The organism is Streptomyces sp. NPDC000134 (assembly GCF_042899225.1).
Classification (GTDB): domain Bacteria; phylum Actinomycetota; class Actinomycetes; order Streptomycetales; family Streptomycetaceae; genus Streptomyces.
Genome location: NZ_JBIAZN010000012.1, coordinates 55,815 through 111,100, shown reverse-complemented (window position 1 = coordinate 111,100; position 55,286 = coordinate 55,815). Strand labels below are relative to the sequence as shown.

Genomic DNA, 55,286 nt, shown 5'->3' with positions numbered 1-55,286 from the left:
TTCCGCGACAAGCGGCGCGTCCTGCTGCTGATGAGCGTGCAGGCCAACCACCGCACCGACGCGGGCGACCCGGGCACGCCGACCCCGTTCACCGCCGAACTCGCCCGGCTGCTGGAGGGCGACGGCAAGGACGGCGAGGGGGGACTGTGGTTCCGGGGGCTCGCGGACGGGCTGCGCGAGGCGATGGCGGCGGGCGGCCACCGCACGCTGCGGGGCGAGCCGTGGGAGCCGCTGAGCCGGGCGGAGCCCGGGGAGGACGTACTGCTGCGGGCCCCGGGCCCGGCCCCGGCCGACGGTCCGGGGCCCGCGCCCCCGGAGCGCCCCGCGTTCCCGGAGCGCCCCGCGCCCCCTGACCCGCCGAAGCCCCCGCTGCCGGTCCGGTTGCGCACCGCCGCCGGTGCCGCCGTGGCGGCGGTACGGCGACGCCGCCGGGCCCGCGTCCCGGCCGGCCAGGACCGCGCCGGCCCGCCGGACCGCCCCCGCCCCGGCTCCCGGCGGCGCCCGGCCGTCCTCGCCGGGCTGCTCGCCCTCGCCCTGATCGGCATCGGCTCCTACCGCATCGTCGTCCTGACCGGCGACCCGGTGCGGTGCGCGCCGCCGCTGGAGCTGCGGGTGCTGACCGACCCCGACCTGGAGCCGACCGTCCGGGCCGCCGCCGACGCCTACCTCACCTCGGAGCAGAACACCGCCGGCGACGGCTGCCGGCGCAGCGGGATCACCGTCTACAGTGCCGGTACCGCCGACGCGGTCACCGCGCTCGGCCGGCGGTCCGGGGCCTGGAAGGAGCCCGGCGCCGGTGCCAACCCGCAGCGGGACGTCGGTCCCCAGCCGGACATCTGGATTCCGGGCAGCCCCGCCGACGTCGCCCGGGTGACGGCGGCCCAGGACACCGACGCGGTGGCCCGCCTGGACGCCGACGGCACGCCGCTGGCGTACTCACCGGTGGTGCTGGCCGTGCCCCAGGCCGTCGCCGCCGAACTGCTGGAGGAGCGGGTCGGCGTGCCGCTGAACCGGATGATCGACGCGCTGCGCGGGCGGCTCCCCGAGGCCGAGGTACGGCGGCCCGACCCGGAGTTCACCGACACCGGCCTGCTCGCCACGGTCGGCCTGTACGGCACCGGCACCGGCTCCGGCGCCCGCGACGCGGCCGGGGCGGAACGCCGGGTCGCCCAGCCCGGACCGCCCTCGCCCACCGCCGCCGACCTGCTGTGCGTGCTGCCCGACGTCGACGCCGTGGACGAGCGCACCGCCGCCCTCGTCCCCGAGTTCCTGATGAAGAGCGGCGTGGGCTGCGACAGCAGGCGGCGCACCGCGCGGATCGCCCAGTACCCCGGCGACGTACCGGGCCTGGAGCCGGTCTTCACGCGGGTGCGCTGGCAGGGCGCCGACCGGGACGCCGGGGCGCGGGACGACGCCGCCGAGGCGTTCCGCCGGTGGCTCGCGGGGGCGCCGGGGCGCGCGGTGTTCGCCCGGGACGGCTTCCGCTCGGCGACCGACGACCGGGCGCTGCTCGACGCGGACCGGGCCGCCGGGGTGCTGCACGCGCCCTCGCGGCTGACCAGGACGGCCGGGCGGGACGCGACCGAGGCCGCCCTGGACGGCTACCGGAACGTGGGCGGGCCGGGCCGGGCGCTGTTCCTGCTGGACAGTTCCGGCTCGATGGCCGGGCGGTGGGAGGGCTCCGGCGGCGGCCCCGGGCTGCTCAAGCAGTCGCTCGGGGGCCTCGGCGGCCGGGACGAGTACGCCCTGTGGACGGTCTCCGGCACCGGCGACGACCCGTACGACACGCTGCTGCCCTTCGGCCGGCACGCCCGCCGGGACGCCGAGCGGACCGTCGACCGGGCCGCCGTGGTCCGGGACGCCGAGGCCGACCCGCACGGCGCGCTGCTCGCCGCGCTGGACGCGATGAGGCTGCGCGGCGCCGACGACGAGCGGCCCGACCTGGTCGTGTACATAACCGACGACGAGGACGCGGGCCGCCTGACCGGCGACCGGCTCGCCGACGTCATCGGCGCGGCCCGCGCGGCCGGCGTGCCGGTGACGATGGTGTCCCTGACCGGCGGGAGCTGCGACGCGGGCGAGCCGGACGCCCGGATCTCCGAGGCGACCGGCGGGCGCTGCCTGGACACCGGCGACGACCTCGGCGGAGCCCTGCACGACGAGGTCGCGCGCACCGGAACGGGGGAGGACTGATGACCCGGCGCCCCGCCGCCCTGCTGGCCCTGCTGGTCCTGCTCTGCCTCGCCGCCTGCACCGGCGGCGGGGGCGGCGCCGGGCCCGCGCCCTCCGCCGACGTGCCCGGGGACATCGTGGTCGCCAGCGGCCGGGACGTCACCGGGCGCAACGGCGTGCGGCAGCGGCTCATCGACGCCTGGAACGAGCGCCAGGAACGGGCGGGCAGCGACTACCGCGCCCGGCTGGTGGAACTGCCCGGCAGCGCCGACGAACAGCGCGGCCAGCTCCTGGGCGCCCTGCAGTCCGGCAGCGCCGCCTACGACGTGGTCAACCTCGATGTCACCTGGGTGCCGGAGTTCGCCGCCGCCGGGCTGGTCCGCCCGCTGCCCGGCACGCTCGTCGACGCGGACGTCATCGACTCCGTGGCGCGCACCGCCCGCTGGGACGGGCGGACCTACGCGGTGCCCTTCAACAGCGACGTCGGCCTCCTCTACTACCGGCGCGACGACCTGGAACGGGCCGGCCTGGAATCCACCGACCTGCGGGACGTGAAGGACTGGGCGGACCTGGAGGACCTGTTCAACACCGTCGCCGAGGCCGACCTGCCGGGCCGGGAGCGGGGCTGGACCACCCAGCTCGCCGCCTACGAGGGCCGGACGGTCAACGCGGTGGAGGCGTTCGCGTCCACCGGGCAGGACGCCGCGCTCACCGACGACGCGGGCCACTACACGGCCACCGTCGGAGCGCTGACCCGGGGCGTCGCGGAGCTGCGCCGCCGGGCCGCCGCGCCGTACACCCTGCCCGAGGCGGTCCGGTCCGACGAGGCGGCCTCCCTCGGGGCCTTCGCGGACGGCCGGACCACCTTCCTGCGGCACTGGCCCTACGCGTACCGCACCCTGCACGAGACCTTCGGCGCGGAGCAGTTGGGGGTGACCGCGCTGCCGGGGCGGGCCGTGCTCGGCGGGCAGAACCTGGCGGTGACCCGGGACTCCCGGCGGGCCGGGAAGGCGGCCGAGCTGGTCGGGTTCCTCACCGGCCGGGCCAGCGAGCGCTGTCTGCTGGACGCCGGTTTCGCGGCGACGCGGGTCTCGGCGTACGACGACCCGGGGCTGCGCTGCCCGGTGGCCGGGGACAAGCCGTCGCCGTCGCCGACCGGGGAGCGGCCGGACCGGATGCCCCGGGACGCCACCGACCGGCCCGCCTACGCCCGCACCGTGCTGCTGCCCGCCCTGCGCGCGGCGGTGCACCGGCCGCGCACCCCGCTGTACGGGGCCTTCACCCAGACGTTCACCGCGCACCTGGGCCCGCTGTTCGGCGCCGACCCGCCGGACGACGCGACGCTGGCCCGGACGCTGGACGCGGCACTGCGCCGGGCGCTGCCGGACTGAGCCCGGCGGCGGGTCACTCGCCGGTGACCGGGACGCTCGGCGGGACGACGGGGGCGGGCGGCTCGGCGGACTGCGCCGGACCGGCGTTGGCGGCCAGCAGCAGACAGGCCGTGGCGACGACGGCGGCGGCGATGCCTCGGGCGTAGCGCTCGGCGGTGCGTGGGCGTTCGAGCACGGCGACCTCGTAACAGCGGTCCACAGCGGTACGGCGGGGACGGTCGGGGGGTGGGCTGGGGGCCGGCGGTGGTCCGCCGGTGGTCAAGCGGTGGGTTAAACCTGCTTAATACTCGGTTTAACCTAGAGCCGTCGGGGGCGAACGGCAAGAGCCGCAGGGGGAGTTGAACGTGGGAGACCGAGACGATCCGGTGACCATCGGGCGCCGGGTGCAGCGACTGCGGGCCGACCGCGGACTGACCCAGCGCCAGCTCGCCGAACCCGCCTACACCCCGGCCTACGTCTCCACCCTGGAGGCCGGCCGCGTCCGCCCCTCCGACGAGGCGCTGCGGCACATCGCGGACCGGCTCGGCGTCGGCTTCGACGAACTGGTCACCGGGCGCCCCGCCCGCCTCGCCACCGACCTGCGCCTGAGGCTCACCGAGGCGCAGCGCACCCTGGCCACCGGCGGGGCCGAACAGGCCGCCGGGAGCTACCGCGCGCTGCTCGCCGAGGCCGAGGCGCACGGCCTGGGCGACCTCGGGGCCGCCGCGCTGCTCGGGCTCGGCGAGTGCGCCCTGGAGAGCGGCGAGCTGGAGGCCGGCCGCGGGTACTTCGAGCGGGCCGAGGCGTGTCTGGCCGACGCGGGCGCCCCGCTCACCGCCCGGGTCCCGGCGCTGCGCGGCCGGGCGGTCGCCCACTACCTCGCCGGGGAGCTGCGGTACGCCGTCTACCTCCTGGAATCCACCCTGGACGAGCTGAACCGGGGCGGGCTGCACGACCCGGACGCGCTGCTGCTGCTCTACGCCAGCGCGATCGGCCCGTACATGGACATGGGCGCGCACGCGCGGGCCGCGCAGGCCGCCGAACTGGCGCTCGCGCTCGCGCCCCGGGCCGGCGACCCGGCGCTGGTCGCCCGGATGCACCGCTCCGTCGCCCGGACGCTGCTGGCCGAGGGCCGGCTCGCCGAGGCCGACGCCTCGCTGGCCAGGGCGGCCGAGCTGTACCGCACCCTCCAGCTCCGTACCGAACTGGCCAACTGCCACTGGATGCGCGGATACGTCTTCGCGCAGGACGGCCGGCTGGAGCGCGCCGAGGCCGAGCTGCGGGAGGCCCTGGCGATGCTCTCGGAGAGCCGCGCCGCCCTCTACAGCAGCCAGGCCGCCGTCGAACTGGCCGACGTGCTGCACCGCCGCGGCAAGTCCGAGGAGGCCGCCGGGCTGCTGCGCGGGGTCCTGGACGACCTGTCCTCCGAGCGCGGCGCCGTGCACGCCGCCGCCGCGCACCGGCTGCTCGGCATCATCGCCGAGGACGCCCGGGACACCGAGGCCGCCGAGGAGCACTACGTCCGCGCGCTCAGCCTGCTGGAACGGGCGGGCGCGGCCGGTGACCTCGCCGACCTGTGCCGTCTGCTGGGCGATCTGCTGCGCCGCACCGGCCGGGTGGAGGCGGCCCTGGACGCGTACCGCACCGGCCTGGGCCACCGCACCGCGCCCGGCACGACGACCCTGGGACCGGCCCCGGCGCAGTTGTCCCTGTGACGTCCGGGAGCCCGGGGTTTCGGCCGGCCGCTCGGGGGTAGTCGACGCTCGGCTTCCGGGCCGGTGACGTGCGCCGCAGCACCGTCGACGTGGCCGACCGCGTAGTGAAGGAGGCGGTGGGCGTGCGGCCCAGCGACGACCCCCCGGCATTCCCCGGCGGACCCGGCCGTACCGGGGACACCGACCAGTACCGTGCCGTCGACCTGATCGCCGACGGCGTCCGCGGCGTGCCCCCCGAGCAGGTGCCCGCCCGGCTGTGCGAGGTGGCGGTGCGGCTGCTGCCGGTGACCGGCGCGAGCGCCTCGCTGCGCAGCGGCGGCGTGCCGGTGCGGCTCTGCGCCAGCGACGAGCGGACCGGCAGGCTGGCGGAGATCCAGGCCACCCTCGGCGAGGGACCCTGCGTGCAGGCCGCCCGGACCGGCGCGCCGGTGCTGGCCCGCGATCTGACCCGGGGCGCGGACGCGAGCCGCTGGCCCGTCTACGCCCAGCAGGTCACCGCCGCCGGCGTCCGCGCGGTGTACGCGCTGCCGCTGGGCACGGACGCGCTGTGCGTCGGCACCCTCGACCTCTACCGCGACACCCCGGGCGTGCTCACCCCCGCCGAACTGGGCACCGCCCGGCTCGTCGCGGGCATCCTGACCGTCGCCCTCATGGCGCTGCCCCGGGAGGACGAGCACGACCGGGCCGACGGCGCGTCCTGGCTGAACGGCCTGGCCACCGGCCACGACGAGGTCTACCAGGCGGTCGGCATGATCATGGCCCAGTTGGGCGTCGGCACCGACGAGGCGCTGGCCCGGCTGCGCGCCCACGCCTTCGCCGGCGACCGCACGGTCCGCGAGGCGGCCCAGGAGGTCCTGGCGTACCGCCACCGCTTCGACACCGAGGACGGATAGCCGGCACACGGGGCACCTTTCTCAGCCCCCGGCCCTCAGCCGATGAGCGCCTGGTTGATCTGGCGGGTGGTCTGCGCGGCGACCCGGGGGTCCTCGGCGGCGTACGCGGTGTAGGCGTTCAGGCCGGTGGCCAGGGCCCAGCCGCGGCCCCGCAGCCAGGTGGCGTCGTCCACGCCGAGCGTCTCGCGGAAGACGGCCCGGCTGCCGGGCGACATCAGGGTGAAGGCGATCATCAGGTCGCGGGCCGGGTCGCCGACGCCGAGTTCGCCGAAGTCGATGACGGCGCCCAGGCGGCCTCCGGCGGTCAGCAGGTTGCCGGTGTGGAAGTCGCCGTGGAACCAGACCGGGGGACGGTCCCAGCCGGGCGCCGCCAGCGCCGCGTCCCACAGCGCGGTCGCCGCCGCCGCGTCGAACACGCCGGCGGTCCCGGCGATGGCGGCCCGGGTCGCGCGGTCCCGGTCGGACAGCGGGCGGCCGGTGAGGTCCGGGTGCGGGGCCGCGGGCGGGCACCCCTGGAGGGCGGTCAGGAACCGCGCCAGTTCCCCGGCGGCCGCGGCGGAGCCGGCGAGTGCCTCGACGGTGGCCACCTCGCCGTCCAGCCAGCGGGACACCGCCCAGGGCCACGGATAGCCGAGGCCGGGCTCGCCCACCGCCACCGGCTCCGGGACGGCCAGCGGCAGGTGCGGGGCGAGCCGGGGCAGCCACCGCAGTTCCTTCGCGGCCTGGCCGACGGCCCCCGGGTGGCGGGGCAGCCGCACGGACAGTTCCTCGCCCAGCCTGTGGATCACATGGTCGGAGCCGGCCGGGTCGACCGGCGTCAGCGGCAGCCCCGCCCACCGCGGGAACTGGGTGTCGACCAGGTGCCTGACCAGCGCGGTGTCGATGCGGGGGCGGAGGTCGGCGGTGCTCGCGGTGCCCAAGACGGCTCCTGTCCTCGGTCCGCTCGGCACGGCGGACGGCCGGAACCATCCCAGACCGCCGCCCCACCGCGGCGCAAGGGCCCGGCCGTGCCGGGCGGCGGGCCGGAGCGCGGGCCGGGCCCCCGCGGCGGCGTAGGGTCGGATGCGCAGAGTGAGCAAAGTGCCCGCAGTCCCCGGAGTGTCCGGAGTGAAGGAGGCCCCGACGTGGTGAGCGACGAGCGGTCCGTGCCGGTGATCATCGACTGTGACACCGGGGTCGACGACGCCCTCGCCCTGCTGCTCGCGGTCCGGCACCCGGCCCTCGACCTGCGCGCGGTCACCTGCGTCGCCGGGAACACCGACGTGGACGGCGTGGTCCGCAACACCCTGACCGTGCTGGAGCTGGCCGGCGCCCCCGGCGTGCCCGTCGCTCGGGGTGCCGAGCGGCCGCTGATCGAGGCGGTGCGCACCGCGCGGCACGTGCACGGGCGGGACGGCATGGGGGACCTGGGGCTGCCCGCCCCGGCCCGTACCCCCGTCGACGTGGACGCCGTCACCCTGCTGCGGCGCGAGATCCTCGCCGCGCCGCGCCCGGTGACCCTGATCCCCACCGCGCCCGCGACCAACATCGCGCTGCTGCTGCGCACCCACCCCGAGGTGACCCGCAACATCGAGCGGATCGTGTTCATGGGCGGCGCGGTGGCCACCGGGAACGCCACGCCGGTCGCCGAGTTCAACGTCTGGCACGACCCCGAGGCGACGGCGATCATGCTCACCGCGGGGGTGCCGATCACCATGTACGGCCTGGACGTGTTCCAGCGGGTGATCGTCCCCGGCGGGGAGGTACGGAAGCTGCGCGCGAGCGGCGATCCGGCCACCCGGCTCGCCGGTGAGCTGCTCGCCCACCGCGGCCCGGCCACCGGCGAGGCGGACCCGGGCGGCGGGCTCGGGGACGCGGGCGCGGTCTGCGCGGTGATCGACCCGGCGGGGCTCACGACCCGGCGACTGCCGGTGGAGGTGTCCCTGGCGCCGGGACCGGCCCGGGGCCAGACCCTCGTCGACCGCCGCGCCCGGCCCGGCGAGTCCGAGATCCACGAGGGCGCCCGCGAACAGCCCCTCGTCGACGTCGCGTTGGACGTCGACGTGGAGCGGTACGTGGAGCTGTACCTGTCGGCGGTCGGGCACTGAGCCCGCCGCCGGGGCCCGGACGGACGACCGCCGGGCCCCGGCCGGCGGAGCGTCAGGCGCGGGTCGCCCGGCGGCGGCGCGTGGCCACCACGATGCCGGCGCCGCCCAGCAGCAGCACCGCCGCGCCGATGGCGATCGGGCCGGTGCTGCTGTCGGCGCCGGTCTCGGCCAGGTTGCCGCCGTCACCGTCGGCGGAGGGCGCGGCGGCCGGCGCGGAGGTGGAGGCGGAGGCGGACGGCGACGGCTCCTGGGTCGCCGGGGAGCTGTCCGACGGGGTCGCCGACGGGGACTCGTCCTCGGTCGGGGCCTGGCTGGTCGGCGCGGTGGAGGTGCCCTCGGACGGGGTGGCCGCCGGCGGCGTCGACCCGCCCGGCTCCTCGGCCGGCGGCGTGGTGGTGGACGTGCAGTCCTTCGTGCCGCCGTTCCAGGCCGCGATCAGCTTGTCGTTGATGACCGCCCCGTCCGGGCCCTCGGGCAGCGGACCGTGCTCGACACCGTCACCGGTGTTCGGCTGGCCGTCGTAGCGCACGGCACCGCGGTACAGGTCGATCTGCGCGAAGCAGCCCTCGTCCGGCACGGCTATGTCGAGGCTGTCGATCTGGTCGCCCTTGACGGTCACGGTGTCGAAGTCGACGAAGACCTGCTTGCCGGAGGTGGCGAAGGTGGAGCCGTGCGCGAGGTAGGAGGCGAGCGAGGCGGTGCAGGACGCGGCGTCGGCGGCGGCGCGGACCTTGATGTGCACCTTGCCGTCCTCGGACGGCTTGAGGTTCTGGTCGTCCACCTTGACCGAGTCGGTGAAGGTGGTGCCGTCCAGGGAGAACTGGCACCGGTCGGTCTCGGTGGCGGTGCCCGCGCCGGTGCCCGGCCGGTAGGAGTCGCCGCCGCCCCAGCCCTCGCCGCCCGGCGAGCCGTGGGCGAAGGCACCGGTGGCGGAGGCGACGGAGGCGGCGCAGAGAACGAGGCTCGCGGCGCCCGTCCCCAGCAGGCGGCGCATCGTGACACGTCGTGCAGTCGACATGCGGGTCCCATCTTGGCGTGTGAGACACCCGGGCGGCGGCACGGCAGCCGACGGCGAGAAGCCACGTCGGGCGTGCGCGGGCCGACCCGGGGGATGAGTGGTCGAAGAATCACTGGGCCCTTCGGTCACTCGGGCCACAGTCGCCCCCCATGGTCGCCATACCGCAAGTCCCTGTCAACCTGCGGAAACACCAGGGAAGTTCTCCGCCCTTCACGCCGCCTCCACAGAACGGCGGGGTGTGTCGCGTCCGCCGGCGGTTTCACTTTCCCGGCGTTGTGGACAGACCTACTCGTGTCGCCCGCACGTACCGCGAAGGAGCCCGCGTGACCGCACGCACCGCCGCAGGCACCCCCGACCTGTCCTCCCAGGACCCCGACTGGTGGCGGCAGGCCGTCATCTACCAGGTCTATCCGCGCAGTTTCGCCGACGCCGACGGCGACGGGCTCGGTGACCTCAAGGGGGTCACCCAGCGCCTCGCCCACCTGGCCGCGCTCGGGGTGGACGCCCTGTGGCTCAGCCCGTTCTACCCCTCCGAACTCGCCGACGGCGGCTACGACGTCGACGACCACCGGGACATCGACCCCAGGCTCGGCACCCTGGACGACTTCGACGCGATGGCCGCCGAGGCCCACCGGCTCGGCCTCAAGGTCGTCGTCGACCTGGTGCCCAACCACACCTCGCACCGGCACGCCTGGTTCCGCGAGGCCCTGGCCGCCGGGCCCGGCTCGGCCGCCCGGGACCGGTACGTGTTCCGGGACGGCCGGGGCCCCGCGGGCGAACTGCCGCCCACCGACTGGCAGTCCGTCTTCGGCGGCAGCGCCTGGCGGCGGGTCCCCGACGGGCAGTGGTACCTGCACCTGTTCACCCCCGAGCAGCCCGACCTCAACTGGGAGAACGAGCAGGTCCGCGCCTACTTCCGCGGCACGCTGAGATTCTGGTCCGACCGGGGCGTCGACGGCTTCCGCGTCGACGTGGCGCACGCGCTCGCCAAGGACCTCGGCGAGCCGCTGCGCGACCTCGGCGCCCCCGAGCTGAGCAGCGAGGCGGCGCTCGCCGGGTTCGAGCCCGGCACCCACCCCTTCTACGACCGCGACGAGGTCCACGAGATCTACCGCGACTGGCGCAAGATCCTGGACGCCTACACCCCGCCGCGCACGGCGGTCGCCGAGGCATGGGTGCCGGGCGCCCGGCGGGCGCTGTACGCGCGGCCGGACGAGCTGGGGCAGGCGTTCAACTTCGAGTACCTGCAAGCGGGGTGGGACGCCGGGGAACTGCGCGAGGTGATCGCGGGTTCGCTGGCCGACGCGGCGGCGGCCGGCGCCTCGGCGACCTGGGTGCTCTCCAACCACGACGTGGTGCGGCACGCCTCCCGGCTGATGCTGGGGCCGGGCACCGACCCAGACGCCTGGCTGCTGTCCGGCGGCGCCGCCCCGGCCGTCGACGAGGCGGCCGGGCTGCGCCGGGCGCGGGCCGCGACGCTGCTGATGCTGGCGCTGCCCGGATCGGCGTACGTCTACCAGGGCGAGGAATTGGGCCTGCCGGAGGTCGCCGACCTGCCCACCGAGGTGCTCCAGGACCCGATCTGGGAGCAGACCGGGCATGTCCGCAAGGGCCGCGACGGCTGCCGGGTGCCGCTGCCCTGGACGGCGGACGGACCGTCGTACGGCTTCGGGCCGGGCGGGGCCTGGCTGCCGCAGCCGCCGTCCTTCGCGGCGTACGCCGTCCAGGCCCAGGACGGGGTCGCGGGCTCCACGCTGGAGCTGTACCGCACGGCCCTGCGGCTGCGCCGCAGGCTGCTCGACGGCGAGACGCTCACCTGGGCGGACGACGTGCCGCCCGGGGTGCTGCGGTTCGACCGCTCGGAGAACTGGCGGTGCGTCACCAACCTGTCGGACACCGCCGTGCGCCTCCCGGCCGGGGAGGTGCTGCTGACCAGCGCTCCCCTGGAGGACGGCAAGCTCGGCCCGGACACCACGGCCTGGCTGGCGCGGTAGGGCCGCGCCGGGGCACGGCCCGCGCCACCGCGTGGCGCGGGCGGTGTCTCACAGTCCGCGCGGCAGCCCGCCGCCCCCGAAGGAGCCGCTGGACCCCGGCAGCCAGCGCCGCCGGTGCTGGTCCTCGCCGCGCCGGGTACTCGCGGGATGGAGCTGGTACGGCATCAGCCGCGCGCCCCCGTCCCCGGCCAGGGGCACCTCGTCGGGCTCCCGCATCTCGCGTTCCTCTCGCACCGGCCAGTCGGCGGGCAGCTTCGGCTGCTCGTCGGCGCGGGGCCGGGGCGATTCCTGGTCCATGACCCGCATACCGACGCGTACGGCCCAGATCAGCGCGCCGGCGATCACCAGCCCGCCGATGAAGGCCACGGTCACGTCCAGCGCGTGCTGGGATGCGGCCAGCAGGATGAATGCTTCGGTACTCATGTCTCCGAGTATCACCCCAGAACGGGAGAAAAGCGGCAAAAAGTTCGCCATGCTCCGGGGATCGGACGGGCCCGGTCCTCGTGATTGAGCCGCCCGCGCCGCTGGTACCCGGTGGGCAGTCCGTCGGAAGGAGAGCCGGCCATGGACACGCCGCTGACGGCCGACGCCCGCGCGTACGGCCTGACCGGGGACGGGGAGACCGACGACCGGCCCGCGCTGCAGAAGCTGGTGGACGCCCTCGGCGACGCCCGTGCCGCCGACGGGCGGCCCCGGACCGTGCGGGTGCCCGCCGGGCGGTACGTGATCCGGGACCGGCCGGTGCTGTGGCGCAGCGGCGTCTCCCTGATCGGCGAGGGCCGCGGCGCCACCTGCTTCGCGCTGCGCAACCCCGGGGCGCCGACGACACCGGTGCCGCTGGCCTGGTTCACCGCCGCCCAGCACGGCGCCGGCCCGGAGCACCACCTCGCCGACCTCACCTTCGCGCACTTCGAGATCGACGGCTCGGGCGTGTCCACCGAGGGGTACGACGTGCTGGCCAAGGGGCTCGGCCTCCAGTACGTGCGCCGGGCCCGGTTCGGCGACCTGTACATCCACGACACCGCCGCCACCGGCTTCGGCTGCGACTTCCTCCAGGACACCGTCGTCGAGGGCGTGCTCGCCGAGCGCTGCGGACGGCAGGACCCCGGCGGGATGATGGGCGGCGCGGGCATCGGCATCGGCGTCGGCGGCTGGGGGCCGGTGGAGCGGCTGTCGGTCACCGCGTGCACCGCGACCGGCAACGGCACCAACGGCATCTTCCTCGAACTCCAGCAGGAGCACTGGACCCCGCCCCGGGGCGTCCGCGTCACCGCCTGCCACGCCGAGGACAACCGCTACGGCATCTCCGACTGGGGCTGCGACGGCCTGCTGGTCACCGGCTGTGTGATGACCGGCAACCGGGTCGCCGGGTTCGACGTGTCCGCGCAGGGCACCACGCGCGTCGGCGGCCGGGGCGGCATCGTCACCGCGTGCGTCGTCGACCGCAACGTCCGCGACGGGGTCGCGGTCGGCAACACCCCCGGCCCCTACGCCTTCCACGGCAACCGGATCAGCGGCAACGGCCGGCACGGCTACTGGCAGCACAACCTGTCCGGCGGCGATCAGGAGGCCGCCGCCGACATCGTCCTGGACGCCAACGACATCCGGGACAACGCCCTGGACGGCGTCCGGATCGACGCGCCCCTGCGGGAACCGGCGTTCCAGGGCAACCGCGTCCGCGGCAACGGACGCCGGTCGGCCCCGGCCGCGCACGGCGGCGGCCCGGGGGTGCGGTACGGGCCGCTGTCCCTGACCGACGAGGGCGCCGACTGGGCGCCGGACGGCCACCGCGGCAAGCGGCTCACGGCGGGCGGGGGCACCGCCATGGTCACCGGCAATACGGCCACCGTGCTGACCCTCGCCCCGGCCCGCCCCGGCGCCGCCTCCGCCTGGCCTGGGGGCACGCCCCCGGACGGCACCGGCTACCGCCTCCCGGAGGCCCCCGGCCCCCGCGCCGGCCTCACCGCCGCCGCCCCGGTCGCCCACCCCTGCGTGCGGGGCAACCGGGTCCGCGACGACGGGCACCCGCGCACCCAGACCCACGCCCTGTGGATCACCGACGAGGGGACCTGGACCGGCGGCCGGGTCTCCGGCAACGACTTCTCCGGCAACGCCTCGGCGGCCACCCGCTTCGACTCCGCCCCGGCGGGCGGACGCTGGCGCGACAACGACGGGTGACCGGGCGCCGGCGGCAGGTGCGGCCCCGGTCAGTTCTCGGGCGGTCGCCGCTCCCCGGCCGGGCCGTCGGGCCGGACGACCTCGCCCCGGACCACCCGGGGCGGCCGCTCGCCGGCCGTCCCGCCGGCGTCCTGGTCGCCCAGGGCCCGCTTCTCGGCCTTGAGGATGCGCGCGGCCTTGCCCGCCGAGCGGGTCAGCTCGGGCAGCTTCTTCACGCCCACGACGACGGCGATGATGATGAGGATGATCGCGAGTTCGCTCAGTCCGAACACGGGGCCCCCTGGTCGGTCGGGTCGGTCAGAGATCGAACTCGTGCGGCGGCAGGTCGAGGGCGTAGCACGCCTCGCGCACCACGGCCTGCTCGTCCTTGTCGAAGTCGCCGTCGGCGCCGCCGATGACGATGCCGATCTGCACGACCGCCCGCGCCTCCGCGGGCTTCTTCTTCGCCTTGGCGATCTCCTGCACAACGCTGACCTTGCCGAACGCGAAGTCCGCCGTCAACTTGTCGAGGTTCTGCTCGAAGCGGCGGCGCAGGTCGTCGGCGGGGAAGTTGCGCAGCACGTCGTTGGCGGCGATGAGCTGGGCCACCCGCTGCCGCTCGGCCGGGTCGACGTGGCCGTCGGCGGCGGCGACCAGCGCGCACATCGCCATGCTCGCGTCGCGGAAGGCGCCGCTCTTGAGGTCGTTCTTCTTCGCCACGAGCTGGGTCTGCATCTGCGACGCGGACTCCTTGAAGCGGTCCCACAGGGCCATGCGCACTCCGAACGGTCGTCGAAACAAGATCAGTCTCGATCTTCTACAGATATGTAGAAGTTATCAGGGAACACTTCGGTGCGCCGTACCGTTCTCTACAGGCGAGTAGAAGCCTACGATGGCTTTGCCCGTCCTTTACCATGGGACGGACCCCTGTGGGAACGACCCACCCATGGGACACGACCCCGTAGAACCCGTAGAACCCGTAGAAGGAGCCCCGTTCCGTAATGGAGCCCCCCAGTACCGGCCGTGCCATGTCCCGCGGTGACCGCACCGCGGCCCTCGTGCGAGCGGGGGTGGCACGGTGACCGAGGTCCTGCTGCTCCTGCTGGCCCTCCTCCTCACCCTCGCCTGCGCCCTGTTCGTCGCCGCCGAGTTCTCGCTGACCACCGTCGAGCGCGGTGACCTGGAGCGCGCCGCCGAATCCGGCGAGCGCGGCGCCGAGGGCGCGCTGAAGGCCGTACGCAAGCTGACCGTCCAGTTGTCCGGCGCCCAGTTGGGCATCACCGTCACCTCCCTGGTCATCGGCATGCTCGCCGAGCCGTCGCTGGCCGCGCTGCTGCGCGGTCCGCTGCGGGCGGCGGGCCTCGGCGGCGCCGCCCCCACCGTCGCGACCGTGCTCGGCGTGGCCCTGTCCACCGTCGTGCTGATGGTCGTCGGCGAGCTGGTCCCCAAGAACTGGGCGATCTCCCGGCCGCTGGCCGTCGCCAAGGTGGTCGCCGGACCGCAGCGCGGCTTCACCGCCGCCTTCGGCCCGTTCATCACCCACCTGAACAACACCGCCAACCACGTGGTGCGCCGCTTCGGCCTGGAGCCCGCCGAGGAACTCGCCTCCGCCCGCAGCCCGGAGGAACTCGTCGCGCTCGCCCGGCACTCCGCCGCCGAGGGCGCCCTGGAGGCCGACTCCGCCGAGCTGTTCGTACGCACCCTGCACCTGAGCGAGCTGACCGCGCAGAACGTGATGACGCCCCGCGTGGACGTCAAGGCCCTGGAGGCCCACGCCACCGCCGCCGACGCCGCCAACCTCTCCCACGCCACCGGCCTGTCCCGCTTCCCGGTCTACCGGGACAGCCTCGACGAGGTCGTCGGCACCGTCCACATCCGCGACGTGCTGGCCCTGCCGCCCGAGCGGCGCGCCCACACCCCGGTCACCGAGCTGGCCACCGCGCCGCTGCTGGTGCCCGACAGCCTGCCCGCCGACCGCCTGCTGGAGCGGCTGCGCGCCGCCCGCACCATGGCCGTCGTCATCGACGAGTACGGCGGCACCGCGGGCGTCGCCACCGTCGAGGACATCGTCGAGGAGGTCGTCGGCGAGGTCCGCGACGAGCACGACCCGGTCGAGACCCCCGACCTCCAGCCCGCCGGACCCGGCGCCTGGGAGGCCGACGGCTCGGTCCGCCTGGACCGGCTCGCGGACATCGGACTGACCGCGCCGGACGGCCCCTACGAGACCCTGGCCGGCCTGGTCGCCACCCGGCTCGCCCGGATTCCCGCCAAGGGCGACTCCGTCGGCCTCGGCGACTGGCGGGTGGACGTCCTCGACGTCGACCACCACCGCGCCGACAAGCTGCGCCTGACGGCCCCGGCCCCCGCGGCCGTACCCGCCCAGGACGAGCGGCCCGGCGAGCGGTCCGCCGAGCGGCGGCGCGAGCGGCAGCCGGAGGTGGCCCGATGACCGTCGTCCAGTTGCTGATCGGCGCCCTGACGCTGCTGACCAACGCGTTCTTCGTCGGCGGCGAGTTCGCCCTGATCTCCGTGCGGCGCAGCCAGATCGAGCCGCGCGCCGAGGCGGGCGACAAGCGCGCCCGGATGACGCTGTGGGGTCTGGAGCACCTCTCGGCGATGATGGCCACCGCCCAGTTGGGCATCACCGTCTCCTCGCTGGTGCTCGGCGCGGTCGCCGAACCGGCCATCGCGCATCTGCTGGAGCCCGCCTTCGAGGCGGTGCACATGCCGCACGCGCTGGTCCACCCGGTGGCGTTCGCCATCGCCCTGACCCTCGCCACGTATCTGCACATGCTGATCGGCGAGATGATCCCGAAGAACATCGCGCTGGCCGCCCCGGCCGCCACCGCGCTGGTCCTCGCGCCGCCGCTGGTCGCCCTCACCCGGGCGCTGCGGCCGGTGGTGTTCGGGATCAACGCCTTCGCCAACACGCTGCTGAAGCTGCTGCGGGTCGAGCCGAAGGACGAGGTCGAGGCCGTCTTCACCGACGACCAGCTCGCCCGGATGGTGGACGACGCCAGCGAGGCCGGTCTGCTGACCCCCGCCGACGGCGAGCGCCTGCGCGACGCGCTGGAGCTGGGCACCCGCCCGGTCGGCGAGATCCTCGTGCCGGTGCCGCGGATGCGCACGGTCGCGCACACCGTGACCCCGGCCCGCCTGGAGAAGCTGGCCGCCGAGGCCGGGTACTCCCGCTTCCCGGTCTCCGGGCCGGGCGGCGCCCTGCTGGGCTACCTCCACATCAAGGACACCCTGGGCGTGACCGACCGCGACCGCCCGTTCCCCAGGTCGGCCCTGCACCCGGTCACCCGGGTCCGCATCGACACCCCGCTGGACGACACCCTCACCGCCCTGCGCGCGACCGGCAGCCACCTGGCCGCCGTCACCGGCGAGACGGGCACCGTCCTGGGCTTCGTGACGATGGAGGACGTGCTGACCGAACTGGTCGGCCCGGCGGCGACGGTCTGACCACGGCCGCGAGGGGCCCGGCGCGGCAACCGCGCCGGGCCCCCCGTCGTCTCCGGGGGAAACCCCCGAGCCCCTGGGAGCGCGACGATGACCATGGTCGGCCTGTTCTGGATCACCGAGGACCACGTGTTCGTGGGCGCCGAACCCACGGGCGCGGCCCCCGGCGTGCGGCTGACCGAGGACGGCGTGCAGTGCCTCGGCACCGACCAGGGCGCCTCCTGGACCTGGCCGGAGATACGCGGCCTCGACGTCCGTGACGTGGCCGTCCGCTCCCCCGCCCGGCGGCTGGTGGCCATCGCCGCCGACTGGGTGGACGTCCTGCTGACCACCCACGTGGACCAGCCCCCGCTGTTCACCGTGGCCGTCACGACCGCCGACGGCACGGTCGAGGCGGACGCGCTGACCGCCGCGCCGAGCGGGGTGCACACCACGGCCGAGTACGACCTCTCCCGCACCCTCCTGGCCCGCCTGGCCACCGGCACCGGCACGGTCGGGCCGCCGCTCGCCTGGCGCCGCGCCCGCCAGGACACCGGCAACCCGTCCCGCGCCGAACGCGAGGACCTCCTGCGCGCGTGGGCCGACGGCGGCCCGGTCCCGACCCGCTGACGCCCCGGTCCCGCCACACCGACGCCCCCACCGGCGTCCCGGAACCGGGCCGGAACCGCGCCGGACCGCCCGGGGCGCTGCCGCGGGCAACCCGGTGCACGGTTGTCACTGTCATGCCATACCCTGCTCGACGGGCGGCGACCACGCGTCACAGGTGACGCATGGGGGGACGAGCGGCCCACTCATTCCACCCGGTCGACACCGGGCTCTCCTGTGGGGGTTCCATCACTGTGCGCAGGCGCAGCATCTCGATCGCGACGTCCGTCGCGGTCCTCCTCGGTTCCGCGGCCCTGACCGCGACCACGGCGGGGACGGCGAACGCCGACTCCGCGAAGATTCTCTCGGTGGCCTCGGTCGGCGACCTGGTCGTGGACGGCGTCCACCGGCGGGTGTACGTCTCCGACCCGAGCGGCGGCAAGATCGTCGTCACCGACTACGCGGGCGCCGTCAAGGCGACCCTGACCGGCCTGCCCGGCGTGACCGGCCTCGCGCTGTCCGCCGACTCCGGGCAGGTGTACGCGGCCGTCAAGGGCGCCGACCGGATCGTCTCGGTGGAGACCGCGACGTACACCCAGACCGCGAGCTACCCGCTGGACGGCGCGGACGCGCCCGCCGACCTGGAGGTCGTGGACGGCCGGATCTGGTTCGGGTACGCCGCCGGCCTCGGCTCCCTGGACGTCTCCGGCGCCGAGCCGGTCGTCCGCCTCGACCAGGACGGCACCACCCTCGGCGCGGCACCGCTGCTGGCCGCCGACCCGGCCGCGCCGGGCGTGCTGGTGGCGGGCGGCGCCGGCCGGCTCGCCGTCTTCGACGTGTCCGCCGACGGCGCCGCGCTGCGCGTCGCGGGCAGCATGGACACCGCCGTCAAGCAACTGGACCTGACGCCCGACGGCACCCAGGTCCTCACCTCCTGGGACGGCACGGGCAGCGGCTACGGCCTGCCCGCCTACTCCACCACCGACCTCACCGAGGTCGGCAGCCTCCCGATCGACGCCTACCCGAACGCGGTGCGGATCGCGCCCGACGGCACCGTCGCGGGCGGCAGCTTCTCCTGGTACGAGCCGGACGTCCACATCCACCGCCCCGGCGACCCGGTGCCGACCCGGGAGTACGACTTCCCCAACACCGGCGACAGCAGCGGCGCCGACACCCTGGTGGACGGCGCCCTGGCCTGGGCGCCGGACGCCAGCCGGGTCTTCGCCGTCTCGCAGAACAGCTACGGCACGTACACGCTGCGCGCCCTGACCGACCCGACGCGGGAGCTGCCCAAGCTGACGGTGTCGGCGCCGGCCGAGGCCGACCGCGCCAAGAAGCTCACCGTCACCGGCAAGCTGACCTCCAGGACGCGCCCCGCCGCGGGCACGGCCCTGACGGTGACCCGCACCGACGTGGAGTCCCCCAAGGGCAAGGCGCTGCCCTCGGTGAAGACCAAGGCGGACGGCACCTTCTCGTTCACCGACACCCCGCCGGCCGGCGGCAAGGTGACGTACAAGGTGTCCTACGCGGGCGACGCCACCCACGCCCCGGCGGCCGGCTCGGACGCGGTGACGGTCTCCCGGAAGTCCCCGGCGCTGACCCTGGGCAACAACGGCAAGCTGTACGCGTACGGCAAGGACGTCACGTTCACCGCGCACCTCGGCAGCACGTACAAGAACCGCACGGTGTCGCTCTACGCGGACCCGTTCGGCACCGACAAGGGCAAGAAGCTGCTGAAGACCGCCAAGGTCAACTCCAAGGGCAATGTGTCGGCGACCGTCGACATGACCCGGGACACCACGGTCACCGCGGTCTTCTCCGGCGACGCCCGCTACGCCGCGAAGACCGTGAAGTCGGTCGCGTACGCCCACGCCAAGGTCTCCACCAGCGTCTCCAAGCACTACAAGACGGGGAAGATCGGCTCCACGACGTACTACTACTTCCACAAGAACACCGACCCGGTGTTCACCACGGCCATGAACTACTACCAGGGCCGCCACCAGCGCTTCCAGCTCCAGGTGTACTACGACGGCACCTGGTACGACTCGGGCACGGAGTACTTCGCGCTGGCGTCGAACGGCAAGTCGGCGGTGCGACTGGAGGCTCCGGGCGAGTCGGGGGTCCGCGCCCGGATGCGCTCCTCCTACGTCAACGGCTCCTCGGGCGACACCGTGAACTCCACGACGCACGGCGCCTGGAAGTACCTGTCGTTCACCAAGTAGCGCCGTCCTGCCCGGCGGTCCCGGTGACGGGGCCGCCGAGCAGGTCCTGCGGCGCGGGGGCCGGCTCGGGCTCCGGGACGCTGTGGCAGGTGAAGCCGAGCCGGGTCATGGCCCGCACGACCTCACCGCTGGTGAAGTCCCGCCGGTCCTGCCGGGTGACGACCTCCCCGACCTGCTTGGCCGGGTAGCGGCGCCGGCCGATGGTCACCGACTCACCGGTGATCGGCTCGGGCGTCACACCCTTCATCGAGTCCAGCACCCCGTTCTTCGTCAGGTCGAACGGGTAACGGGCGATGACACAGCGCATGATGCCTCTCAGGGGGGAAGGGGACGGGCCCGGTCGGACAGTTCTGGTCGGTCGGGCGGGCGGCTAGGCGGCCCGGCCGGATGCGGACGGGCGGCCGGTGCCGCCACGGCGCCCGGCGTCACCGGCGGCGGCGGACCGGCTCCGGCCGCCGGGACGGCCGCGCCGGCCCCGGGACGAGCGCGAGCCGGCGGCCGCGCCCCCGCGGGGACGCTCGACGGCGGGCACGGTGATCACGACGGGCACACCGGAGGGCGTGCGCGCCCCGGTGATCCGGCTCAGCTCCGCCTCGCCCGACCGCACGGCCGTGGTCCGCGGGGTGATGCCGGCGGTGACCAGCAGCCGGTTCATGTCGCGCCGCTGGTCGGGGGTGACCAGGGTGACGACACTGCCGGACTCCCCGGCGCGGGCGGTACGGCCGCCGCGGTGCAGGTAGTCCTTGGGGTCGCTCGGCGGGTCGACGTTGACCACGAGGTCGAGGCTGTCGACGTGGATGCCGCGCGCCGCCACGTTGGTGGCGACCAGGACCGTCACGTGCCCGTCCTTGAACTGGGCCAGGGTCCGGGTGCGCTGCGGCTGCGACTTGCCGCCGTGCAGGGCGGCGGCGCGCACCCCGTTGTTCAGCAGGTGCTTGGTCAGCCGGTCCACGCGGTGCTTGGTGTCCAGGAACATGATCACGCGCCCGTCGCGGGCGGCGATCTCGGTGGCGGTCCGCTGCTTGTCCGTGTCGAGGACGTGCAGCACGTGGTGCTCCATCGTGGTGACCGCCCCGGCGGAGGGGTCGACGGAGTGGACCACCGGGTCGCTCAGGTAGCGCCGGACCAGCCGGTCGATGTTGCGGTCCAGGGTGGCCGAGAACAGCATCCGCTGCCCGTCCGGGCGTACCCGGTCCAGCAGCGCGGTGACCTGGGGCATGAAGCCCATGTCGGTCATCTGGTCGGCCTCGTCCAGGACGGTGACGGCGACGTCGTCGAGCAGGCAGTCGCCGCGGTCGATGAGGTCCTTGAGCCGTCCGGGCGTCGCCACCACGACCTCGGCGCCGCCGCGCAGCGCGCTGGCCTGCCGCCCGATGGACATGCCGCCGACGACGGTGGCCGTGCGCAGCTTCAGCCCCCGGGCGTAGGGGGTGAGCGCGTCGGTGACCTGCTGGGCCAGTTCCCGGGTGGGGACGAGGACCAGGGCCAGCGGCTGCCGCGGCAGGGCACGCCGTCCGGCGGTGCGGGCCAGCAGGGCGAGGCCGAAGGCGAGGGTCTTGCCGGAGCCGGTGCGGCCCCGGCCGAGCACGTCCCGGCCGGCCAGCGAGTTGGGCAGGGTCGCCGCCTGGATGGGGAACGGCGCGGTGACGCCTTCGTGGCGCAGCACTTCCAGCAGCGCCGGCGGCAGCTCCATGTCGGTGAACGACTCGACGGGCGGCAGCGCGGGCACGGTCGTCACCGGCAGCGCGAATTCGCCCTGCGGTACGACGGCGGCGGGACGGCGTCCCTTACCGCGGTTGTCGCGGCGGGGGGCACGGGTACGGCTCTGGCTCATAGGCAAGATGTCAGACTTCCTTGATACGGCACGATCAAGGGAAATCGCGCAGCGAATGAGGAGGAGAGGGGCGCCGGAAATACGGCGAGCCGGGGCCCGCACCCCCAAGGTGCGGGTCCCGGCTGCGAGGTATGCGTCAGCGCCGGCGATGTCAGGCGGGGACGATGTTCTCGGCCGTCGGGCCCTTCTGGCCCTGCGCGATGTCGAACGTCACCTTCTGGCCCTCGGTCAGCTCACGGAAGCCCTGGGTGGCAATGTTCGAGTAGTGGGCGAAGACGTCGGCGCCGCCGCCGTCCTGCGCGATGAAGCCGAAGCCCTTTTCGGAGTTGAACCACTTCACGGTGCCGGATGCCATATTTTTCTCCTTCGGTACGGTGTTCGAAACCCACTCTGTGCGGGCTTCGGTCGCCGCTAATGATCACCCCGTAGGAAAAAACCTTCTGGCAACCACAACTGCAACTGCTAACGACAGTAGCACGATGGCCCCTCGTGCGGCGCGTGGCAAAGAACTCCCCCACACGCCTCTCACGTGGGAATACTGTCCGGTGGCGACGGAAAATTCTCCCGTCGCGAGCACAGATATCCACCCCTCGGGAGGGCCGGACGGATGGTCCGGACGGATGGTCCGGATGGAGGGTCCGGACGGGGGCTAGTATCCGGCCATGGCGCTGACCGTGCAGGACGTCGACCGGTTCGAGGCGGCCCGGCCCCGCTTGGGAGCCATCGCCTACCGTCTCCTCGGTTCCGCGAGCGAGGCGGAGGACGCCGTGCAGGAAACGTTCCTGCGCTGGCAGGCCGCCGACCCGGCCCGGATCGAGGTCCCCGAGGCGTGGCTGACCAAGGTCCTCACCAACCTCTGCCTCAACCAGCTCACCTCGGCCCGCGCCCGCCGCGAGACCTACGTCGGCCAGTGGCTGCCCGAGCCGCTGCTCGCCGGGGACCCGATGCTCGGCCCCGCCGACACCGCCGAACAGCGCGAGTCGCTGTCGTACGCCGTGCTCACCCTCCTGGAGCGCCTCACCCCCAACGAGCGGGCGGTGTACGTCCTGCGGGAGGCGTTCGACTACGGGCACCGGGAGATCGCGGAGATCCTCGACCTCACCGAGGCCGCCAGCCAGCAGATCCTGCACCGCGCCAAGAAGCACGTCGCGGCCGGCCGGGCCCGTACCGAGATCGACCGGGCCGCCGCGCGGCGGGTCGTGGAGGAGTTCCTCGCCGCCGCGGCCAGCGGCCGCACCGAACCGCTGGTGGCGCTGCTCACCCAGGACGCCATCGCGGTCGGCGACGGCGGCGGGAAGGTCCCGGCGCGCACCAAGGCGTGGGAGGGCGCGGTGGCGGTCGCGAAGTTCATGCGGGGCCTGTTCCGGCCCGGCCAGGCCAAGCGGAACCTGGTCGGCGGTGTGGCGGAGGTCCACGCCGCCACCGCCAACGGCGAGCCCGCCCTCGTCGTGGTCGTCGACGGCCGGGTGATCGGCGTGATGTGCCTGGAGGTCACGGCGGACGGCATCGCCGCGTTCCGCAGCCAGGCCAACCCGGACAAGCTCGTCCGCGCGACCCGCCACTGGGCGGCCACCGGCCACGGCGACCCGCTGCTCACCCTCTGACCCGACCGATGTGACCGCAGTCACACTCCGCACCTGTCAGGAAAGCGGGCCCCGCCCGGTTCAGGGGGTGATTCCTCACCAGGAGCAGACAGGAGCAGGGACATGCGGCACCGCATCATCGTTCTCGGAGCCGGATACACCGGAGCCATCGCCGCCGGCCGACTCGCCAGGCGGCTGCGCCCCGAGGACGTCGACATCACCCTCGTCAACGCCGAGCCCGACTTCGTCGAACGCGTCCGGATGCACCAGCTCGCGGCCGGCCAGGACCTCAAGGCCCGCCCCCTCGCCGAGATGTTCCGGGGCACCGGCGTCACGCTGCGGATCGCGAAGGTCGCGGCGGTGGACGCCGACCGCAGGACGGTCGCCCTGGCCGACGAGAGCGAACTGGAGTACGACACTCTGGTCCACGCCCTCGGCAGCGGCTGGAACACCCAGGGCGTCCCCGGCACCACCGAGCACGCCCACGACATCGCCGGCCGCGCCGGTGCGCTGAAGCTGCGCGAGCGCCTGGCCCGCCTGGCCGCCGGGCAGTCCGTCCTCGTGGTGGGCGCCGGCCTGACCGGCGTGGAGGCCGCGACCGAGATCGCCGAGGCCCGCCCCGACCTCGACGTCGCCCTCGCCGCCCGCGCCGGCCTCGGCGACTGGCTCTCGCCCAAGGGGCGCCGGCACCTGCGCAAGGTCTGCGGCCGGCTGGGCATCACCGTGCACGAGCACACCCGCGTCACCGCCGTCGGGGCCGACCACGTCACCACCGCCGACGGCACGGTCCTGCCGGCCGAGGTCACCGTCTGGACCGCGGGCTTCGCCGTGCACCCGATCGCGCGGACCACGACCCTGAAGTGCGCCGACTCCGGCCAGATCATGGTCGACGAGACCATGCGCTCGCTCTCCCACCCCGACGTGTACGCCATCGGTGACGCCGCCCTGGTCATGGGCCCCGGCGACAAGCCGCTGCGGATGTCGTGCGCCTCGGGCGTCCCCACCGCGTGGCAGGCCGCCGACGCCCTCGCGGCCCGGCTGACCGGCCACAAGGTCCCGCGCGTGCCGATCCGCTACTTCAACCAGTGCGTCTCGCTCGGCCGCCGCGACGGCCTCATCCAGTACGTCACCGCCGACGACCGCGCGAAGGACGCCGCCCTGACCGGCCGCCTCGCCGCCACCTACAAGGAACTCATCTGCAAGGGCGCCGCCTGGGGCGTCACCCACCCCACCCTCACCCCGACCCGCCGCCACCCCGTCACCAACCCCCAGCCGACGACACCGACCAGGTCGGCGGCCTGACCTCCACCCGCCGGGACCGGGCCCCGGGCGATCGGGGCCCGCCGTTTTCCGGCAGGACGGCTACGCGGCACGCCTGTCGGGGCTAAAGTTGCGCCCTGCATTGAGTGTGCCGCGCGTCACACCCCGGGGTCGGGGGAGGACGGGGGACGGCCCCTGGGCCGCCGTGACGCGCGCTGTCGGGGTGGGGGGTTCCATGTACGAATTGACCAAGGGTGCCAACGTGGGTCTGGCGGCCCTCAGCGAGAGCGTCGACTCCGTGATCGTGAGTCTGGGCTGGACCAGCCCGACGGGCGAGGGCGACGCGGATGTCTCGGTGCTGTTGCTGGACGCGAGCGGCAAGGTGCGCAGCGACGCCGACTTCTACTTCTACAACAACCCCGTCGCGCCGGACGGGAGCGTGCAGCTCCTGGGCAAGACGCCCACGGGAGGCGGCAGCGAGGACCGGATCGGTTTCGACCTGACGGCGGTCCCGGCGGCCGTCGACCGGATCGTGGTCGCCGCGAGCCGGGACGCGGGGGCGCACTTCGGGGAGCTGGGCGATCTGGAGCTGACGTTGGCCGACGGGTCCGGTGAGAACCTGCTCCGGTTCGCGATCGAGGACGCCGGGCCGGTGAGCGCGTTCATCTTCGGCGAGTTCTACCGCCGCGGCGGGGAGTGGAAGCTGCGGGCCGTCGGCCAGGGCTACGACGCCGGCCTGGCCGGTCTGGCGACGGACTTCGGCGTCGATATCGACGACGACGCGGCGGCCGGGGAACCTCAGGACGACGTACCGGCGGAGACGGCGGAGACGGTGATGCCCGCGGCGGACGAGACTCGGCCGCCGCTGGAAGCCGTCCCCGCCCCCCGGCAGCCCGGCGAGGGCACCGCGCCGGGGCGGAAACCGTCCAGGCCCCGCACCGCCAAGAAGAAGATCACCCTGCCCAAGGCGCCCAGGAAGACCCTGGCGGAGAACGAGTCGTGGCGGGAGGCCCGGCTCTTCCCGGTCTCCGCCCTCAAGAGCGACCGGGACCGCGAGACCCGGGCCACCTCGGTGCTGCTGTCGGTGATGGCGCAGATCCCGGAGTTCGGCCGGCGGCTCACCGCCGCGTTCGGCGCACCGGCGGGCCGGATGGAGACCTTCACCGAGGTGTCGCTGCCGCACGGCGACAGCCCGCGCCGCCCCGACGGTGTGATCCGGGTGGAGCGGGCCGGGAAACTGTGGACCGCGCTGGTCGAGACGAAGACGAACGGGAACGCCCTCAAGGCCGAGCAGGTGCAGGCGTACATGGACATCGCCGCCCGCCGGGGCTACGAGGCCGTCATCACCCTGTCGAACGACGTCGCCCTGGAGGGCAGTCCGCTGGTCGACGTCCGGATCGACGGCCGACGCAAGCACAAGGTGGCGCTGTGGCACCTGTCCTGGGCGGAGGTGGCCCACCAGGCGCAGATGCTGATCCGCCACGAGGGCGTGGGCAACGTGGCACACGCCTGGCTGCTCCAGGAACTGTTGCACTACCTCCAGCACGAGAACTCCGGCTGCCACGGCTTCCAGAACATGGGCGCGGCCTGGGTCCCTGTACGCAGGGGGATCGACGACGAGACCCTGTGCCAGGGCGACTCGCGGGCCCTGGAGGTCGTGGAGAGCTGGGAACGGCTCATCCGCCAGGTCTGCCTGCGGCTCGGCGGCGAACTCGGACAGAAGGTGCTGCCCGTCCAGCGCGCCCGGCGCGGCACGGACCCCGCCGCCCGCCGGGCCCTCCTGGCCGACCAGCTCTGCCTGCACGGCAGGCTCCAGGCCGAGCTGCGCATCGAGGGCACGCCCGGTGTCCTGGCGGTCACCGCGGACCTGCGCACCGGCAGGCTCCGCACGTCCGTCGAGATTCCGGCGCCCGAGCAGGGCTACCCCCTCACCTGGGCGAAGCGGCTCGTGCGGCGGCTCGCGGAAGCACCCGCCGACCTGCACATCGAGACGCTCGTGGAGGGAGAGACGGGTGGCCCCCGGGGGACCCTGGAGCGGCTGCGCCCGGAGCCGGCGGACATGCTGCCGAAGAACGGCACGCAGATCACCGGGTTCCGCCTGTCCCTCATCAAGAGCATGGGCAGCGGCCGGGGCAGCGCCGAGTCCGGTTTCATCCGCAGCGTCGACGACGCGGTCCACCGCTTCTACGCCACGGTCGTCACCCACCTGGACCGTCCGGCCCCGAGGACACGGGAGAGCGCCGACGTTCCACGGTCCGCGGCCCCCGCCTGACCGGTCGGCCCGCGGGGCCTCGCGATCAGCCCGATCCGGTGCGGGAGCCCTCGGCGGCCTGCTGGGCCGCTCGGCGGTACTCGGCGTTGATGCGCTGGGCCTCTTCCAGTTGGTCCTCGAGGATGACGATGCGGCAGGCGGCCTCGATGGGGGTGCCCCGGTCCACCAGTTCGCGGGCGCGGGCGGCGATCCGCAGTTGGTAGCGGGAGTACCGGCGGTGGCCGCCTTCCGAACGCAGGGGAGTGATCAGGCGGGCCTCGCCGATGGCCCGCAGGAAGCCCGGGGTGGTGCCGAGCATCTCGGCGGCCCGGCCCATCGTGTAGGCGGGGTAGTCGTCGTCGTCCAGACGATCACTGAGCGGAGTATCTGCTGGCATGTCACCTCGTAGTGCAACGCGTCGAGGGGCCCCGGTGCCGTACGGCACCAGGGCCCCGAAGGAAATTGAACACCATCTGCCGGCCCTCGTGCTCGGCCGACCTTCTGTTTCCGCTACCCGGCCCGGTCGGGGCGAGGGTGCGGGGATCGCGGCTGCGTGACCGTGGACCACCATCCAATCCGGGGTCTTGCGGTACCCGGCCGGAAGCTTCCCGGACCGGGCGATCCTGATGGCGTCTGCCTCCTCCGTTCTTACTCTCTACCCGTTGCCTGATGGCGCCGTCCGGCTCCGGCTGCGAACTCCGGAACCGCACGGACCTGCGTACTTCGTGATGCTTCTGCCCGCCAGTTCGTGTCTGCCGGGTCTCACTGGACTATGTCGACTACCAGAACCTTAACCACACCAGGAGCCAATGTCTACTCTGGCAAGAGTAGATTTTCTGAGTCGACCGGAACGGAGCAAGGCGAAGCGGACCGGCGCCGGAACGACGATGAGGGCCCTGCCGACGCGCGTCGGCAGGGCCCTCATCGGGTCTTCGGGGGGTGGCGGTCTCCCGCCGGTGTCACACCGCCGGAGCGGCGGCGGCTCCGCCGAGCAGCGCGGACGCCGTCTGCAACGGGGTCGGACCGCCCGCCGGCGCGGTCGCCGGGAGGTCGTGGCAGGTGAAGCCGAGGCGGGTCATGGCCCGGACGACCTCGCCGCTGGTGAAGTCGCGGCGGTCCTGTCGGGTGACGACCTGGCCCACCTGCTTGACCGGGTAGCGGCGGCGGCCGATGGTCACGGACTCGCCGGTGACCAGCTCGGGCCGGACGCCCTTCATGGCGGCCAGCACCCCGCTCTTGGTCAGATCGAACGGGTACCGGGCGATGACACAGCGCATGGGGACCTCACGGGGGAGTGGAGCGGAGCGGGCGGGTCGCGGTCAGCGGGTGGGGGCGAGGACGTCGCGCAACCGGACCCGGTCCGTGTAGAGGGGGCTGTCGCGGAGTACGGCCAGCCGGGCCAGTGTGATCAGGCCCACGCTCTGGTCGTCCCCGTCGCAGAGCACGAGGCGGTCGACCCGGGCGCCGGCCATCAGGGACAGCGCCACCTCGACCGTCATGTCGTCCCGCACCCGGGGCCCGGCCGCGTTCCCGCGCCGCGCCTCGGTCATCCGGACCGGCGGGACCGTCCGGACCGTCTCGACCGTCTGGACCGCATTCATACGTGCCTCCTGCAAACGCCAAGAACCGATACGGGTCGAGTAGGGCACCCGGAAATGCGGCGAGCCGGGACCCGCACCCCAAGGTGCGGGTCCCGGCTGCGAGATTCGCGTCAGCGCCGGATGATCAGGCGGGGACGATGTTCTCGGCCGTCGGGCCCTTCTGGCCCTGGGCGATGTCGAACGACACCTTCTGGCCCTCCAGCAGCTCACGGAAGCCCTGGGTGGCGATGTTCGAGTAGTGGGCGAAGACGTCGGCGCCGCCGCCGTCCTGCTCGATGAAGCCGAAGCCCTTTTCCGCGTTGAACCACTTCACGGTGCCAGTAGCCATTTTATTTCTCCTTCGGAGGGCGGAATCAGAATTCACTCTGTGTGAATTCCGCGTCGCCGTGGTGATTACCCCGTCGGAAATTAACCCTCTGGCAACCACACCTGCAACTGAGAACGACAGTAGCACGCCGCGATCGCTTCTGCCTGTTTCCGCATCACCACCGACCGGCGGGAGAAGGAATACTCGCCGATCGCGGCAGCTAATTCTCCTTTCTCCAGCACAGATATTTTTTCGTCAGTGGTAGGCGTGGACGACGGCGTGGCCCTTGCCGCGGCCGATCATCCACTTGTTGACCGGCGTGGTGAGCAGGAAGGCCACGGCGAAGCCGCCCAGCAGCGTGGACCAGAACAGCCCGTCCGCCAGGTGGGCCTCCATCGCGCCCGGCACCAGGGCGATGGTGCCGTTGTCGACCAGTTCCATCACCGCGATGGAGACGGTGTCGGCGGCCAGCGCCACCTTGACCGCGGTCCTCGGGGAGACTCCGGCGCGGATCACCGCGTAGAGGGTGAGGGAGTAGCCGAAGACGAAGGCCAGGGCGATCGCCAGGACCACGGTCGGCGCGTTGCCCCATCCCAGGGCGGTGCCGACGGCCATGCCGAGGATCTCGCCGATGGCGCACCCGGTGAGGCAGTGCAGTGTCGCCCGCGCGGCGGTAGCCCAGGTGGTGCCGTGCGCGTGTCCGGCCGCGGCGTGATCGTGGTGCGTGGTGTGGTCCATGACGTGCCTCCCCGTTCGGCGTCCGATCGTGGGACCTGACGGCCCCACGATCGGTCAACCATATACCCCCCTGGGGTATTCCTCGCGGGTCAGTCCTCGCCGAGGAGGCGGTTCATCCGCTCGATCTCCGCGCTCTGCGAGGTGATGATCTCTTCGGCCAGCTCGGTGGCGGGGGCGTAGGCACCGTCGGCCCGCTCGGTCCTGGCCATCGCGACCGCGCCCCGGTGGTGCTCGATCATCATGGTGAGGAAGGCGGTGTCGAACGCCGTGCCCGAGGCATGCGCCAGCCCGGACATCTCCTCGTCCGTCATCATGCCGCCCATGCCGTGCGCGGAATGGTCCATGGCCCCCTCGGCGGGGACCTCCTCGCCCCAGGAGGTGAGCCAGCCGGAGAGGGTCCTGATCTCCGGGGCCTGGGCCTTCTCGATCTCGGCGGCGAGCCGCCGCACCTCGGCCGACCGCGCCCGGCCCGGCGCGAGGCCGGCCATCTCGACGGCCTGGCGGTGGTGCGGGATCATGCCGCTCGCGAAGGCGACGTCGGCGGCGTTGGGCCGGCCCGGTGAGGCCGACGGCGAGGCGGTGGTGCGGTGGCCGCCGTGTCCGGCCGGGCCGTCACCGTCACCGCCTGCGCAGTTGGCCAGGACCAGCACCGCCGCACCGGCGGCGAGGACGGCGGCGGACCGCCGCGGCAGAGAACGCTTGTACGTCATCGGGGTACAACTCCTCACACGTGCTGCGCACAGCACGTGGTCGTACGGACGAAAGGGCATGCCGGAACACGGCGTCCGGCACCGGACGCCGTGCGGGTCGGCCCTATATCCGCAGGAGTTGCAGCTCGGAGAGGTCGGGCGGCGCCCGCCCGGTGCGCGGCGCCCGCGGGGCCGCCCCGGCGGGCGGCGACGCGGCGGCAGCGGCCGGCGCGGCACCGACGAGCGCCGGGGGCGAGTACGCCGAACCGGTCCCGGCGGCGGCGCACAGGCCGTCGGCGTGATGGGCACGGCCCGGCGCCCCGCCGTTGTGCGCGCACTCCCCGTCGCCGCCCAGGCGCGACGACGCGGCCACCGCCCGCGAGTACCCGGCGCCCGGCTGTCCGGCGCCCGGGGACGCGGCGCCCGGGTGTCCGGTGCCCGAGGACGCGACGCCCGAGCGTCCGGCCTCCGGGTGCGCGACGTCCGAGCGTCCGCTGCCCGGGGATGCGACGTCGGAGCGTTCGGCCCCCGGGTGCGTGGCACCCGAGCGTTCGGCCTCCGGGGACGCGACGCCCGAGCGTCCGGCCCCCGGGCGCGCGACGTCCGAGCGTCCGGTGCCCGGGTGTCCGGTGGCCGCGTGTCCGGCGGCCGGGTGCGCCGCGGCCGTCGCCGTCCCGCCGGGGGCCAGGCCGTGCATCGCCAGCAGTCCGGCCAGCAGCACCAGCACCACCAGCGCGAACGGCCGCCCGGCCGGATGGCGGCGGCTCGTTCGCGGAGTCCTGGACACGCGTCTCATCGTACGAGGGCACCGGCGCGGCCACCGGCCGCCGCCCCGTCCGCCCGCTCAGTCCTGGTCGTCGGTCTCCAGCGCCCCGGTCCCGTCCGCCTGGCGGAGGCTGATCTCCACGTGGCCGTCGACGACCCGGGTGTCGAAGGCGGGCTGGGGCGCGGTGGCGGGACCCCGGACGTTCCAGCCGTCCGAGAGCCGGAAGACGCTGCCGTGCCAGGGGCAGGTCACGCACCCGTCGGCGACCGCGCCCTCCGACAGCGGCCCCGCCAGATGGCTGCACCGGTCGGCCAGCGCGTGGAAGGTCCCGCCGGTCTCGCGCACCACCAGGACCGGTACGTCGTCCACGGAGCGCCGCACGGGTTCGCCGGCCGGGAACTCGCTCACCGCGCCGACCCGGTGCCAGCCCGCGCCGACGACGTGCGGCACCTCCTCGGCGTGGTTGGCGCCGGCCGCCTGCCGGTAGGCGAGGTGGCCGCCCAGCATCCCGCCGACGCCGGCCGCGGTCAGCCCGAGGAAGCCGTACGCCCGTCCGGCGCCGCGCCGCCCGGCGAGTCGGCACAGCAGGGAGGCGCCGTACAGGCCCACGGCGGCCGTGTTGGCCGCGGCGTGCACCAGGCCCACCCGGGTCTGCTCCCGGCGCAGCTCGGCCCAGTCGACCGCGCCCGCCAGCGCGGCGGGACCGGCCGCCGCCAGCCCGACGCCCACCAGGACGCCGGCCCCCCGGGACCGGCCGGGCAGCAGGTCGAGGACCGCGGCCGACAGCCAACTGCCGATCGGCACCTGCACCATCAGCGGGTGCACGGGATGGCCGAGCCACCGGCCGTGCAGCGCGTCCCGCGCCCGGCCGAGCGGCAGCGACCGCACCTTCCGGGTCAGCGCGTCGATCGCGGCGTCCGCTCTGGGATCACGCTCCAGGGCGTCCAGCAGCGACAGCATCCGGTTCTGGCCCATACGGCGACGACCTGGCTTCTCGCTCATGGGCGCAGGGTCCCCCCGGGCGGCCGGGGACAAACAGCCGCCCGCGCGGGCATGCCCCGCGCACCCGTGGCGGCACCGGGAACCGGCCGGTCGGCCCCGCCCCCGAACGGATGCATGGGTTCAGCCATCCGGCCGCCTACCGCGTCCGCGAGACGTCCGGATCGGCGGAACGTGGACTAACTTCCACGCGTCTGGATACGCACTGCCCGGCCCGCCCGACGGAAACCTGGCAGCCGCCCGAGCTTCGACGCCCCCCCACGCTGTGATCGAGGACTTCAATGGCGACACAAACGACCGAGCCACTCTCCCCGGCACCGGCGGCGGAGGGACGACGCGGCAGAGGCCGAGTGATCATTTCCTGGCTCACCACGACCGATCACAAGAAGATCGGCCACCTCTACCTGATCACCTCGTTCGCGTTCTTCCTGATCGCGGGCGCCCTGGCGATGATGATCCGGGCGGAACTGGCCCGCCCCGGCATGCAGATCGTCTCCACCGAGCAGTACAACCAGGCGTTCACGATGCACGGCACGATCATGCTGCTGCTGTTCGCCACCCCCACCTTCGCCGGGTTCGCCAACGCGATCATGCCGTTGCAGATCGGGGCGCCGGACGTCGCCTTCCCGCGGCTGAACATGTTCGCGTACTGGCTGTTCCTGTTCGGCGGGCTGATCGTCATGACCAGCTTCTTCACCCCGCAGGGCGCCGCCGACTTCGGCTGGACGGCGTACACCCCGCTGAGCGGCCCGATGCGCACCGCGTACGTCGGCGGCGACCTGTGGATCATGGGGCTGGGGCTGTCCGGGTTCGGCACCATTCTGGGCGCGGTCAACTTCATCACCACGATCATCGGGATGCGGGCGCCGGGCATGACGATGTTCCGGATGCCGATCTTCACCTGGAACGTGCTGCTCACCTCGGTGCTGGTGCTGCTGGCCTTCCCGGTCCTGGCGGCGGCCCTGCTGGTGCTGGAGGCCGACCGGCGGTTCGGGGCGCAGGTGTTCGACGCCGCCAACGGCGGGGCGGTCCTGTGGCAGCACCTGTTCTGGTTCTTCGGCCACCCGGAGGTCTACATCCTCGCCCTGCCGTTCTTCGGCGTGGTCAGCGAGATCATCCCCGTCTTCTCCCGCAAACCGATCTTCGGCTACATGGGCCTGATCGGCGCCACCATCGCCATCACCGGTCTCTCCGTCGTCGTATGGGCGCACCACATGTTCGCCACCGGTGCGGTGCTGCTGCCGTTCTTCTCCTTCATGAGCTTCCTGATCGCGGTGCCGACGGGGGTGAAGTTCTTCAACTGGATCGGCACCATGTGGAAGGGCTCGCTGTCGTTCGAACCACCCATGCTGTGGGCGGCCGGGTTCCTGGTCACCTTCCTGTTCGGCGGCCTGACCGGGGTGCTGCTGGCCTCGCCGCCGCTGGACTTCCACGTCACCGACAGCTACTTCGTCGTCGCCCACTTCCACTACGTGCTGTTCGGCACGATCGTGTTCGCGATGTTCGGCGGCTTCAGCTTCTGGTGGCCGAAGATGACCGGCACCATGCTCGACACCCGCTTGGAGAAGGTGCACTTCTGGACGCTGTTCGCCGGCTTCCACACCACGTTCCTGGTCCAGCACTGGCTCGGCGTCGAGGGCATGCCCCGCCGCTACGCCGACTACCTGGCCGCCGACGGCTTCACCGCCCTCAACACCGTCTCCTCCATCGGCGCCTTCCTCCTGGGCCTGTCCACCCTCCCCTTCCTCTACAACGTGTGGAGGACCGCCCAGCGCGGCGTGAAGGTCGACGTCGACGACCCCTGGGGCTACGGCCGTTCGCTGGAGTGGGCCACCTCCTGCCCGCCGCCCCGGCACAACTTCGTCACCCTGCCGAGAATCCGCTCCGAATCACCCGCCTTCGACCTGCACCACCCCGCCCTGGCACAGCGGGACCAGGCGGAGAACACCGGGCAGCGCGACATCCTCGACCCCGGCGGGCACAAGGGGGACCGGTCTTGACCACCGGCCGGGCCGGCGACCGGCATCCGTCGGTCGCCGCCGAGGCCGAGGGATACCTGCTGGCGCGCGCCCGGCACGAAGAGGCGCTCCGCGACGCCGAGACGCTGTGCGCCCGGCTGCCCTGGCTCACCGGCGCCCAGGCGGACGACCTCACCCGGCAGTACGTACGGCAGCACATCGACCTCTCCCGCCGGATGCTCCTCGCCGTGCTCGAACGGGCCGAGTCCCTGCGTCAGGAGTACGAACAGCGCTACGCCGGCCTGCGCCGCCGCCTCCTCAAGGGCCACGCGGCCTGGGCCTGCGCCCTGCTGGCCGGGGCCGCCTGCGCGAGCGCCTGCCTCGACTGGACCGGGCGCTGACCCCTCCCCACCCCCCGCGAAAGGAGACCGCGATGTCCGGCGGCCCACCCCAGCACATAAGCCTCCCGTCGATCTCCCGGCAGAGCCCCGCCGAACTGGGCGGCCCGGGAAGCGTCCTGCTCCGACAGCGCCGCGACCACGCCGAACTGGACGGGCTCATGAACGCCTGGCTGGCGGCCGGGGCCGACGCCCCGTCGCGCGACCGGCTCTGGCGGGACTTCGTGCGACTCGTCTTCAGCCACGCCTTCGCCGAGGAGACCGTCCTGTGGCCGGTGCTGCGCCGCGTCGCCCCGGACGGCGAGGAACTGACCCGGCGGGTGGAGGAGGAGCACCAGGCCGTCAACGACCTGCTGGCGCGCGTCGAGGCGGACAAGGGGGACCCCCGGCGCGCGGAGTGGATCGAGGAGGCGTTCCGCCTGGTGCGCGAGGACATCAGGGACGAGGAGGACCTGCTGCTGCCCCGGCTCCGCGCCGCACTGGACGACCGGCGGCTGCGCCGGGTCGGCGCGGTGTGGGAGGCCGTGCGGCTGGCCGCCCCCACCCGTCCGCACCCGGCCGTCTCCCGCCGCCCGCCCGGGAACGCCCTGGCGGGCGTGCCGCTGAGCGGCTTCGACCGGCTGCGGGACCTGATCGCGGTGGACAGTCCCACCGGGCGGCGCGCGGCCCTTGCCCTGGCCGCCCTCGCCTCCGGCGTGGCGGTGACCGCGTGGGCGCGGCGTACGGCCCGTCGGCGCGGCTCGCGGTAGGGCCCGTACGGTCCGTGAGGTGCGCGCACGCCCGGGGAGCGGTCGCGCCGACCGCTCCCCTCGGACTTCTCGGGCCGGTGCCCGGCCGCCCGGCCGGGCCGTGCTCCGGCTCATGAGCGACGACTCAACGGCCAGGACCCGTGGACGACCCTCAAGGACGACCGCTCACGGGCGGTCGTTGGGGTAGCCCGTGGCTCCCGGGCCCCGGCCGGTGCCCCGGTCCGGGGTCTTGCGCCGGCGGGGGATGAGGCCGAGCAGACCCAGCAGGCCGGCCAGACCCCACAGTCCCCACCCTCCGCTGTCATCGTCGTCGTCGTTGTCGTCGTTCTGCTGCGCCTGGGCCTGGCTCTGCGCGGCCTGGACGCTCTGCACGGTCGCTGTCTGCACCGACACCGGTGTCTGCGCCTCCGCGGTGGCCACGGCGGGCCCCGCGAGAAGGGCGGCGGTCAGAACAGCTCCGATGGTCATGCGACGCATGGCTCTCCTCCGTGTCCCCCGGGGCGGGGGCTCTGCGTTCCATATCCGGTGACGACGCGCACGCGCGCAACAGCGCAGGACGCGGGAAACCACCGGGGAGACCGGGAGCGCTTGCGATTGCGGGGTTCGCGAGCTTCCGGCCATTGGGCCGAACGGGTGACCCCTCGGTGACCCGGGCGGCCCGGGACGGAGGGGACGGGCAGAGGCGGAGGGGGCGGACGAGACGGATGAGACGGATGAGACACCGCGCACCTCTTGAGCCGGAGGAAGGCGTGGCACGATGGGTGAATGGACATCCTCCGCAGGAACAACGTCCGTGTGATGGGGCCGGAGCACGGTCGGCCCCTTGTGCTCGCGCACGGCTTCGGCTGCGACCAGAACCTGTGGCGTTTCGTGGCCTCCGGTCTCGCAGAACACCACCGAGTGGTGCTGTTCGACTACGTCGGCTCCGGCCGTTCCGATCTGACCGCCTGGCGGGAGGAGCGCTACGCGAGCCTGGACGGTTACGCCCAGGACGTGGTCGACGTGTGCGAGGCACTGGACCTGCGGGACGCCGTGCTCGTGGGGCACTCGGTCAGCGCGATGGTCGGCGTCCGGGCCGCCGCCGCGGCCCCGGACCGGATCGGGTCGCTGGTCATGGTGTGCCCCTCGCCCTCCTACATCGACGACGCGGAGTACCGGGGCGGCTTCAGCGCGGCGGACATCGAGGAACTGCTGGACATGCTGGAGTCCAACTACCTCGGCTGGTCCGCGGCCATGGCCCCGGTCATCATGGGCAACCCCGACCGCCCCGAGCTGGGCGAGGAACTCACCAACAGCTTCTGCGCGACCGACCCGGAGGTGGCGCGGGTCTTCGCGCGCACCACGTTCCTCACCGACGCGCGGCGGGACCTGAAGACGGTCGCCGTCCCCACCCTGATCCTCGAATGCGAGCAGGACGCCATCGCCCCGCGCGAGGTCGGCGCCTACGTGCACGCCTCCATCCCCGGCAGCTCTCTGGTCACGCTGCCCGCCATCGGCCACTGCCCGCAGTTGAGTGCTCCGCAGGCGACCCTGGCAGCGATCACCACGTTCCTGGAAACTTTGGAGTGATATCCCGCCCCGAGCCGGACCCCCCTGATGCCGGCTCGTACCCCTCCATCGACTCCGATGTCCTCGCCCTGCTGGAGGACAGCACGGAGGAGCTCTACGAGTCCGCTCCGTGCGGTTATCTGTCCACCTTGATGGACGGCACCATCGTCAAGATCAACCAGACGCTGCTGGACTGGCTGGGCCTCTCCCGGGACGAGGTCGTACGCCGCAGACGCTTCAGCGATCTGCTGACCGTGGGCGGCAAGCTCTACCACGAGACCCACTTCGCACCGCTGCTGCGCATGAAGGGGCAGGTCGGCGGCATCGCGATGGACATGAAGGTCACGGACGGGGCCCGGCTGCCGGTGCTGCTCACCTCGACCGTGAAACGCGGCGCGGACGACCGGCCCCTGCTGATCCGCACGACCGTCTTCGACGCCACCGACCGGCGCGCCTACGAACGGGAACTGCTCCGCGCCCGCCAGTCGGCGGAGAAGGCCCGCCGGCAGGCCGAGGCCGACCGCGAACGCCTGCGCGAGGCACTGGCCGTACTCCAGCAGAGCCTGCTCCCGGCCAGTCTGCCGGCCGTCCCCGGCGTGGAGACCGCCGTCCACTACCACACGGCCTCCCCGATCCAACTGGGCGGGGATTTCTACGACCTGTTCCCCCTCGGCGACGAGCGCTTCGCCTTCTTCCTCGGCGATGTCTGCGGCAAGGGCCCGCAGGCCGCGGCGGTGACCTCCCTGGTGCGCTACACCCTGCGCACGGCGGCCCTCCAGGGCCTCGCCCCCGAAGCCGTCCTGTCCACCCTGAACACCGCGCTGCTCGCCCGGTACGTCGACGGCGACCCGCGGTACTGCACCGCCATCTTCGGCATCCTCGAACCCGAGGGCGGGACCGTCGGCGTCAGCCTGGCCTCGGGCGGCCACCCGCCCGCGCTGCTGATCGGGGCGGACGGGGCAGCCCAGTACGTGCCGACACCCGCCGGAATGCTGGTGGGGGCCTTCCCCCAGGCGTCCTTCACGACGGTCCGCACCACGCTCGACCCCGGCGCCACCCTGCTGCTCTACACGGACGGCATCACCGAGGCACGCACGGGAGCCGAGGACGACCTGTACGGCTACGACGCCCTGCGCTCGTTCACCACCGAACTCGCCCCCGTCGGCCCGCACGACCTGATCGACTCCCTCACCGGTCTCCTCGTCGGCTTCGGCGACGGCCTGGACGACGACACGGCCCTCCTCGCCCTGGGCCGCCCGCCCCACGAGCCGCGCTGAGGCGCGGACCGGCCCGGCGGTGCTGTCGCCGCCTGCCGTTAAAGTGAGCCGATCATCACCCGCGATCAGGTGCGGGGCGGTTCTCAGGGGAGAGGGCAGGGGGGCCATCGATGTCCGTTCTTGCTACGGGGTGGGTCCGAAGACGTGCCGCGGCGGGGGTGTGCGGGGCGGCGCTGACCGCCTCGCTGCTGCTCGCGCCCGTTGCGACCGCGACGGCGACCGCGACGGCGACCGCGACGGCGACCGCGGTGGAATCGGGCGGCGGTCCGGTGACGGCGGGGACGGTCCCGTCGGCGGAGGCGGACGCGGAGGCGGAAGCGGCGGCGGGCGGCGAGGCGCTCGGCGCCGGGCCGAGCGCCGAGTGGGGAGACGGCGGGCGCGTCGAGCTGGTCGACGGGCGGAACATCCGGGTCACGGGAGACGCGGGCGGCCGCGGCACCGCACCGCGTTACTCCTTCGCCTCGGCGAACGGCACGGTGACCGTGCGGCCGACGGCGGAGTCGGCGGCCGACCGCACGACCGTGCAGCTCCCGCCGGCCACGCGTACCCCCGCCGCGCGGAGCACCGCCACGGCGACCCACAAGGTGAAGCTGAGCATCACCAACGCCGACGTCGTGACCAAGCTGTTCTACGTCTGGAACCGCAAGACCTGGATGTCGTACACCGTCGACAGCGACACCTCCGGCGCCTCGTCGACCGTGAAACTGCCCCCGGGCGACTACTTCTCCGTCGCGCTGCACAGCGACTGGCGGCAGCCGAGCTACCTGCTCACCCGTACCTTCTCGGTCACCTCGGCCGCCAAGACGGTCACCTTCGACGAGCGCGCGGCCAAGGAGACCGCGATCCGCACCGACGACACCACCGCCACCCGCGACTCGGCCGCCGTGTGGATCAGCGTCCCGGGCGGCGGCCTGGCGGGCTTCGCCGGTGCGGGCGCCGGCAAGGTGTACGTCACCCCGTTCTCGGTGAGCGGCGTCTCGCTGCGCCTGCACGAGGTGCTCGGCAGGAAGGGCGCGTCGGCGAGCGCCCCGAGCCCCTACCGCTACGACCTTACCCACAGCTTCACCGGCACCGTGCCCGCCACCCCCGTCGCGAAGGTCCGGGCCTCGGCCCTGGGGAAGACGGTCACGAAGGTGGGCGCCCCGGGCACCCGGGCCACGGCCCTGCTGCAGAGCGCCCCGTCCCTCGGTGAGTGGACGGGTGCCTTCATCGGCGGCGCGGTACCGGTCGCCGGGTCGGTCACCGAGTACACCACCCCGGGTATCACCTACAGCCGGATGCTGTTCTACGGCCCCAGCGACCTGAGCCTGGACCTCCCGGACCGCACGACGGCCGCCGGGACCAACCCGGGCGAGACCCTGGGCGCGGCCCCGTACCAGCCGCTTCGCGGGGAGCGGGCCGGTTCGGAGCGCAGGTCGGGGAAGATCCGGCTGGACGAGATGTACGCCTTCGGCGACGCCGACGGCCATCCGGCCATCGACCGGCGCGCGACGTACGCGTACAAGCTCACTTCCTCCGACGGCGTCACCTACGCCCAGGCCGACGGCCTCGACGCGTACGACCCGCTCAGCTCGTCCACCCTGCCGTCGCAGCAGCGGACGTACACCCTCGACCAGACCGTGCATCGCCGGGTCCCGTACACGCGGCTGTCCACGGACGTGCGCAACGAGTGGACGTTCCGCTCGTCCTCCGGCCAGAGCGGCGAACTCCCGCTGATCGACGCCCGGCTGAGCGTCCCGGGCCTGGACGGATACGGCCGTGCCGCCGCCGGCCCGGTCCAGGTCCGGTCGGGCGCGACCACCCGCGCGACCGACCCGGCCGAGGCGAACACCAGGATCACCGGGCTCGCCTACTCCACGGACGACGGCGCCACCTGGACCGACCTGAGTGTCGCGGCCGACGGCTCGGCGACGCTCGACCTGCCCGCCACCGCCTCCTACGTCTCGCTGCGCGTCACCGCCGCCGACGACCAGGGCGGCAGCCTCCGCCGCACCATCACGCGGGCCTTCGCGGGCCCGGCGAAGCGGGGCGACGAGACGGTGGGCGCGACCCGTGTCTCGAACGTCGTGGTCAACGGCGGCAAGCGGGTCGAACTGACCGACGCGCCGTTGCAGGAGTTCACGGCCAGGTTCACCGCCACCGACCCGTCCGGGATCGCGAGCGGGGACATGTACCTCTACAAGGGCTCGTACGACACCCCCGACGCCGTGCTCTACGGCACCTGGCCGGCGACCTGCACCAGGACCGGCGCGACCACCGCCGCCTGCGAGACGCAGTTCGCCTACATCGAGCCGCGCTGGGGGCTCGGACGCAACTCCCTGGCCGGCACCTGGAAAGCGGCCGTCTGGGCGGAGTCCGCGGACGGCACGGGCCACGTCGACCAGCACGCCGCCAAGTCGGTCCCCGTGGTACGCGACACGACCCTGACGGTCAACGCCGCTCCCGAGCCGGTCGCCAAGGGCAAGACCCTCACCGTCACCGGCAAGCTGGCCCGGGTGGACTGGGAGACGTCCGGCGGCTACCACGGCTACGCCGGCCAGAAGGTGAAGCTCCAGTTCCGCAAGAAGGGGACGGACGCGTACACCACGGTGAAGACGGTCACCACCAGCGGCACCGGCGGTCTGAAGACCACGGTGAAGGCGTCGACGGACGGCTACTGGCGCTACTCCTACGCCGGTTCGACCACCACCGCCCCCGTCACCGCCCCGGGCGACTACGTCGACGTCCGCTGACCGACTTCCCGCCGGCCGCGCCCCGGTGCGGCCGGCCGGTGTCGGCGGGGGTCACCAGGTGAGGGCGTCGGCCGCGCTGGTCTGCCAGTAGGTGACGGCGGCGGCGCTGTTGAAGAGGGTGCTGTGGGGGAGCTTCAGGGTCTTCTCCTTGCCCGTCGGGTTGCCCTTCCTGTCGGTGAGCTGGACGCCCAGCGTCTTCTTCTTGCCGCCGCCCTCGCCGTCGGGGGAGTACGTGAGGATGCCCGCGTAGGCGGACCGGCCCGGCTTGAGCTTCACCACGGACTGCGGGGTGGACTCCGTCACCCACCGCAGCGGGGCCTGGGCGTCGGCGCCGGCCCGCAGGAAGGGCGCGTTGTACGCGTAGCAGGACGTGGACCCGGTGTTGGTCGCCTTGAGCAGCAGGTGGTTGATCGGGCGCGACACCTCGCTGACGGTCAGCTTCACGTTCGACGCGGTGCAGGCGGCGACCGAGGACGCCTGCTTCGGCGCGGCGGAGGCGGTCTGCCCGGCGGCCTGGACACCGACGAACGCGAGGGCGGTGGCGACGACCACGGAGGAGGCGGCCTTGCGGGACAGGAAACGGGTGGCGATACGCATGACGGACTGCTTTCTCTGAGGCGACCGTGCCGCTCGGAACAAGCCGGAGCACGGCAGGCGGGTGGGAGGTCGGGCGCGGCGGCCGACCGTCTCCGGTGCGGTGCCGTGCTGCGATGACCCAAGCCTGTGCCCCGGTCCGTCCCACCCGCCACTTTTCCGGGCAGGACGGGACGCTGGGATGCGTATACCGGCCCTGACCTGGGGAAACTGGTCTGCCCTGGGATGCCGGATGGAACGGGGGAGACCTGGGGAAACTGGTCCGCCCCGGGACGCCGGATGGAACGGGGGGACGAAGCCGGTCGCCCGCGGCGCCGTTCGCGCCGCGGGGCAGGGGATGATCCGGGCAGGGCGGCGCGGCTACGGGAGGACGATGTCGCGGCCGGGTCCGCCTTCGAGGGCGTCCTTTCCGGTGCCACCGCAGACGACGTCGTCACCGCCTTCGCCGTCCAGGGTGTCGTCGCCGGGGCCGCCGAGGAGGATGTCGCGGCCGTCCCCGCCCATGGCGTGGTCGTCGCCGGAGCCGCCGTACACGGCGTCGTCACCGCCGTAGCCCTCGAACATGTCGTCGCCCCGGCCGCCCCACATCCGCTGGCCGCCGTCGTCGCCCATCAGGTGGTCCATGCCGTCGCCGCCGTACAGGGCGGCCGGTCCCATGACCATGTCGTTCCCCGTGCCGCCCAGCACCGTGCGCGCGGTATGGGCGTGCAGTTCGTCGTCGCCGGAGCCGCCGCTGACGGTGCCGATCCCGGGGTCGAAGGCGGCGATCGTGTCGTCGCCGTCGCCGAGGAAGACGTCGATCCGGTCGGACCGGGGGCTGTCGGCGGGCAGTTCGCAGACGACGGAGGTGGTGTCCTCGGCCCTGGAGTACGCGCAGTGGTCGCCCGGTGCGAGCGGGACCACGTCGCTGAAGCCGATCCGCCGGATTCCGTCGCTGGTGTACATGGGAAATATGTTGAGATCGTTGGTCTGGCCCGCGGCGGCGGTGAAGACGATCGACTGACGTGCCCAGTCGGCTCCGACGCGGGCCTTCGCCTCGCCGGCTCCGGCGGCGGTCGCCGGGCCGATGGCGAGGCCGGTGGCCAACAGGGTCACGGCGACCGCGCTGACGGCGGCTCGGTTACGGTTCATGAGACCTCATCCCGGTGGAGTGACGGTGGGCCGGCCCGTTCGGCGTGACGCTCCTGCCGGGGGCCGGGCGGACGTGAAGGCAGTCTCCCCTCCCGATCCGGATGCGCAAGACCGCGAAGCCCCGGTAATCAACTCCGTTTTTTTCATTGACATTTCACTCAGCGGGCCTACCGTTGGGAGCGCTCCCACTACAGCTTGCCACTGGAAGGAGTCCCCCCCACATGCGCAACCAGAGTCCGTTACCCGGGCGTTCACGGTCGTCACTCCGGCGGCCTCTCCAGGCGCTCGTCATGCTGTTCGCGGTAGTCGCCGGCGCACTGACCTGGTCGGCCCCCGCCCAGGCGCACGGCACCATCGTCGACCCCGCCTCCCGCGCGTACCAGTGCTGGAAGACGTGGGGCAGCAACCACACGAACCCGGCCATGCAGACCCAGGACCCCATGTGCTGGCAGGCCTTCCAGGCCAACGCCGACACCATGTGGAACTGGATGAGCGCGCTCCGCGACGGCCTCGGCGGCCAGTTCCAGGCGCGGACCCCCGACGGGACGCTGTGCAGCAACAACCTGTCGCGGAACGCCAGCCTGGACAAGCCCGGACAGTGGAAGACCACCAACGTCAGCAACAACTTCTCGGTCCACCTGTACGACCAGGCGTCCCACGGTGCCGACTACTTCAAGGTCTACGTGAGCAAGCAGGGCTTCAACCCCAAGACGCAGAGTCTGGGCTGGGGCAACCTCGACTTCATCACGCAGACCGGCCGCTACGCCCCGGCACAGGACATCACGTTCCCCGTCCAGACCTCCGGTTACACCGGACACCACATCCTGTTCGTGATCTGGCAGGCGTCGCACCTCGACCAGGCGTACATGTGGTGCAGCGACGTGAACTTCGGCTGAGCCGGGAAGCACCGCACACGGCACCGGCCGCCGCCAGGCACCGGTGACCCAGCACCCGCCCGACCGCGCTCCGTCGGGACAGGGGACCCCTTCGGTCACCCTGCCCCGACGGGGCGTTCCGCTGTGGCCGCCACCCGGCGGATCACCGTCTCGTACGAGCTCGTGGCGACTCGGCTTCCGCTGAAGTCGACGGTCGACGGTCCGTTCCCGAGGTTCCGAGAGCTGGGTGATGCCGGGGGGGCTCGGCGGGCTTCTCGACCCGATCTGCGCACGCTCTTCGGCCGGGGCTGCGGGCGATGCCGAGCATGGCGTAGTGGACGCCGTCGCCTCTCGGGCGGCAGTCGTGGAGGATCTTCCAGCCCTTCGTCCGAGCGAGGGCATGCTCGTGCGGCCGCAGAGACATCAGCGGGCCGAGGTGGTCGGTGATCCGGTCTGCCGCGGACTTCGAGATGCCGAACAGCAGGGCCATCCGGCGCATCGTCAAGTCCGTGTGCCAGTAGGCCGCGACCAAGCAGCACTCGATCCTCCAGAGGCAGGCTCCAGGGCCGTCCCCGGCCGCCCGCGTCGGCCCCCTCGCGCCGCAGCGCGGTCACACCAATTTCCCAAAGCAGCGCGGGCTCAGCCCAGAGAACGGGCCGTGGCCAAGAAGGCTCCGACGCCGTGATCACACCAGCCACACCGTGATCATCCAACTCGTGCCCAACGGCCCTCAGCGCCGACTGCGCAACAGCGATCCGAGTGCCAAGCCGGTACCCAGACCGATCAGGGCGCCGGCCGCCGTCCGCCATACGGGCGCCGCTCCTGCGCCAGGCACGACGGGCGGACTCGGGGCAATGGCCGAGCGCGTCGGCGGTCCGGCAGCAACAGCGCGAGTGTGTTCCTCGCCCACGATGGCCAGGAAGCGACGACCGATACGGCTTCCTGACGAACTGGCGGTCCATGAGGTGCGGGCCCTGCTCCAGTAATGCCGCCCAACCTCTCCGGTGAACATCCCGGACAGCATGTCCCGCAGGAGAGGCTCGCGAATGGTCCCGATCTCATAACCCATCCACGCGTAGTTCATCATGAGGTCGGCATAGACATGCCGCTTCCGCTCATGGGGATCGGCGATGTCCGTGACGCCCCAGACAGGCTGGTAAAGCGCCATGTCCTCAAGTTCCAGGCGAACCAGTTCAAGGTAGTAGCTGCGAATCCCCTGGACCTGCTCCGCCCTGGCCTGCCGGTTCTGAACAATCAGCGAACCGGCAACACCGGCCAACGCGAGCGCCGAGACGATCGCCGACGTGAAGCCGTACGCTGCGCCGATCTGACTCAGCCTGTTCCAGTCCACGCCCTTGGAACCGGCGACCTCCTGCAGCACGAAAGGCGACCACAACAGCGCCGCCAGCACGGCCGCCGCAACTGCGACCAACCCCAGAGCCCTGCCCACCCGGCGAGCCACTGAAGCTCCAGCCGCCGACCCATGACGAGCTATCAGGTAAACCACCCCCAGGCGAGCCTGCCCCAGTGGCTAGGCCGAACCATGGGGCAGCCTATGCGCAGCCGTCCTGCCCGGCAGCGCCCGCCTGCACCAGCTCACCTTCACCGACCGGGCGAGCGCCTCTCCTTCGATGCCCACGGCATCGGGGGAGAGGGCAGCGATGCCGGCGGTTCGGTGGAGGCAGACTCGGGCCGCACCGGTCTGAAGGTGCCGAACGAGCTTGAGCTGCTGGGTGGAGCGCGTCCAACAGGGTCGGGAGGTGCCCTGGCGGGCTCAGCAGTTCGCGCTGTAGCGAACGCATCCGGGTGGTGGGGCGTGGCTGCGGTCCCAGTCGTGCTGCGTGGCCATGAGTGCTCCGCCTGCCAGGAGGGCGACCAGCAGATGTGCGATCACGGTCCAGCGGGCGCGGGAGACCGCCGCGAGAACCGCCAGGATGAGCACGGTGATCAGCAGCGTCCGTAGTCGCCCCATGTACGCCAGAGTGGCCGCGTCGATGTGCGTTTGCTCGCCTTGCGCTGCCCATACGTCGAGGCCGTAGCCGTATATCGAGTCCAGCGCGAGCCACCCGGCCTCCAGCAGGAACAACGGTATGGCGAAGGCGAGGTCCACACCCAGGCGCGTCCGATGCGACCAGGGGAGGCGCCGTCCCTGGGCTGGGATGTCGGTCATGGATGCACGGTGCCGCGAATGGTATCGGTGCGCATGAGTACCTGTACTCAACCGTGAGCGCCGCGGCAAGCTCCCCGTCTGCGGCACTCTGCCCGCAATCGTCAGGAGGCGGGCAGGCTCGTACGGGTCGCGCGAGCGGCGGCGGTGAGCTGGGTCTTGTCCTGGGCGGGCCGATAACTTGCTCCGCCTAATAGGGCACGCGAAGGGCGCGCCACCCCAAATTGGTCTAGACAACAACAAACCCCAGGCCGCTGACCTGGGGTTTGTCTCTGGAGCGGGTGACGAGAATCGAACTCGCGCTCTCAGCTTGGGAAGCTGATGTTCTACCATTAAACTACACCCGCGAAACACACGGACGAGCGGTGCAGGACCGCTGTCCGGATGCTCGCTTACTGTACCTCATCGCAGGCCCCGGGTGTTTTCGCCCTGGGGCCTGTGGTGTGTGACGGGGCTGCGGGGGAACGGAGTTGGGGCGTACGGTGGAGGGGTCCGGCGGGGACGGAGTGCCGCCTGGAGGGCCTTCCCTTTGATCCCGTACTGTGGCTTTTGTCGTCCGGGCAGCAAGCCAGACGCGGCTCTTGGGGAAGGGACTTGAAGGACTTGATGGAGCGCACCCTCGTCCGCTGTGCCGATGGGCACGTGTTCAGCACCTCGTCGTTCCCGATGCAGAAGGCCGAGCGACTCGGCCCCGGGCGGCTGGTGCGCTGTCCGCGGTGTGCGCGGCTGCGCAGTGTCGTGCCGGTGAGTTTGGAGAAGCGCTGACACCCCACGCGGGAGACCTGCCGGGCGCGTGCGGTGGCCGATTGTGGCTGCTTCGCGCGCCTTGCGTATCCTCGGGGCGTGCTTCTCTCTGACAAGGACATCCGGGCCGAGATCGATGCCGGGCGGGTCCGCATCGATCCCTACGACGACTCCATGGTGCAGCCGTCGAGCGTCGACGTGCGCCTCGACCGGTACTTCCGGGTGTTCGAGAACCACCGGTACCCGCACATCGACCCCTCCGTCGAGCAGGCGGACCTCACGCGGCTGGTGGAGCCGGAGGGGGACGAGCCGTTCATCCTGCACCCCGGGGAGTTCGTGCTGGCCAGCACGTACGAGGTGATCTCGCTGCCCGACGACCTCGCCTCGCGGCTGGAGGGGAAGAGTTCGCTGGGGCGGCTGGGGCTGGTGACGCATTCCACCGCCGGGTTCATCGACCCGGGGTTCTCCGGGCACGTGACCCTGGAGCTGAGCAATCTCGCGACCCTGCCGATCAAGCTGTGGCCGGGCATGAAGATCGGGCAGTTGTGCATGTTCCGGCTCACTTCGCCGGCCGAGCACCCGTACGGGAGCGAGCGGTACGGGTCGCGCTATCAGGGGCAGCGGGGGCCGACCGCCTCCCGTTCCTTCATCAATTTCCATCGGACACAGGTATGAGCATGGGTGACGTTCGGGAGAATCTCAGCTACGAGCAGTTCGGCGTCGCCGTCCGCCAGCTCGCGCAGACCGTGGCCGACGACGGGTACGAACCCGATGTCGTGCTGTCCATCGCCCGGGGCGGGGTGTTCGTCGCCGGCGGGCTCGCCTACGCGCTGGACTGCAAGAACATCCACCTGGTGAACGTCGAGTTCTACACGGGCGTGGGGACCACCCTGGAGATGCCGGTCATGCTGGCTCCCGTCCCCAACGCCATCGACTTCTCCGACAAGAAGGTCCTGATCGCCGACGACGTCGCCGACACCGGCAAGACCCTCAAGCTGGTGCGGGACTTCTGCCTGGACACGGTCGCCGAGGTGCGCAGCGCGGTGATCTATGAGAAGTCCCACTCGCTGGTGAAGTGCGAGTACGTGTGGAAGCGGACCGACGACTGGATCAACTTCCCGTGGAGCGTCGACAAGCCGGTCGTGCGCAGGAGTGGGCAGGTGCTCGACGCCTGAGGCGAGGCGAGCGTGGCGGAACAGGAAGGGGCTCCCCGGTGACCGGGGAGCCCCTTCTCGTGGGTGCGGGGACCGCTCAGAACGTGCCCAGCTTCACGATCGACAGCAGGGCGACGAGCTGGATCGCCGACGCGCCGAGCGCCTTGGGCCAGGGCAGGTCGTGGGAGCGGGAGACCATCAGGGTGAGCAGGGCGCCGGCCGCGACCCAGGTGGCCCAGCCCAGGATCTGCACGAAGGAGGCGTCGCCGCCGGCGAACATCGCCACGACCAGGCGGGGCGCGTCCGTGAGGGACATGATCAGCATGGAGAGGCCGACCGTCGGCTGCCAGGCGCCGTCGCCGCCGAGCTGGCGGGCCAGGGTGTGGGTGACCACGCCGAGGATGAAGGCGGACAGCACCATCGCCACGGCGGTGACCAGGACGATGGGTACGGCGTTCGACAGCGTGGCGTTGATGGCGTCCTCGCGGGCGCCGTCGAAGCCGAAGACCGCGAGCAGGCCGTAGAGGAAGCTCACGACGAGGGCGGGGCCCCACATCGTGTAGTCCCGCATCCGCAGGAAGGTCCGGTCGGGCGCGAGGACGATGCCGCGCAGCAGGTCCTTCCAGTGCAGCCGGGGGCCGACCGGTCCGGGCGGCGGCGCGGCGGAGCCGGCGCGGTAGGTCCCGCCCTGGCTGTAGGGGTCCTCGCCGACCGTGAACGCCTGGGTGTGGCCCGGGTTGTTGGCCGCGTACGGGTCGTAGGGGGCGCCGCCCTGGTGGGGGTGGCCGCCGTCGCCGAAGTACTCCGGTTCGCCGTGGTCCCCGGCCGGGGCGCCGCCGTGCGGCCCCGGCCACGGGCCGCCGGGAGCGGTGCCGCCGCCCCCGTACGGCTGCGGGTACGGCTGTGGCGCCGGCGGGTAGCCGTACGACGGTCCCGGCGGCGTCTGCTGTCCGTGCGGAGGGTGTTGCGGTCGCGTCTGACGAGCGCCGTTGTCCCGGCCGCGTCCGATCCTGAATCCAGCCACGCCTTCGAACGTACCTGGTCCCGGAGAGTGACGTGCCGGGGCCCGCGTCCCGGGGGCGGCTTTGCGGCCGAGCTGTGACATCCCCTAGGGGGTCGCACGGCCTGTGCCCCCGCTACCCGTAAGGGACGCGGGCGGGACGCGCGTTCAGTCGGTGAACGCGCCGCCGAGCTCCGGCAGGACGACCGGCGAGGCGGTCGACGGCACGGTGGCGGTGCCGCGCAGCAGCACGGCGGCCGGGGTGCCGCCCACGCCGAGGTCGGCCCGGCCGTCCCGGGTCAGGTCGCGCAGCCGGACGGTGTAGCCGAAGGAGGTGACGGAGTCGGCGGGGCCGGCCACGGTCGCCGGGACCCAGGAGGAGCGGGCGCCGGACAGGCCGCCGGAGCCGCCGCGGAAGAGGTGGACGCCGCCCTGGTCCTGGTGGCCGCCGGCGTCCTCGTGCGGCACGCCGACCGCGAGGTCCGCGTAGCCGTTGCCGTCGGCGTCGGCGGCGGAGAGCGCGTAGCCGAAGTTGTCGTCGGCCTCGGGGCTGCCGGAGACGCCGGAGGTGGCCTGGGTGTAGGTGACCGAGCCGCTCGGGCCGGCGGAGGTGCCGCGCCAGACGGTGACCGCGCCCTTGCCGGAGGACTGGTCGGGCAGGCCGAGGGCGATGTCGCCGTAGCCGTTCTTGTCGAAGTCGCCGATGGCGGCGCCCATGACCTCGGTGCCGAAGGTCTTGGAGGCGCCCGGGGCCAGTCCGCTGGAGGTGCCCTTGAGGAACCAGGCGCGGTGGCGCTGCTGGGAGCCGGAGAACTCGGTGCCGAGGACGACCAGGTCGGTGCGGCCGTCGCCGGTGACCTTGCCGGCGGCGAGGCCGTGCGAGTACCAGCCCGCCGACTTGTCGATCTTGCTGACGGTGCCCTTGGAGCCGGACTTGGCGAACGCGCCCCGGTACAGCCACGCCTCCTCGCCGCCGATGACCGCGAGGTCGGGGGAGCCGTCGCCGGTGAAGTCGCCGGTGGCCAGGTCGCGGCCGAAGGCGCTGTAGGAGCCCTTCGCGCCGGACGCCGGGGGGAGGTCGGTGCCGCCGGACAGGCCGGAGCGGGAGCCCCAGACGATGGTGACCGAGCCGCGGTACTCCTGCTTGCCGACGTGCTCGCTCGGGTTGCCGACGACCAGGTCGGCGTAACCGTCCTTGTTGAGGTCGGCACTGGCCAGCGAGGCGCCCCACTGGTCGTCGTCCTCGCCCGCGCCGGGGATGCCGGGACTGTCCTGGTGCAGGAACTTCGGGTGGGCGGTGTCCGGGCCCTTGGCGGTGCCGTAGACGACGGTGACGGTGCCGCCGGTGCGGTCGACGTCGTTGTAGCCGCCGTAGGCCAGGTCGCGGTAGCCGTCGCCGTTGAAGTCGTCGTAGTGCTTGGCGACGGCCGCGGAGGCGGGTGCGGTCAGGACGAGCGGGGTCAGGGCCGTCGCCGCCACGGCGGCGGCGACGGCGGCGGTTCTCAGGCGCATGGGGCTCCGTAGGGGCGTGAGGGCGGACCGGTGATCACAAGACCGCCGCCGGGGCCGGAGGGTTGTACGCGCCGCGGCGAGATCCTCGGCCGGGGAGGGGACTTGAGGCCGGGTGCGGCGGCATACGACCGCACCCCCGGGTCCGTACCGGGACCCGGGGGTGCGAAAGGGAGAGAGACGGGGTTACTTCACCGGCTCGGGCTCCGGCGCGGTCTCCCGCTCCGCCTCCCCGGCCGGGTCGGCGGGGGTCTTCACGGAGTCGAGGAGCAACTGGGCGACGTCGACGACCTGGATGGACTCCTTGGCCTTGCCGTCGTTCTTCTTGCCGTTGACCGAGTCCGTGAGCATGACCAGGCAGAACGGGCAGGCCGTGGAGACGATGTCCGGGTCGACGGACAGGGCCTCGTCGACGCGCTCGTTGTTGATGCGCTTGCCGATCCGCTCCTCCATCCACATCCGGGCGCCGCCCGCGCCGCAGCAGAAGCCGCGCTCCTTGTGGCGGTGCATCTCCTCGTTGCGGACGCCGGGGACGGCCGCGATGATCTCGCGCGGGGGCGTGTAGATCTTGTTGTGGCGGCCCAGGTAGCACGGGTCGTGGTACGTGATGATGCCCTCGACCGGGGTGACCGGGGTGAGCCTGCCCTCGTCCACGAGGTGCTGGAGCAACTGGGTGTGGTGGACGACCTCGTAGTCGCCGCCGAGCTGCGGGTACTCGTTGCCCAGGGTGTTGAGGCAGTGCGGGCAGGTGGCGACGATCTTCTTGGCCGACTTCGGCTTCGCCGACTCGGGCGTGACCTTGCCGTCCTCGTCCGTCTCCTCGCCGAAGGCGGCGTTGAGGGACATGACGTTCTCCATGCCGAGTTCCTGGAACAGCGGCTCGTTGCCCAGCCGCCGTGCCGAGTCACCCGTGCACTTCTCGTCGCCGCCCATGATGGCGAACTTCACGCCCGCGATGTGGAGCAGCTCGGCGAAGGCCTTGGTGGTCTTCTTCGCCCGGTCCTCCAGGGCGCCGGCGCAGCCGACCCAGTACAGGTACTCGACCTCGGTGAGGTCCTCGATGTCCTTGCCGACGACCGGGACCTCGAAGTCCAGCTCCTTGGTCCACTCCAGGCGCTGCTTCTTGGCCAGACCCCAGGGGTTGCCCTTCTTCTCCAGGTTCTTGAGCATGGTGCCCGCCTCGGACGGGAACGCCGACTCGATCATCACCTGGTAGCGGCGCATGTCGACGATGTGGTCGACGTGCTCGATGTCCACCGGGCACTGCTCGACGCAGGCGCCGCAGGTGGTGCAGGACCACAGGACGTCCGGGTCGATGACGCCGTTCTCCTCGGCGGTGCCGATCAGCGGGCGCTCGGCCTCGGCCAGCGCGGCGGCGGGCACGTCCTTCAGCGCCTCGGCGGGCGCCTTCTCCTCGCCCTCCATGGTCTTGCCGCCGCCGGCCAGCAGGTAGGGGGCCTTGGCGTGCGCGTGGTCGCGCAGGGACATGATCAGGAGCTTGGGGGAGAGCGGCTTGCCGGTGTTCCAGGCGGGGCACTGCGACTGGCAGCGGCCGCACTCGGTGCAGGTGGAGAAGTCGAGCAGGCCCTTCCAGGAGAACTGCTCGACCTGGGAGACGCCGAAGACGTCGTCGTCGCCGGGGTCGGCGAAGTCGATCGGCTCGCCGCCCGAGGTCATCGGCAGCAGGGCGCCCAGGGAGGTCCCGCCGGTGGCCTCGCGCTTGAACCAGATGTTGGGGAAGGCCAGGAAGCGGTGCCAGGCCACGCCCATGTCGGTCTTGAGCGCGACGGTGATCATCCAGATGAAGGAGGTCGCGATCTTCAGGCCGGCGAAGAAGTAGACCAGGTTCTGGAGGGTGGACAGGTCCAGCTCCCGCAGGGCCGCGACCACGGGGTACGAGATGAAGAACGACGCCTCGTAGCCGTCCACGTGGTGCAGGGCGCCCTCCAGGGCGTGCAGCATGAAGATGCAGACGCCGACGACGAGGATGACGGTCTCGACGAAGTACGCCTGGCCGAAGTTGGAGCCGGCGAAGCGGGACTTGCGGCCGGGCCTGCGCGGGTGGGAGAGCTGCCGGATGACGATCAGGACCAGGATGCCGAGGACCGTCATCGTGCCGATGAACTCGACGAACACGTTGTACGGCGCCCAGTCGCCGATGACGGGGAGGACCCAGTCGGCCTGGAAGAGCTGTCCGATCGCGTTGACGATCGTCAGCAGCAGGGAGAAGAAGCCCACCGCCACGAACCAGTGCGCGACGCCGACGACGCCCCAGCGGTTCATCCGGGTGTGGCCGAGGAACTCCCTGACCACGGTGAGGGTGCGCTGTGCGGGCCGGTCGGTCCGGGTGCCGGCCGGCACGGGCTGGCCCAGTCGCATGTGTTGGACGATCTGCAGGACAGCGCGTGCGAACAGTGCCACGCCGACCACGATCAGGACCAGCGACACGATGATCGCGGCGAGTTGCATTTGGGGGCTCCTCGGGCCTGCGAGGTTTCGAGGGTGTTATTACTGAGCGGTAGCTTATGCAGTCCGTCTGAGACTACCCCTATCCTCCGCCGCACTGTAGTCGGGCGTGCGGTGATCTGCGTCGCTGAGGCAACCCTGACCACGGGGGTACGACGGGGTACGGCGCCACGCCGGACCGGACCGGACATTCGTCACACATCGTGATATCCGGCTTAGCTTGGGACCGTGCTCTACGGGATCTGCGCCGCCACCGTCTCGTTCCTCCTCGCCGCCCTGCTCGCCGCGCTGCTGAGGCTCCCCGCCCAGTGGCTGGGCGTCGTCGAGCGGCGCCGGCGCCGGCCGCCCGTCCCGCTGTCCGGCGGGCTCGCCGTCGTCCTGGTCACCGCGCTGGTGGCCGGGGCCGGGGAGCGGACCGGGATGGTCCCGCTCGGCCCGGTGGTCGGCGGACTGCTGGTCGCCGGGGCCGCGGCCGGGCTGCTGGGGCTGGCCGCCGACCTGTGGAAGCTGCGCCGGCGGTGGGTCCTGGCCGGCACGGCGGTGGCGGCGGCCTGGGTGGTGCCGTACGAGGAGACGGGCATCTGGGCCGGGGCGCTGGGGGTGCTGTGGATCACCGGCGCCGCCGGGGCGTTCCGGGGGCTCGACCACGCCGACGGGGCGGCGGGGACGGTGGGGGTGGTGACCGCCTTCGGGGTCGGGGCGTGCGCGGCGGCGGAGGTGATGGACGGGGTGGCGGTGCTGCTGAGCGTGCTGGCCGCCGCGCTCGCCGGGTCCCTGCTGCACAACTGGCCGCCCGCGCGGACCGGGCTCGGGGCGTGCGGGACGCTGTTCACGGGCTTCCTGCTGGCCGCGGCGGCGCTGCTCGCCTGCGCGGGGCGCGGGCCCGGGGGCGGCGCGGGGACGCTGTTCGCGCTCACCGCGGTGCTCTGCGGTGACGTGGCCCTCGTGGCGCTGTCGCGCTGGCTGGCCGGGCGGCCCCCGCTGCGGAGCGGGCCGGACCACCTGGTGCACCGGCTGCGCCGCCTCGGGCTGACCGCGCGGGGCGCGGTCGTGCTGACCGCCGCCGGGGCGTTCGGCGGGGTGCTGACCGGGGTACTCGTGCACACCGGCCGACTGGAGCCCGGCGCCGTGCTGTGGGTGGCCGGCGCGGTGGCGGCCGTGGTGCTCGGGCTGACCCGCGTACGGGTGTACGGGCCCCGCCGGGGGAGCCGGAACGGGAGCCGATCGCGCCGCGGGGCCGCGAAGCAGTCGATGGATTTTCCGGTGCGGCAGACCCGGCGACCGGCGTCTACGCAGGTCAGAGGGTCGTTGCGCGTAAGGAACGGATAAGAGTTGAGTCCGATGGGCTCAGGTCTGTTGACCCCACGCGCGCCGTCATGCACACTTGAGCCTGTTGCACTCAAGTCAGTTGGAGGAATCAACCATGGCACGTGCGGTCGGCATCGACCTGGGCACGACTAACTCCGTCGTCAGCGTTCTGGAGGGCGGCGAGCCCACCGTCATCACCAACGCCGAGGGCGCCAGGACCACGCCGTCCGTCGTCGCCTTCGCGAAGAACGGTGAGGTGCTGGTCGGCGAGGTCGCCAAGCGTCAGGCGGTCACGAACGTCGACAGGACCATCCGGTCGGTCAAGCGCCACATGGGCACCGACTGGAAGATCAACCTGGACGGCAAGGACTTCAACCCCCAGCAGATCAGCGCCTTCGTGCTGCAGAAGCTGAAGCGGGACGCCGAGGCGTACCTGGGCGAGAAGGTCACCGACGCGGTGATCACCGTTCCGGCGTACTTCAACGACGCCGAGCGCCAGGCCACCAAGGAGGCCGGCGAGATCGCGGGCCTGAACGTCCTGCGCATCGTCAACGAGCCGACCGCCGCCGCGCTGGCGTACGGCCTCGACAAGGACGACCAGACGATCCTCGTCTTCGACCTCGGCGGCGGCACCTTCGACGTCTCGCTGCTGGAGATCGGCGACGGCGTCGTCGAGGTGAAGGCCACCAACGGTGACAACCACCTCGGTGGCGACGACTGGGACCAGCGTGTCGTCGACTACCTGGTCAAGCAGTTCCAGTCCGGTCACGGCGTGGACCTCAGCAAGGACAAGATGGCGCTCCAGCGCCTGCGCGAGGCCGCCGAGAAGGCGAAGATCGAGCTGTCCTCGTCCACCGAGACCTCGATCAACCTGCCCTACATCACGGCCTCCGCCGAGGGCCCGCTGCACCTGGACGAGAAGCTCACCCGCGCCCAGTTCCAGCAGCTCACCGCCGACCTCTTGGAGCGCTGCAAGACGCCGTTCCACAACGTCATCAAGGACGCCGGCATCCAGCTCAGCGAGATCGACCACGTCGTTCTCGTCGGTGGCTCCACCCGTATGCCCGCCGTCGCCGAACTGGTCAAGGAACTGACCGGCGGCAAGGAGGCCAACAAGGGTGTGAACCCGGACGAGGTCGTCGCCATCGGCGCCTCCCTCCAGGCCGGTGTCCTCAAGGGCGAGGTCAAGGACGTCCTGCTGCTCGACGTCACCCCGCTGTCCCTCGGCATCGAGACCAAGGGCGGCATCATGACCAAGCTGATCGAGCGGAACACCACGATCCCGACCAAGCGGTCCGAGATCTTCACCACCGCCGAGGACAACCAGCCCTCCGTGCAGATCCAGGTCTACCAGGGCGAGCGCGAGATCGCGGCGTACAACAAGAAGCTCGGGATGTTCGAGCTGACCGGTCTGCCGCCGGCGCCCCGCGGCGTCCCGCAGATCGAGGTCTCCTTCGACATCGACGCCAACGGCATCATGCACGTGACCGCCAAGGACCTGGGCACGGGCAAGGAGCAGAAGATGACCGTCACCGGCGGCTCCTCGCTGCCGAAGGACGAGGTCGACCGGATGCGCCAGGAGGCCGAGCAGTACGCGGAGGAGGACCACCGCCGCCGCGAGGCCGCCGAGACCCGCAACCAGGGCGAGCAGCTCGTCTACCAGACGGAGAAGTTCCTCAAGGACAACGAGGACAAGGTCCCCGGTGACGTCAGGACCGAGGTCGAGACGGCCGTCGCCGAGCTGAAGGAGAAGCTCAAGGGCGAGGACACCACCGAGATCCGCACCGCCACCGAGAAGGTCGCCGCCGTCTCGCAGAAGCTGGGCCAGGCCCTGTACGCCGACGCCCAGGGCGCGCAGGCCGCCGGCGGCGAGGCCCCGGGTGCCGCGGCCGGCGCCGGTGACAAGGCCGACGACGACGTGGTGGACGCCGAGATCGTCGACGACGAGCGCAAGGACGGTGCCGCGTGACGGA

The 55,286-nt window shown here is 72.9% G+C and carries 52 protein-coding genes, 1 tRNA gene and 1 pseudogene (2 of these 54 cut by a window edge); 27 read left to right on the top strand and 27 right to left on the bottom strand.

Annotated features, from left to right (window positions below):
- Together ACFY32_RS19610 and ACFY32_RS19605 are read left to right on the top strand one after the other, a co-directional pair.
- Positions 1-2,193, top strand: the 3' portion of a protein-coding gene (locus ACFY32_RS19610; protein WP_390674830.1) for a substrate-binding domain-containing protein. 474 nt of this gene lie to the left of the window's left edge; the window shows 2,193 of its 2,667 coding nt (coding positions 475-2,667); the start codon falls outside the window, past its left edge; its stop codon occupies positions 2,191-2,193.
- On the top strand, positions 2,193-3,563 hold the full coding sequence (locus ACFY32_RS19605; protein WP_390674829.1) for an extracellular solute-binding protein: 1,371 nt from the start codon (positions 2,193-2,195) through the stop codon (positions 3,561-3,563). The genes ACFY32_RS19610 and ACFY32_RS19605 overlap by 1 nt, the downstream gene beginning before the upstream one ends.
- Positions 3,564-3,576: 13 nt before the next feature.
- Here the strand turns inward: ACFY32_RS19605 and ACFY32_RS19600 are convergent, their stop codons facing one another.
- Complete coding sequence (locus ACFY32_RS19600) at positions 3,577-3,738, bottom strand: hypothetical protein (RefSeq protein WP_359190140.1); 162 nt, start codon at positions 3,736-3,738, stop codon at positions 3,577-3,579.
- A 169-nt stretch (positions 3,739-3,907) separates the two neighbouring features.
- Between ACFY32_RS19600 and ACFY32_RS19595 the strand changes: the two genes are divergently transcribed.
- Together ACFY32_RS19595 and ACFY32_RS19590 are read left to right on the top strand one after the other, a co-directional pair.
- The gene (locus ACFY32_RS19595; protein ID WP_359190137.1) at positions 3,908-5,257 is read left to right on the top strand and encodes a helix-turn-helix transcriptional regulator; all 1,350 of its coding nucleotides are present in this window, start codon (positions 3,908-3,910) and stop codon (positions 5,255-5,257) included.
- A gap of 89 nt (positions 5,258-5,346) precedes the next feature.
- Positions 5,347-6,150 carry a GAF and ANTAR domain-containing protein gene (locus ACFY32_RS19590; protein WP_390674828.1) on the top strand — a complete coding sequence of 268 codons (804 nt, stop codon included), beginning with the start codon at positions 5,347-5,349 and terminating at the stop codon, positions 6,148-6,150.
- A 35-nt stretch (positions 6,151-6,185) separates the two neighbouring features.
- On the opposite strand, the gene ACFY32_RS19585 is transcribed toward ACFY32_RS19590, so the two are convergent.
- Positions 6,186-7,070 (bottom strand): aminoglycoside phosphotransferase family protein, encoded by an 885-nt coding sequence (locus ACFY32_RS19585; protein ID WP_359190131.1) that lies wholly within the window; start codon positions 7,068-7,070, stop codon positions 6,186-6,188.
- Positions 7,071-7,277: 207 nt separating this feature from the next.
- On the opposite strand from ACFY32_RS19585, the gene ACFY32_RS19580 reads away from it, so the two are divergent.
- Positions 7,278-8,237, top strand: coding sequence for a nucleoside hydrolase (locus ACFY32_RS19580; RefSeq protein ID WP_359190128.1), 960 nt, complete (start codon positions 7,278-7,280; stop codon positions 8,235-8,237).
- Positions 8,238-8,289: 52 nt separating this feature from the next.
- Here the strand turns inward: ACFY32_RS19580 and ACFY32_RS19575 are convergent, their stop codons facing one another.
- Positions 8,290-9,255, bottom strand: coding sequence for an LAETG motif-containing sortase-dependent surface protein (locus ACFY32_RS19575; RefSeq protein WP_359190126.1), 966 nt, complete (start codon positions 9,253-9,255; stop codon positions 8,290-8,292).
- A gap of 323 nt (positions 9,256-9,578) precedes the next feature.
- On the opposite strand from ACFY32_RS19575, the gene ACFY32_RS19570 reads away from it, so the two are divergent.
- Positions 9,579-11,249: a glycoside hydrolase family 13 protein gene (locus ACFY32_RS19570; RefSeq protein WP_390674827.1), complete on the top strand. Its 1,671-nt coding sequence runs from the start codon at positions 9,579-9,581 to the stop codon at positions 11,247-11,249.
- Between the two features lie 48 nt (positions 11,250-11,297).
- Here ACFY32_RS19570 and ACFY32_RS19565 read toward each other — a convergent pair whose 3' ends face one another.
- A complete protein-coding gene (locus ACFY32_RS19565) occupies positions 11,298-11,672 on the bottom strand; it encodes a DUF6479 family protein (RefSeq protein WP_359190120.1) in 375 nt (124 codons plus the stop codon).
- Positions 11,673-11,813: 141 nt separating this feature from the next.
- Between ACFY32_RS19565 and ACFY32_RS19560 the strand changes: the two genes are divergently transcribed.
- Positions 11,814-13,427, top strand: coding sequence for a right-handed parallel beta-helix repeat-containing protein (locus tag ACFY32_RS19560; RefSeq protein ID WP_390674826.1), 1,614 nt, complete (start codon positions 11,814-11,816; stop codon positions 13,425-13,427).
- 29 nt (positions 13,428-13,456) lie between these two features.
- On the opposite strand, the gene ACFY32_RS19555 is transcribed toward ACFY32_RS19560, so the two are convergent.
- Together ACFY32_RS19555 and ACFY32_RS19550 are read right to left on the bottom strand one after the other, a co-directional pair.
- Positions 13,457-13,699 carry a twin-arginine translocase TatA/TatE family subunit gene (locus ACFY32_RS19555; protein WP_359190114.1) on the bottom strand — a complete coding sequence of 81 codons (243 nt, stop codon included), beginning with the start codon at positions 13,697-13,699 and terminating at the stop codon, positions 13,457-13,459.
- A 25-nt stretch (positions 13,700-13,724) separates the two neighbouring features.
- The gene (locus tag ACFY32_RS19550) at positions 13,725-14,180 is read right to left on the bottom strand and encodes a TerB family tellurite resistance protein (protein WP_359190112.1); all 456 of its coding nucleotides are present in this window, start codon (positions 14,178-14,180) and stop codon (positions 13,725-13,727) included.
- A gap of 304 nt (positions 14,181-14,484) precedes the next feature.
- Here ACFY32_RS19550 and ACFY32_RS19545 point away from each other — a divergent pair, with 304 nt between their 5' ends.
- The 4 genes from ACFY32_RS19545 to ACFY32_RS19530 all read left to right on the top strand — a co-directional run bounded on the left by ACFY32_RS19545 (position 14,485) and on the right by ACFY32_RS19530 (position 19,675).
- On the top strand, positions 14,485-15,855 hold the full coding sequence (locus ACFY32_RS19545; RefSeq protein WP_359190109.1) for a hemolysin family protein: 1,371 nt from the start codon (positions 14,485-14,487) through the stop codon (positions 15,853-15,855).
- Positions 15,852-16,871: a hemolysin family protein gene (locus ACFY32_RS19540; protein ID WP_359190106.1), complete on the top strand. Its 1,020-nt coding sequence runs from the start codon at positions 15,852-15,854 to the stop codon at positions 16,869-16,871. Before ACFY32_RS19545 ends, ACFY32_RS19540 begins: the two co-directional genes overlap by 4 nt.
- Before the next feature lie 87 nt (positions 16,872-16,958).
- Positions 16,959-17,477 carry a hypothetical protein gene (locus ACFY32_RS19535; protein ID WP_390674825.1) on the top strand — a complete coding sequence of 173 codons (519 nt, stop codon included), beginning with the start codon at positions 16,959-16,961 and terminating at the stop codon, positions 17,475-17,477.
- Positions 17,478-17,707: 230 nt separating this feature from the next.
- The gene (locus tag ACFY32_RS19530; protein ID WP_359190100.1) at positions 17,708-19,675 is read left to right on the top strand and encodes an Ig-like domain repeat protein; all 1,968 of its coding nucleotides are present in this window, start codon (positions 17,708-17,710) and stop codon (positions 19,673-19,675) included.
- Here the strand turns inward: ACFY32_RS19530 and ACFY32_RS19525 are convergent.
- The 3 genes from ACFY32_RS19525 to ACFY32_RS19515 form a co-directional block, all read right to left on the bottom strand.
- Positions 19,665-19,982 carry an SCO5918 family protein gene (locus ACFY32_RS19525; protein ID WP_359190098.1) on the bottom strand — a complete coding sequence of 106 codons (318 nt, stop codon included), beginning with the start codon at positions 19,980-19,982 and terminating at the stop codon, positions 19,665-19,667. The genes ACFY32_RS19530 and ACFY32_RS19525 overlap by 11 nt on opposite strands.
- 63 nt (positions 19,983-20,045) lie before the next feature.
- Positions 20,046-21,509 (bottom strand): DEAD/DEAH box helicase, encoded by a 1,464-nt coding sequence (locus ACFY32_RS19520; protein WP_390674824.1) that lies wholly within the window; start codon positions 21,507-21,509, stop codon positions 20,046-20,048.
- Positions 21,510-21,660: 151 nt separating this feature from the next.
- Positions 21,661-21,864 (bottom strand): cold-shock protein, encoded by a 204-nt coding sequence (locus tag ACFY32_RS19515; RefSeq protein WP_190202996.1) that lies wholly within the window; start codon positions 21,862-21,864, stop codon positions 21,661-21,663.
- A gap of 307 nt (positions 21,865-22,171) precedes the next feature.
- On the opposite strand from ACFY32_RS19515, the gene ACFY32_RS19510 reads away from it, so the two are divergent.
- The 3 genes from ACFY32_RS19510 to ACFY32_RS19500 all read left to right on the top strand — a co-directional run bounded on the left by ACFY32_RS19510 (position 22,172) and on the right by ACFY32_RS19500 (position 26,624).
- Positions 22,172-23,113, top strand: coding sequence for an RNA polymerase sigma-70 factor (locus ACFY32_RS19510; protein ID WP_359190092.1), 942 nt, complete (start codon positions 22,172-22,174; stop codon positions 23,111-23,113).
- Positions 23,114-23,215: 102 nt separating this feature from the next.
- Entirely contained in the window at positions 23,216-24,394 is a 1,179-nt protein-coding gene (locus ACFY32_RS19505) for an FAD-dependent oxidoreductase (protein ID WP_359190089.1), read from the top strand.
- 193 nt (positions 24,395-24,587) lie between these two features.
- Entirely contained in the window at positions 24,588-26,624 is a 2,037-nt protein-coding gene (locus ACFY32_RS19500; protein ID WP_390674823.1) for a TerD family protein, read from the top strand.
- Between the two features lie 25 nt (positions 26,625-26,649).
- Here the strand turns inward: ACFY32_RS19500 and ACFY32_RS19495 are convergent, their stop codons facing one another.
- From ACFY32_RS19495 to ACFY32_RS19460, 8 genes are all read right to left on the bottom strand, one after another.
- On the bottom strand, positions 26,650-27,000 hold the full coding sequence (locus tag ACFY32_RS19495) for a MerR family transcriptional regulator (RefSeq protein WP_359190086.1): 351 nt from the start codon (positions 26,998-27,000) through the stop codon (positions 26,650-26,652).
- Between the two features lie 562 nt (positions 27,001-27,562).
- Entirely contained in the window at positions 27,563-27,880 is a 318-nt protein-coding gene (locus ACFY32_RS19490) for an SCO5918 family protein (protein ID WP_359190083.1), read from the bottom strand.
- Positions 27,881-27,922: 42 nt separating this feature from the next.
- Complete coding sequence (locus ACFY32_RS19485; RefSeq protein WP_390674898.1) at positions 27,923-28,153, bottom strand: CBS domain-containing protein; 231 nt, start codon at positions 28,151-28,153, stop codon at positions 27,923-27,925.
- 175 nt (positions 28,154-28,328) lie between these two features.
- A complete protein-coding gene (locus ACFY32_RS19480) occupies positions 28,329-28,532 on the bottom strand; it encodes a cold-shock protein (RefSeq protein WP_028799214.1) in 204 nt (67 codons plus the stop codon).
- Between the two features lie 234 nt (positions 28,533-28,766).
- Positions 28,767-29,249 carry a DUF4396 domain-containing protein gene (locus tag ACFY32_RS19475; RefSeq protein ID WP_390674822.1) on the bottom strand — a complete coding sequence of 161 codons (483 nt, stop codon included), beginning with the start codon at positions 29,247-29,249 and terminating at the stop codon, positions 28,767-28,769.
- 89 nt (positions 29,250-29,338) lie between these two features.
- Positions 29,339-29,959: a DUF305 domain-containing protein gene (locus ACFY32_RS19470; protein ID WP_390674821.1), complete on the bottom strand. Its 621-nt coding sequence runs from the start codon at positions 29,957-29,959 to the stop codon at positions 29,339-29,341.
- Positions 29,960-30,062: 103 nt separating this feature from the next.
- Positions 30,063-30,725, bottom strand: a complete 663-nt coding sequence (locus ACFY32_RS19465) for a DUF6153 family protein (protein ID WP_390674820.1) — start codon at positions 30,723-30,725, stop codon at positions 30,063-30,065.
- 57 nt (positions 30,726-30,782) lie between these two features.
- Positions 30,783-31,706, bottom strand: a complete 924-nt coding sequence (locus ACFY32_RS19460) for a Rieske 2Fe-2S domain-containing protein (protein ID WP_390674819.1) — start codon at positions 31,704-31,706, stop codon at positions 30,783-30,785.
- A 278-nt stretch (positions 31,707-31,984) separates the two neighbouring features.
- On the opposite strand from ACFY32_RS19460, the gene ctaD reads away from it, so the two are divergent.
- Genes ctaD through ACFY32_RS19445 form a run of 3 tightly spaced genes read left to right on the top strand, consistent with a single transcriptional unit; the run spans position 31,985 to position 34,808 of the window.
- Positions 31,985-33,703 carry a cytochrome c oxidase subunit I gene (gene ctaD, locus ACFY32_RS19455; protein ID WP_390674818.1) on the top strand — a complete coding sequence of 573 codons (1,719 nt, stop codon included), beginning with the start codon at positions 31,985-31,987 and terminating at the stop codon, positions 33,701-33,703.
- On the top strand, positions 33,700-34,062 hold the full coding sequence (locus tag ACFY32_RS19450; protein WP_359190069.1) for a hypothetical protein: 363 nt from the start codon (positions 33,700-33,702) through the stop codon (positions 34,060-34,062). Before ctaD ends, ACFY32_RS19450 begins: the two co-directional genes overlap by 4 nt.
- 32 nt (positions 34,063-34,094) lie before the next feature.
- Positions 34,095-34,808, top strand: a complete 714-nt coding sequence (locus ACFY32_RS19445) for a hemerythrin domain-containing protein (RefSeq protein WP_390674817.1) — start codon at positions 34,095-34,097, stop codon at positions 34,806-34,808.
- A gap of 165 nt (positions 34,809-34,973) precedes the next feature.
- On the opposite strand, the gene ACFY32_RS19440 is transcribed toward ACFY32_RS19445, so the two are convergent.
- Positions 34,974-35,276 carry a hypothetical protein gene (locus tag ACFY32_RS19440; RefSeq protein WP_359190063.1) on the bottom strand — a complete coding sequence of 101 codons (303 nt, stop codon included), beginning with the start codon at positions 35,274-35,276 and terminating at the stop codon, positions 34,974-34,976.
- A 297-nt stretch (positions 35,277-35,573) separates the two neighbouring features.
- On the opposite strand from ACFY32_RS19440, the gene ACFY32_RS19435 reads away from it, so the two are divergent.
- The 3 genes from ACFY32_RS19435 (at position 35,574) to ACFY32_RS19425 (ending at position 40,365) form a co-directional block, all read left to right on the top strand.
- The gene (locus ACFY32_RS19435; protein WP_390674816.1) at positions 35,574-36,377 is read left to right on the top strand and encodes an alpha/beta fold hydrolase; all 804 of its coding nucleotides are present in this window, start codon (positions 35,574-35,576) and stop codon (positions 36,375-36,377) included.
- Entirely contained in the window at positions 36,374-37,633 is a 1,260-nt protein-coding gene (locus ACFY32_RS19430; protein ID WP_390674815.1) for a PP2C family protein-serine/threonine phosphatase, read from the top strand. The genes ACFY32_RS19435 and ACFY32_RS19430 overlap by 4 nt, the downstream gene beginning before the upstream one ends.
- Before the next feature lie 110 nt (positions 37,634-37,743).
- Positions 37,744-40,365, top strand: a complete 2,622-nt coding sequence (locus ACFY32_RS19425; RefSeq protein ID WP_390674814.1) for a hypothetical protein — start codon at positions 37,744-37,746, stop codon at positions 40,363-40,365.
- A 51-nt stretch (positions 40,366-40,416) separates the two neighbouring features.
- Here ACFY32_RS19425 and ACFY32_RS19420 read toward each other — a convergent pair whose 3' ends face one another.
- Positions 40,417-40,962 (bottom strand): DUF4232 domain-containing protein, encoded by a 546-nt coding sequence (locus tag ACFY32_RS19420; RefSeq protein WP_359190055.1) that lies wholly within the window; start codon positions 40,960-40,962, stop codon positions 40,417-40,419.
- Positions 40,963-41,319: 357 nt separating this feature from the next.
- Positions 41,320-42,090: a calcium-binding protein gene (locus ACFY32_RS19415; protein WP_359190053.1), complete on the bottom strand. Its 771-nt coding sequence runs from the start codon at positions 42,088-42,090 to the stop codon at positions 41,320-41,322.
- 290 nt (positions 42,091-42,380) lie between these two features.
- On the opposite strand from ACFY32_RS19415, the gene ACFY32_RS19410 reads away from it, so the two are divergent.
- Complete coding sequence (locus ACFY32_RS19410; protein WP_359190050.1) at positions 42,381-42,986, top strand: lytic polysaccharide monooxygenase; 606 nt, start codon at positions 42,381-42,383, stop codon at positions 42,984-42,986.
- Between the two features lie 382 nt (positions 42,987-43,368).
- Here the strand turns inward: ACFY32_RS19410 and ACFY32_RS19405 are convergent.
- From ACFY32_RS19405 to ACFY32_RS19390, 4 genes and pseudogenes are all read right to left on the bottom strand, one after another.
- Positions 43,369-43,663 (bottom strand): annotated as a pseudogene (locus tag ACFY32_RS19405) (transposase family protein); the annotation flags it as partial.
- 32 nt (positions 43,664-43,695) lie between these two features.
- Positions 43,696-44,376 carry a DUF6082 family protein gene (locus ACFY32_RS19400; RefSeq protein ID WP_390674813.1) on the bottom strand — a complete coding sequence of 227 codons (681 nt, stop codon included), beginning with the start codon at positions 44,374-44,376 and terminating at the stop codon, positions 43,696-43,698.
- A 363-nt stretch (positions 44,377-44,739) separates the two neighbouring features.
- Complete coding sequence (locus tag ACFY32_RS19395) at positions 44,740-45,135, bottom strand: DUF6234 family protein (RefSeq protein WP_359190044.1); 396 nt, start codon at positions 45,133-45,135, stop codon at positions 44,740-44,742.
- A 270-nt stretch (positions 45,136-45,405) separates the two neighbouring features.
- Positions 45,406-45,479, bottom strand: a tRNA-Gly gene (locus ACFY32_RS19390).
- A 247-nt stretch (positions 45,480-45,726) separates the two neighbouring features.
- On the opposite strand from ACFY32_RS19390, the gene ACFY32_RS19385 reads away from it, so the two are divergent.
- The 3 genes from ACFY32_RS19385 (at position 45,727) to ACFY32_RS19375 (ending at position 47,051) form a co-directional block, all read left to right on the top strand.
- Positions 45,727-45,897 (top strand): hypothetical protein, encoded by a 171-nt coding sequence (locus ACFY32_RS19385; protein ID WP_390674901.1) that lies wholly within the window; start codon positions 45,727-45,729, stop codon positions 45,895-45,897.
- Between the two features lie 78 nt (positions 45,898-45,975).
- A complete protein-coding gene (gene dcd, locus ACFY32_RS19380; protein WP_359190042.1) occupies positions 45,976-46,551 on the top strand; it encodes a dCTP deaminase in 576 nt (191 codons plus the stop codon).
- A 2-nt stretch (positions 46,552-46,553) separates the two neighbouring features.
- Positions 46,554-47,051, top strand: a complete 498-nt coding sequence (locus ACFY32_RS19375) for a phosphoribosyltransferase (protein WP_359190039.1) — start codon at positions 46,554-46,556, stop codon at positions 47,049-47,051.
- A gap of 76 nt (positions 47,052-47,127) precedes the next feature.
- Here the strand turns inward: ACFY32_RS19375 and ACFY32_RS19370 are convergent, their stop codons facing one another.
- The 3 genes from ACFY32_RS19370 to ACFY32_RS19360 all read right to left on the bottom strand — a co-directional run bounded on the left by ACFY32_RS19370 (position 47,128) and on the right by ACFY32_RS19360 (position 52,008).
- Complete coding sequence (locus ACFY32_RS19370; RefSeq protein WP_359190036.1) at positions 47,128-48,135, bottom strand: Yip1 family protein; 1,008 nt, start codon at positions 48,133-48,135, stop codon at positions 47,128-47,130.
- A gap of 63 nt (positions 48,136-48,198) precedes the next feature.
- A complete protein-coding gene (locus tag ACFY32_RS19365) occupies positions 48,199-49,542 on the bottom strand; it encodes an FG-GAP and VCBS repeat-containing protein (RefSeq protein ID WP_390674812.1) in 1,344 nt (447 codons plus the stop codon).
- 183 nt (positions 49,543-49,725) lie between these two features.
- The gene (locus ACFY32_RS19360; RefSeq protein ID WP_390674811.1) at positions 49,726-52,008 is read right to left on the bottom strand and encodes a heterodisulfide reductase-related iron-sulfur binding cluster; all 2,283 of its coding nucleotides are present in this window, start codon (positions 52,006-52,008) and stop codon (positions 49,726-49,728) included.
- 225 nt (positions 52,009-52,233) lie between these two features.
- On the opposite strand from ACFY32_RS19360, the gene ACFY32_RS19355 reads away from it, so the two are divergent.
- The 3 genes from ACFY32_RS19355 to grpE form a co-directional block, all read left to right on the top strand.
- Complete coding sequence (locus ACFY32_RS19355; protein ID WP_390674810.1) at positions 52,234-53,334, top strand: undecaprenyl/decaprenyl-phosphate alpha-N-acetylglucosaminyl 1-phosphate transferase; 1,101 nt, start codon at positions 52,234-52,236, stop codon at positions 53,332-53,334.
- Positions 53,335-53,428: 94 nt separating this feature from the next.
- Positions 53,429-55,282, top strand: coding sequence for a molecular chaperone DnaK (dnaK, locus tag ACFY32_RS19350; RefSeq protein ID WP_359190025.1), 1,854 nt, complete (start codon positions 53,429-53,431; stop codon positions 55,280-55,282).
- Positions 55,279-55,286, top strand: the 5' end (the start) of a protein-coding gene (gene grpE / locus ACFY32_RS19345) for a nucleotide exchange factor GrpE (RefSeq protein ID WP_359190022.1). It continues 655 nt past the right edge of the window; the window shows 8 of its 663 coding nt (coding positions 1-8); its start codon is at positions 55,279-55,281; its stop codon lies beyond the right edge, outside the window. The genes dnaK and grpE overlap by 4 nt, the downstream gene beginning before the upstream one ends.

What these genes read in the sequence shown, in the direction of transcription:
- ACFY32_RS19605 (WP_390674829.1), top strand. Translation starts at nt 2,193, where the DNA reads ATGACCCGGCGCCCCGCCGCCCTGCTGGCCCTGCTGGTCCTGCTCTGC.
- ACFY32_RS19575 (WP_359190126.1), bottom strand. Translation starts at nt 9,255, where the DNA reads ATGTCGACTGCACGACGTGTCACGATGCGCCGCCTGCTGGGGACGGGC.
- ACFY32_RS19565 (WP_359190120.1), bottom strand. Translation starts at nt 11,672, where the DNA reads ATGAGTACCGAAGCATTCATCCTGCTGGCCGCATCCCAGCACGCGCTG.
- ACFY32_RS19560 (WP_390674826.1), top strand. Translation starts at nt 11,814, where the DNA reads ATGGACACGCCGCTGACGGCCGACGCCCGCGCGTACGGCCTGACCGGG.
- ACFY32_RS19550 (WP_359190112.1), bottom strand. Translation starts at nt 14,180, where the DNA reads ATGGCCCTGTGGGACCGCTTCAAGGAGTCCGCGTCGCAGATGCAGACC.
- ACFY32_RS19540 (WP_359190106.1), top strand. Translation starts at nt 15,852, where the DNA reads ATGACCGTCGTCCAGTTGCTGATCGGCGCCCTGACGCTGCTGACCAAC.
- ACFY32_RS19535 (WP_390674825.1), top strand. Translation starts at nt 16,959, where the DNA reads ATGACCATGGTCGGCCTGTTCTGGATCACCGAGGACCACGTGTTCGTG.
- ACFY32_RS19525 (WP_359190098.1), bottom strand. Translation starts at nt 19,982, where the DNA reads ATGCGCTGTGTCATCGCCCGTTACCCGTTCGACCTGACGAAGAACGGG.
- ACFY32_RS19520 (WP_390674824.1), bottom strand. Translation starts at nt 21,509, where the DNA reads ATGAGCCAGAGCCGTACCCGTGCCCCCCGCCGCGACAACCGCGGTAAG.
- ACFY32_RS19515 (WP_190202996.1), bottom strand. Translation starts at nt 21,864, where the DNA reads ATGGCATCCGGCACCGTGAAGTGGTTCAACTCCGAAAAGGGCTTCGGC.
- ACFY32_RS19510 (WP_359190092.1), top strand. Translation starts at nt 22,172, where the DNA reads ATGGCGCTGACCGTGCAGGACGTCGACCGGTTCGAGGCGGCCCGGCCC.
- ACFY32_RS19505 (WP_359190089.1), top strand. Translation starts at nt 23,216, where the DNA reads ATGCGGCACCGCATCATCGTTCTCGGAGCCGGATACACCGGAGCCATC.
- ACFY32_RS19500 (WP_390674823.1), top strand. Translation starts at nt 24,588, where the DNA reads ATGTACGAATTGACCAAGGGTGCCAACGTGGGTCTGGCGGCCCTCAGC.
- ACFY32_RS19495 (WP_359190086.1), bottom strand. Translation starts at nt 27,000, where the DNA reads ATGCCAGCAGATACTCCGCTCAGTGATCGTCTGGACGACGACGACTAC.
- ACFY32_RS19490 (WP_359190083.1), bottom strand. Translation starts at nt 27,880, where the DNA reads ATGCGCTGTGTCATCGCCCGGTACCCGTTCGATCTGACCAAGAGCGGG.
- ACFY32_RS19485 (WP_390674898.1), bottom strand. Translation starts at nt 28,153, where the DNA reads ATGACCGAGGCGCGGCGCGGGAACGCGGCCGGGCCCCGGGTGCGGGAC.
- ACFY32_RS19480 (WP_028799214.1), bottom strand. Translation starts at nt 28,532, where the DNA reads ATGGCTACTGGCACCGTGAAGTGGTTCAACGCGGAAAAGGGCTTCGGC.
- ACFY32_RS19475 (WP_390674822.1), bottom strand. Translation starts at nt 29,249, where the DNA reads ATGGACCACACCACGCACCACGATCACGCCGCGGCCGGACACGCGCAC.
- ACFY32_RS19470 (WP_390674821.1), bottom strand. Translation starts at nt 29,959, where the DNA reads ATGACGTACAAGCGTTCTCTGCCGCGGCGGTCCGCCGCCGTCCTCGCC.
- ACFY32_RS19460 (WP_390674819.1), bottom strand. Translation starts at nt 31,706, where the DNA reads ATGAGCGAGAAGCCAGGTCGTCGCCGTATGGGCCAGAACCGGATGCTG.
- ctaD (WP_390674818.1), top strand. Translation starts at nt 31,985, where the DNA reads ATGGCGACACAAACGACCGAGCCACTCTCCCCGGCACCGGCGGCGGAG.
- ACFY32_RS19445 (WP_390674817.1), top strand. Translation starts at nt 34,095, where the DNA reads ATGTCCGGCGGCCCACCCCAGCACATAAGCCTCCCGTCGATCTCCCGG.
- ACFY32_RS19440 (WP_359190063.1), bottom strand. Translation starts at nt 35,276, where the DNA reads ATGACCATCGGAGCTGTTCTGACCGCCGCCCTTCTCGCGGGGCCCGCC.
- ACFY32_RS19435 (WP_390674816.1), top strand. Translation starts at nt 35,574, where the DNA reads ATGGACATCCTCCGCAGGAACAACGTCCGTGTGATGGGGCCGGAGCAC.
- ACFY32_RS19425 (WP_390674814.1), top strand. Translation starts at nt 37,744, where the DNA reads ATGTCCGTTCTTGCTACGGGGTGGGTCCGAAGACGTGCCGCGGCGGGG.
- ACFY32_RS19420 (WP_359190055.1), bottom strand. Translation starts at nt 40,962, where the DNA reads ATGCGTATCGCCACCCGTTTCCTGTCCCGCAAGGCCGCCTCCTCCGTG.
- ACFY32_RS19415 (WP_359190053.1), bottom strand. Translation starts at nt 42,090, where the DNA reads ATGAACCGTAACCGAGCCGCCGTCAGCGCGGTCGCCGTGACCCTGTTG.
- ACFY32_RS19410 (WP_359190050.1), top strand. Translation starts at nt 42,381, where the DNA reads ATGCTGTTCGCGGTAGTCGCCGGCGCACTGACCTGGTCGGCCCCCGCC.
- ACFY32_RS19395 (WP_359190044.1), bottom strand. Translation starts at nt 45,135, where the DNA reads ATGACCGACATCCCAGCCCAGGGACGGCGCCTCCCCTGGTCGCATCGG.
- ACFY32_RS19375 (WP_359190039.1), top strand. Translation starts at nt 46,554, where the DNA reads ATGGGTGACGTTCGGGAGAATCTCAGCTACGAGCAGTTCGGCGTCGCC.
- ACFY32_RS19370 (WP_359190036.1), bottom strand. Translation starts at nt 48,135, where the DNA reads ATGTCACAGCTCGGCCGCAAAGCCGCCCCCGGGACGCGGGCCCCGGCA.
- ACFY32_RS19365 (WP_390674812.1), bottom strand. Translation starts at nt 49,542, where the DNA reads ATGCGCCTGAGAACCGCCGCCGTCGCCGCCGCCGTGGCGGCGACGGCC.
- ACFY32_RS19360 (WP_390674811.1), bottom strand. Translation starts at nt 52,008, where the DNA reads ATGCAACTCGCCGCGATCATCGTGTCGCTGGTCCTGATCGTGGTCGGC.
- dnaK (WP_359190025.1), top strand. Translation starts at nt 53,429, where the DNA reads ATGGCACGTGCGGTCGGCATCGACCTGGGCACGACTAACTCCGTCGTC.